Here is a 53,736-nt window from a genome sequence, read left to right on the forward strand (position 1 = left end):
CACGCTCGGGCTGATCCCGCTCGAATACTCGTCCGACAATTCGCCGAGCCGCAGCCAGGACAAGGCGAAGAGCGAGAACAAGTGGCTGCTCGGCGCGCAGTTCGGCGCCGACTGGAAGATCGACGACGACAACCGCGTGCGCGGCGCGCTCGCCTACTACAACTTCCGCAACATCAGCGGCCAGGTGTCGCAGCCCTGCGCGCTCTACGCCGGTGCCGACGGCTGCAGCACCGACTGGTCGCGCCCGGCCTTCATGCAGAAGGGCAACACGCTCATGCTGCTGCGCGACATCTCGCTCGATCCGCTCAATCCGGCGGGCACGCCGCAGCCGCAATACGTGGGCCTGGCGTCGAAGTTCCGCCTGATCGACCTGAACCTGCGCTGGGACACCGCGGTGGCGGGCAACAACCTGCGCCTGGACGCCAACTTCGTGCGCAATACCGCCTACGACGCGAACGACATCTGGAACCGCGCGGGCATCCGCGGCGCCATCGTCAACAACTTCGGCGCCACCGGCGGCACGGCGAAGAGCGACTTCAGGAGCGGCGGCAATGCCTACATGCTGCAGGCCACCTACGGCAAGCCGGCCCCGGCCGCGCGCGGCGACTGGAACGTGCTCGCGGGCTACAAGCGCATCGAGCCCGATGCAATGCCCGACGGCTACAACGACTCGACCTTCCACGGCGGCGGCACCAACGCGCGCGGCTACTTCCTGGGCGGCTCGTATGCGATCGACAAGAACATGTGGTTCACCGGCCGCTGGATCTCGACCAAGGAAGTCTATGGACCGCCGCTGTCGATCGACACCCTGCAGCTCGAATTCAATGCGCGTTTCTAAGGAGGCCGCCGTGTCCAGAAAAATTCTCCCGGCGCTGGTGCTGGCCATGCTGGCCTGCACGGCCGGCATGGCCGGCATGGCGCACGCCCAGCAGCCGCAGGGCCAGAGCATGGAGGAGCGGCTTCGCGCCCAGCTGCGCGTGACGACCTCGCAACTCCAGCAGGCGCAGAACGAGCTGGCTGCGCTGAAGGCCGGGCAACCGACGGCCGCGCCTGCGGGGGCGGGCGCGGCACCGGCGAAATCCGAGCTCGAGGCGCTCAGGAAGGAGCTGGCCCAGAGCCAGGCCCAGCTGGCGGCCGAGCGCCATGCGCGCAGCCAGGCGAGCGCCGGCACCGAGCAGCTGCGCCAGCAGGCGCAGGCCACCACTGAGAAGGCCAGCGCGCAGATCGCGCAGTACCGCGGCGCGTACGACGAGTTGCTGAAGATGGCCCGCGCCGCCGAGGCCGAGCGCCAGCGGCTCACGACCGAAGCCGCCACGCAGCGCACTGCACTGACCCAGTGCGAGGCCAAGAACGCACAGCTCTATGCCGTGGGGCAGGAGATCCTGCGGGCCTACGAGACGGTCGACCTGGGCAGCGTACTTGCATCGCGCCAGCCCTTCGCCGCGCAAAGCCGCGTCAAGTTCGAGCAGATCGCGCAGCAGTACGGCGACAAGCTGTACGAAGGCAAGTTCGATGTGCGCGCGGTGAACGCGCCGGCGCCTGGCGCCTCGGCGGTGCCTGCAGCCGGAGAGAAGCAATGAAGCGCAGGAAATCCTCATCGGCCGCGCTCATGCAGCGGCTGCGCGCCGCGGCCGGCGTGCTGCTGGTCTCGTCGGTGGGCGTGGCCTCTGCGCAGGCGCCGGCGCAAGGCAATGGCGTGGTCGCGCGCATGGGCGAAGTCACGGTCGGCCAGGACGAAGTCGAGAAACTGCTGCAGGCGCTGCCCGACGCGGAGCGCGCCGCCGTCAAGGCCGATCGCGCAAGTCTCGATGGCTGGCTGCGCCAGCGCCTGCTGAGCGAGGCGCTGCTGCGCGACGCCCGCGCCAAGGGCTGGGCCGACCGGCCCGAGGTGAAGGCGAAGGTCGATGCCGCCATGCGGGAGATCGCCGCGCGCATCGTGACCACCAGCTACCTCGAATCGGTGGGCCAGGTGCCGGAAGCTTTTCCTTCCGAAACGGACATGCAGGCGGCGTACGAGCAGGGCAAGGCCAATTTCAACCTGCCGGCTGCCTATCGCGTGGCGCAGATCTACCTGGCCGCGCCCGAGCGCGATGCGGCCGCCGTCGCCAAGGTGCGCGAGGAGGCGGGCAAGCTGGCCCGCCAGGCCCGCGCGGGCGACTTCGCCGCCGTGGCGCGCGCCAGCTCGCAGGACAAGCGCAGCGCCGAGCGCGGCGGCGAGGTCGACACCCTGCCGTTGGCGCGCATCCTCCCCGAGCTGCGCGACACGGTGGCCAGGCTCAAGGTCGGCGAAGTCAGCGATCCGGTGCAGGCGCAGGCCGGCTTCCATGTGGTGAAGCTGCTCGGCATCCAGCCCGCGCGCACCGCCACGCTCGACGAGATGAAGCCGCAACTGCGGGCTGCCTTGCGCCAGCAGCGCCAGCAGCAACTGGTGCAGGCCTACCTGGCGCAACTCGCGCCGCCTACCCAACTGAGCATCGACGCCGCGGCGCTCGATGCCGCGCTCAAGAAGACAAATTGAACAACCCAAGCCAACGGCCACACACATGAACAACACACAGACGAACACCGAACTGCGCAGCAACGATGCCGCTGCCGCGCAGAACCACGACCTGCTGGACGCAGTGACGCCCGAGCAGGTGTCGGACGCCATCAAAGCCGCCGGCGCCGCCGTCACCACCATCGAGCAGGACGGCGTGGTGCGCCTTCACAGCGCGAGCCACGGCATCGGCTTCCAGGTGCTGTGGGGCAACCCCGTCACCACCACGCAGTACACCGACTTCACCCTGAGCTGCCCGCTGCATGTGCAGGGCGGCACGCTGCCCGAGGCCGTGCTGGCATCGTGGCACCGCACCAAGCGCTTCGCGCGCGTGGCGCAGCACGGCGACTTCGTGGTGCTGGAGATGGACGTGGTGGTTGCCGGCGGCGTGGCTCCGGCGTATCTCGCATTCGCCATGCGGCTGTGGATGCAGATGATGGGGGAGTTCTTCCTGCACCTGCGCAACTATGGCCCGGCCGCCGAGACCCGCGGCGATGCCGCCAACGCCGAAGCCGGCGCGGCCGTCCAGGGTGTGGCCGCCGCTGCGTGATGCGCACCAGCGCCGCACCCGGCCCGTCGGCGGCGGACCACCTGCACGATGCGCCGGCTGCCCGGGCGATCCAGGCCACCGCGCGCCAGGCGCTGCGTGCGCGCCGCGCCGAGGCCGTTCGCCTGCGCCAGCGTGCGGCGCTGCTGGAACTGCTCGTGCAGACGATGGCCGAACTGCACATCTCGATGGCGGAACTCAATGCGGCGCGCCGGGCAACCCTGCCTGCCGCAACTTACTTCCTGGCACGGCGGTCAGCCAACTGCAAAACAGATTGATCCCAATACCCCCGAGAAGCAGGGCAACTATGACGTTCCACAAAACATGTCCGACTGCGAGCCCGATCAGGAGCAGCGAGGCAAGGAGCATCGCAAATGAACCATCGCTGCGGCCTCGCACCATCATCACGACCATGAAGAGCACCGCCAGATATCCAAGGTTATGACTGGTAATGAGTTCTGACATTTCAGTTATTCCAAATGAGAGTACGTGCGAGAGGGGTCAACTGCTGACGGTACCAGTGCGGATGTGGAGGGCAGACGTCAGCAGCTGTGGATACGATTTCATCCCAGCGATATTGCCCGGTAGTCCCGACCCTTCAAGCAGGCGCAGCCGTACCCAGCCCTACGGCCAGCACCGCAGCAAGGCCGCTGCCGGCGCTGCCATCCTCGTCGAGGCGCGGGTTGTAGATGGTGACCTCCATGCCGACCGCCTTTCCGCTCGCCAGCACGAGCCGGAGCGCCGCCGAAAGTTCGTCCCATGACAGCCCGCCCGGTACGCGGAAATCGACCGCCGGCATGATGGCATCGTCGAGGCAATCGGCGTCCAGATGGATGAAGAAGCCGTCGAGCTCGGCCCGCGTCAGGTGGTCAATGGCCGCACGAGTTGCGGCTTCGACGCCCAGGCGGCGGATGGTGGGGAGATCGCAGGCCATAAGCTCTGCCGGCAAAGGCTGGCTGCCGAATTGGGCCTGGTCTTCGTGGTCGCGGAATGCGAAGGCGACGGTGTCCTCGGGCCGCACCAGCGGACGGCGGCCCTCCAGGTCGGTCAGCAGCGCCGGCCCGTGGCCGGTGACAAGGGCCAGGTCCATGGACGCGCCTTCGCCGTTGGGCTCGGCTTCGGGCTGGAAAAAATCGGCGTTCCCGTCGATGAAGAACAGGCCGTAGCGTCCGCGCCGGCGCAGCGCGAGCATCGAGCCCAGCACGATCGTGCAGTCGCCGCCCAGCACGATCGGAAATTCGCCCGCGTCCAGCACCTTCTCCACGCCATCGGCGAGCGTGGGCGACCACGACGCGATCGCGCCGGCGTTCAGCACCAGGGTGGCTGGATCGGGCTTCGGGTCTTTCGATGGAACGGCCAGTCGCCCGGCACGGCGTGCATGGATGCGGTCCGCGAGGCCCAGTTCCAGCAGCCGGTCGGGCAGGCGCTCCACGCCGTCGGTCGACAGGCCGAGCGTGGAGGGGGCTTCAAGGATGGCATAGCGTCGGGTCGGCATCAGGTGCTCCAGATATCGCGAGTGAGAACCGGCGCAGCTCTGGAGCAAGGGCGGGTTCTTTCATTGAAGGCTTCGTAGTTCATGAGATGCATCGGTGTCACTTGGCGAAGACATGGGGCTCATGTTCCGCCTCCCGTCGATCACGGCCAAGCCTTGACCATGTGGGCGTTGGGGACTGCTGACCGAGCGGCATCCGCTCGAATCCCGGCACGTCAAGACTCGATGGCGCGCGCCTCGGCCAGATACCGGTGGTTGTCGAACACGTCGGGCCGATCTCCCGCGAAACGCCACATCTGCCTCTTCGTTCGCAGCAGGTTGCCGAGGTACACATGCAATGCGCCCGAGCGCGCCGTGCCCGGGTTCGCCACCGCGTGCACGGTATCGGGAGGCAAATGAACCACCTCGGGCGCGATGGCTTCGCGCCGTTCCGGAACCTGCAGCCGGCTCTCGGACAGCGGGTAGATGAAGTTCGTCTCTTTGCCCCGGTAGATGCCGATGAGGGCGTCCATCAGATGGTTGTGAGGCGGGTACTGCAGGCCCGGTGTGAGGGTGATGTGATAGATCGTCAGAGTGTCGTTCGCGCACAGCAGGACTTCATCGTCGCTTGCCTCGTGGATCAGCTCACCGAGCGCGTGGAAGCGGGCGGTGATGTCGCGCAGCACCGCGGCGACGCGATCGAGGCGATCGGCCTTTGCGGCGGCGTCTACGATCTCGTCGATCGCAGTCTGAAGGGTCGAGCTGACGAGTGGGTGTGAAGTCATCATCATGTCGAATCGGTGGATCTGCGGCAGGATAGATCAGGTACGCAGGGCCTGTCCACGACCGGCCGCAGGCGGTGGCGCGTTGCCTGGTCAACCCTCGACACGCGGCAGGCTCGCACCTGCCGCATGGTCGATGACGTAGAGCCACGAGCCATCCGCCTGCCGGCGCACGACCTCGGCCGAACTGCCGGTGAGGATCGTCTTTCCCTCCGGCGAGGTCAGGCTGTAGTCGGCCCGCAGCAGTGCAAGGCCATCCACTTCCACGCAGAAGTTGTTGCGGGAAACCATGACGCCCGGCATGTCCAGCAGCTTGCCGAGCTCGGCGGCGATGGCGGGCTTACCCCTGCAGGTCTCGGTCGAGGGATCGGTGCGCAGGGTTCGTACAGCGACAGCAGGTTGTCGATGCGGCGGCTGTTGAACGCGCGGGCGAAAGCCTCGTTCATTGCGGCGGGTGTCGTGACCTTGAACATGGCGGCTCAGGCCGGCATCGACGCGCCCGTGCCCAGGCACGCCAGCGAGTGCCCCGTCGAGGAATGGCTGGCCTTCCTGGGGCACCGCTGGAACGCGCTGATCCTCTGGCATCTGCAGACAGGTCCCAAGCGCCATGGTGAACTGGTCGGGTGCCTGGCCGGAATCACGCCCAAGGTGCTGACCGAACGCCTGGATGGCCTGGAGCAACGAGGCCTGGTTTCGCGCGAGCTCCTGGCGAGTTTTCCCCGCGGGGTTCTCTACACGCTGTCGGCGCGTGGGCGGCGGTCGCTGGTCCTGGTGCTGGATCGGCTGGAAATGTGGGCCAAGGCTGGCTGATCGGGCTTACCCGAGGCGCACCCGCCAGTGGTCGAGCCTCAACCCGCGAGATACCGCCAGATCAGCGCCACCCCCGAGCACAGCACGATCACGCTGACGATGCGCAGGAATTGCGCACGCGACAATGACAGCGTAATGCGCCGCCCAAGGGCTGTGCCGATAAGCATCGCGGGCACCAGCGCCGCGGCCAGCACAAGTATTTCCAGGTTGGCGTAGACGCCCGCAAGCAGAAACAGCACCGCGCGCGTCAGCGTGGAAAGACCGATCAATGTGGACTGCGTCACCCGGATGCGTTCACTGGCCTCGATACGCCCGGCCAAATAGATGGCGTAGATGAAACCACCGCTGCCGAACAGCGCGGAGAACACGCCACCCACCAACCCGAATGGCAGCGCAGCGCGCGATGTGAACTTTGCGCCCGATTTGAAGCCACTGAGCGAATACAAGGCATAGCCCACCGCGAAAACGCCCAGTGCCAACAGCAGGGCTTCTGGCCGGCCCAGCAGAAGGATCGCGGCGCCGCTCAGGCTGCCCACTGCCATCGCTGGCACGATGCGCCTTAATTCGGTCGTGTCGGCCGACTTGCCGTCGCGCGCCACGTTGACGCACGCTGCCGCGAAGTCCAGCAGCGCCAGCAGCGGGACGATGGTGGCGACCGGTACGAAGTGCGCCAGCATCGGCCCGGCCACCAGCGCGGTGCCGAAGCCTGCGAGGCCGAAGATCACATAGGCGACCGCCACACCCAGGCACACGACCAAAAGCTGAAGCGGAGGCAGCGGCAGGCTGGTATGAACGAAAGCAACGAGGGCATCCACAGGGCAGTTGGGCAGAGTTGATCGGATTCGGCCAATCTATCGGTCCGCACCCGAAACGCCCAATACAGAATGCGGCGCACGCTTATCTCGAAATCAGCTGGATTCACCAACCTTTGCGCCCAGTGACGCTTGCAGCGCATCGGCGAAACGCTGCACCAGCGCCGGTGCGTCGCGCCGCCAGAGCGCCAGCACGCCGGTCGTGCAATCGCCGCCTTCGAGCGGCAGAAGACACACGCCTGCAGGGGCCAGCCGCGCCATGGATTCGGGCACGACGGCAATCCCGAAGCCACCCTGCACCAGCGCAAGTTGCGCCCACTTGCGCGAACGCACCGAGGCAGCCAGAGGCTGAAAGCCCTGCGCCCGGCACAGCTCGGCCACTCGATGGCTTAGACCTCCGCGCTCGAGGTGCGGTGTGGCGACGAAGCGCTCATGGCGAAGTGCATCCAAAGGCACACTGGCTCGGCCAGCCATTGCGTGGCCGGCGGGCACCACAGCTACCAGCGGCTCCTCGTACAGCGGCACGTAGTGCACGTCGCCAAAACGCCGAAGGATGTGTGCGCGTGCAAGTCCCACGTCGGCGCGGCCCTCGTGGACGTCCAGCGCCTGATGTTCCGAGGAAGCCTGCGACACCTCGATCGACACGCCGGGATGTTGTTCGGAGTGTTGCTGCACCAGTGCAAGGATGGGAGCGTTCAAGGGAACGGAACTCGAATGCAGCAGTTGCAGCGTGCCTTCGGTGCCGCGCTGCGCGTGGCTCGCGCGAGCTGCCGCGTCCTCCAGCACTGCCAGGATGCGGCGCGCATCGGTGTACAGCGAACGTCCCGCCGCCGTCATCTCCATGTGACGCGTGTCGCGCTCCAACAGGGCGGCCTGCAGTTCTCGTTCCATCTCGCGCACCTGCCGGCTCAGGGCCGACTGGGCGATGAACAAGCGCTCGGCCGCCAAGCTGAAGCTTCCGGCGTCGACGATCTCCACGAAGTAGCGCAACTGCCGGTGGGTAAGCATGGGAAGATCTTCTCACGGAGGCCTCGGCGCATAGAAACTCCACCTCAGAGGTAGGCGTCAAGGGCGCGACCAGAAGCACCGACATTCTCGGACCGCTAAAACACCATCTCCGGCCGATCGACGGGAACACCGTCGAGTTTGATGGCGATTCTTTCGTTATCGCTGCGCACAACCAAGAAATCAACGGCCTCGCGGTCGCTGAGGTTCAGCTCCTGGTGTGGCACGTAAGGGGCGAAGTAGACAAAGTCACCAACAGACACCTCGGCCGCAAATTCGAGTCGGTCGCCCCACCGAATTTCACTGCGGCCTTTGAGCACATAAATGGCTACTTCATGGCGACCGTGGTGGTGCAGTCCCGTTTTCGCACTGGGCTGGATGGTCACTGTGCCAATCCAGGTTTTTTGCCCTCCGGTGCCAGAGAAATCGAGCGCAGTTGCACGTCCAGTTCCCGATGGGTCACGCAAGACCCGGTCCAGTTTTCGTCCCCGCACAACCGTTACACCGTCGCGCCACTTTGCCGTTTCAGACATCACTCAACTCCATTTCAGGCCTCAATCCAGTTTAGGGTGAAACCATCTTTGATATCAAGGTCACGAGAGACTTAAGTGAGTTATTGCGAATGCATTCGCAATTGCAATATAGTCAAGGCATGGAACACCCGACCCGCCAACCTGAAGCAGCGCTCAATGCCATGTCGGAGAAGCCGCAGAGCCTGCTGATGGCCAGCGCTTGGGCGCGTGTGGCGGGCGCGCTGATGCTGGCTGCGGCGCTGTGGCTGGCTGTTGGCTGGGCGCTGAGATGAACGGGGCGCCGATGCCCCCTCCCGCCATCCGGTTGAACAACCTCACGGTAGCCTATCGCGGTCACCCGGCCGTGCATCACCTGTCAGGAGAGTTCGCGCCGGGCTCGCTCACCGCCATCGTCGGGCCGAACGGCGCGGGCAAGACCAGCCTGCTCGCCGCAATCATGGCGCGCGTCCGGCCAGCCGAGGGCGGGGTCTCTTTCGATGGCGCCTCGCGCGACCGCATCGCATGGCTGCCGCAGCAGGCCGAGATCGACCGGAGCTTCCCGATCCGGGTGTTCGACCTGGTGGCGCTCGGGCACTGGGGACGGCTCGGCTGCTTCAGGGGCATTGCCGCGCGGCAGCGCGATGCCGTGGGAAATGCGCTCGATGCCGTCGGCCTTGGCGGCTTCCAGCGCCGCAGCATCGCCGAGTTGTCGGCAGGGCAGTTCCAGCGCGTGCTCTTTGCGCGCGTGCTGCTGCAGGACGCCCCGGTGATCCTGCTGGACGAGCCGTTCAACGCGATCGACGCGCGCACCACCGCCGACCTGCTGGCCGTGGTCGCGCGCTGGCATGCGGAGGCACGCACGGTGATTGCCGTGCTGCACGACCTCGAGCAGGTTCGACTGCATTTCGACCGCACCTTGCTCATGGCACGACGCTGTGTGGCCTGGGGGCCGACGGCAGAAGTGCTGCATGCCGAGAACCTGTTCCGCGCGCGCCGGATGGCCGAGGCGTGGGACGAGGATGCGCCCGTGTGCAGGGAGGCTGCATGAACGTCGGGGCCTTGCTGGTCCAGCCCTTCGTGGAGTACGGCTTCATGCGCCGCGCGCTGGTGGCCACGCTGGCGCTCGGCCTGGGCAGCGCGCCGATCGGCACCTTGCTGGTGTTGCGGCGCATGAGCCTGATGGGCGACGCGATGGGGCACGCGCTGCTGCCGGGCGCGGCGCTCGGCTTTCTGTTTGCCGGCTTCTCGCTGGCCGCAATGAGCGCGGGCGGTTTCTTCGCGGCGCTCGCGGTGGCGCTGGCGGCCGGTTTCGTCACGCGCGTGACGTCGCAGCGCGAGGACGCGAGCTTTGCGGCCTTCTACCTGATCGCGCTCGCGCTGGGTGTGCTGCTGGTGTCGACCCACGGCAGCAGCGTCGACCTCATGCACATGCTTTTCGGCACCATCCTTGCGGTGGACGACGCGGCGCTGCTGCTGATGGCTGGCGTCGCGAGCCTGACCTTGGTCGTGCTTGCGGTCATCTACCGGCCGCTGCTCGTGGAATGCCTCGATCCGGGCTTCTTGCGCAATGTGGGCGGGCCCGGCTCGCTGGTGCACGGCGTCTTTCTCGTTCTTACGGTCGCCAACCTGGTGGCGGGCTTCCAGGCGCTGGGCACGCTGATGGCGGTCGGCTTGATGATGCTGCCGGCCACCGCGGCGCGCTTCTGGGCGGCCGAAGTCTGGAGCCTTGCGCTGGCTGCCGCCGGCATGGCGGTGCTGTCCGGCTTTGCGGGGCTGCTGCTGTCCTTCCATGCGCAGTGGCCCTCGGGCCCCGCGATCGTGCTGGTGGCGGGTGCGGCCTATCTGCTGTCGCTCGTGTTCGGACCGCATGGCGGATTGCTTTCCCGGCTATTGCGCTCACGCTCTCATAGAAATGCCTGACATGAACTTTCCATCGAATCCCATGCGCCGCCGCTTCTTCGCCACATCGCTCATCGCGCTGCCGCTGCCAGTGTTTGCGCAATCCAACACACCGCGGCCGCTGCGCGTCGTCGCGAGCTTCTCGATCCTCGCCGACATGGCGCGCGAGATCGGGGGCAGCGCGGTCGAAGTCGCGGCTCTGGTCGGCCCGGACTCCGACGCGCACGTCTTCCAGCCGAGCCCGGCCGATGCGCGGCGCCTCGCCAATGCCGAGCTGGTCGTCGTCAACGGGCTGGGGTTCGAAGGCTGGATGGACCGCCTGGTGCGCTCATCCGGCTACCGCGGTCCCGTGCTCGTGGCCAGCGAGGGCGTGCCGGTGCGCCGCATGGGCCGCGAGCCCGATCCGCATGCATGGCAAGACCTTGCGAACGCGCAGCGCTATGCGGCGAACCTGCGTGACGCGATGGCGCGGGCACGGCCGGCATCTGCGGCCGAGATCGGCCAGCGCTGCGCGAGCTACATCGAGCGGCTCCAGGCGCTCGACCGCGAGGTTCGCGCACGTTTCGACGCGGTGCCGCGCCAGCGTCGCCGCGCGATCAGCTCGCACGATGCGTTCGGCTATTTCGGTGCGGCCTACGGCATCGAGTTTCTTGCGCCGCAGGGCATGAACACCGACAGCGAAGCCTCGGCCGCCTCGGTTGCGCGCCTGATAGACCAGATCCGGCGCGAGGATGTGCGCGCGGTCTTCGTCGAGAATATCTCCGACCCGCGCCTGGTTCAGCGCATTGCGCGCGAGGGCGGGGGCATCGTCGGCGGCCGGCTTTATTCCGACGCGCTGTCGGCGCCGGGGACCGAGGCGGACACCTACCTGAAGCTGTTCGCGCACAACGCCACAACCATTGCCTCGGCGCTCTCGGCAAAGCGCTGAGCTTGCCGGGCGTCCGATCAAACATCACCCAGAGCCATCCATGAGCCTCATTCCCGTCACCATCCTCACCGGCTTCCTCGGCAGCGGCAAGACTACGCTGCTGAACCGCATCCTGAAGGAGCAGCACGGCCACAAGATTGCCGTGATCGAAAACGAGTTCGGCGAAGCCGGCATCGACAACGAACTGCTGGTGCAGGACGAGGGCGAGCAGATCATCGAGATGAACAACGGCTGCATCTGCTGCACCGTGCGCGGCGATCTGGTTCGCATCCTCAGCGAGCTGGCGGCGCGCCGCAAGAACGGCAGCGCGAGCTTCGAGCGCGTGATCATCGAGACCACCGGGCTGGCCGACCCCGCGCCCGTGGCGCAGACCTTCTTCGTCGATGAAGAGATCAGCCAGACCTATCTGCTCGATGCGATCGTCACGCTGGTCGACGCCAAGCATGCGATGGCGCAGCTGGACGAGCACCATGAGGCCCAGGAGCAGGTGGGCTTTGCGGACCGCATCCTGCTGTCCAAGACCGACCTGGTGTCGGTCGACGAGGTGAGGGCGCTCGAGCAGCGCCTGCTGCGCATGAATGCGCGTGCGCCGATCACCGCGGCGCATTTCGGCCAGGCGCCGATCAACCAGCTGCTCGACATCCGCGGGTTCAACCTCAACGCCATCCTGGAGATCGAGCCCGACTTCCTGACCGATGTCGATCACGAACACGACGACGATGTCTCCAGCTTCGTGTTTCGCGCCGAACGGCCCTTCGATGCGGCGCGGCTGGAAGATTTCTTCGGCGCCATCCTGCGGATCTACGGCACCCACCTGATGCGCTACAAGGGCGTGATCGCAGTGGTCGGGCTGGACACCCGCGTGGTGCTGCAAGGCGTGCACATGCTGATGGGCACCGAGGCCGGCCCCAACTGGAAAGAGGGCGAACTGCGCCACAGCCGCATCGTCTTCATCGGCAAGCAGCTGCCCAGCGATGTGCTGGTGCAGGGACTCGAACAATGCCTGGCCGCAGCAGCATGAAGCCATGCCCATCGATCCGCCGCCACACGGCGATGCGCGCCATGGCATGCATTGCCGGCCTGGCGATGCATCCGGTCGCATCGCACGCCCAGGCGGCCTTGCCGGCCGTCGAAGTATCGGCCACCGAAACCGCGCCCGGCAGCAGCCTGGGCCTCGACGTGCCGAGCGCGACGGGCTCGCGCCTGGGCCTTGCGCCGCGTGAGACGCCGGCCAGTGTCAGCAGCCTCGGCAGCACCGACATCGCCGAACGCAACCTGGCCCGTGCACAGGATGTCGCCATCCGTTTTCCCGGCGTCACCGAAGCGCCTGCGCCCGGCAACGGCGGCACCAGCCTGGTGGCGCGGGGCTTTGCGGGGCACAACTCGGTGGCCCAACTGGTCGACGGCACACGGCTGGTGGTTGCGTCCGGCACCGTGACCTATCCCTTCTCCACCTGGCCCTTCGAGTCGGTCGAGGTGCTCAGGGGGCCGGCCTCGGTGCTCTTTGGCGATGGCGCCATCGGGGCGGCCGTCAACTACATCACCAGGCAGCCGCGGTTCGACCGCACGGAGCGCGAAGCCTTCTTCAGCCTGGGCTCCTTTGGCACCCGGCAAGGCGGCATCGGCCTGCGCGGGCCGATCAATGACACCTTGGCCTATTCCGTCTACGTCGATGCGGGCAGCAGCGATGGTTTTCGCCGCCTCGAGAACTACAGCCGGCAGAACTACGCGCTCGCCCTTGCGGCGCGTCCGAGCAGCGCGCTCAAGTTCACGTTGTCGTTCGATGGCGGCCGCAATGACGACGCCCGCTACTTCGGCACGCCGCTTCTCGATGGCGTGCTCGACAGCCGGCTGCGGCGCACCAATTTCAACGTGGACGATTCCGTCGTGAAGTACGACGATCGCATGTGGCGCGCCAAGGCCGAATACCAGTTTGGCGACGGCATTCGGCTGCGCAACGAGCTCTACCACCTGGCGTCCGCGCGCCACTGGCGCAACGCGGAGGCCTACAGCTTCAACAGGGCCGGCACGCAGGTCGGCCGCAGCGACTACCTCGAGATCCTGCATGACCAGGAGCAGACGGGCAACCGGTTCGATGCCACCTTCGACGGCCAGCTCGGCGGTCTGAAGAACCGCTTCGTCGCCGGCCTGGACTGGTACCGCACGACCCTGCTGCACACCAACAATTCACCCTACGGCGGCGCGAGCACGGTCGACCCGTTCTTCTTTGCGCCGGGCCATTTCATCAGCCCGGTACCAACGCTTCCGGGACGCCGCTCGACCCTGGAGACGACGGCGCTCTTCGCCGAGGATGTACTGGAACTCGCCCCCGGCTGGAAGCTCGTGGCCGGCCTGCGCAGCGACCGCATGCGGCTCGGCAACCACGATCTGCGCACCGGCGCCCATCTGTCCAAGACATACAGTCCCGTCACGGGCCGCATCGGCGCGGTCTGGACACCCAGCGACGCGGTTTCCTTCTACGGCCAGTACGGAACGGGTACCGACCCATTGAGCGGCGCGCTGTCGCTTCCGAACGGCGGCAACGCCTTCGACCTGACCAAGGGCCGGCAGCTCGAGGTGGGTGCCAAGGGCAGCCTGCCGGCCATCAAGGGCGAATGGACGCTGGCCCTGTACCGCATCGAGAAGCGCAACCTGCTGTCCCGCGATGACAGCGATCCCAGGGTCACCCAGCAGGTCGGGCGCCAATCGTCGACCGGCGTCGAACTGGCCGTGGCGGCCGAGCCGCTGCCCGGCTGGACGGTCGACGCCAATGCGGCATTGCTGCGTGCGCGCTACGACGACTTCAACGAGGTGGTCGCCGGGCGCGCCGTCTCGCGCGCGGGCAACATCCCCGTCGGCGTACCCGAACGCACGGCCAACCTGTGGATGGCCTATCGCTTCCAGCCCCGGTGGCAGCTGGGCATCGGGGCGCGCTACGTTGGCGCGCGGCAGTCCAACGCGGCCAACACGGCGCGCCTGCCGGCCTATACGGTGTTCGATGTGTCGCTGGCGTACGAGTATTCGCGCAGCCTCGATTTCAGCCTGGCCGTCAAGAACCTGACGGACCGCGACTACGCGGTCTCGGGCGCCGGCAACGTGCGCTGGCTGCTGGGAGCGCCGCGCACGGTGCAACTGACGGCACGTGCGCGCTTCTGAATGATGGATGCCGTGCGGGTGGCAATTGCGCCATGAAGAAGGCGCTCATCTTTCTGCACAAGTGGCTGGGCGTCGTGCTTGCGCTGTTCTTCCTCATGTGGTTTGCGAGCGGCGTCGTCCTGTACTTCGTGCCGTTCCCGAGCCTCACGCCCGTCGAACGCCTGCAGGCCTTGCCGGCATTGCAACTGCCGCCAGGGTGTTGCCTGACCGCCGAGGAGGCGGCTCGGCGCGCCGGCCTGCGCTTCAGCGAGGCGCGCATGGGCATGGCAGGTGCGGACCCGGTCTGGCGGCTGCTGGCGCATGAAGGGCAGGGCGCTGCTGCGCCCCATTGGCGAACGCTCGACGCGCACAGCGGTGCCCTGCGGCCGCCACTCTCAGATGCACAGGCCGCCGCGGTGGCCGAGGCCTTCAGCGGGCGCCGTGCGCAGCACGCTGAACGCCTGGAGCGCGACCAATGGACCGTGCCGCAGGGCCTCGACCCCTATCGGCCGCTGGTGAAGGTCGCGCTGGTCGGCGAGGACGGGCTGGAGCTCTACGTTTCGCCGGATGCGGCGGAGGTCGTGCGCGACACGCGCCGTGCCGAGCGCTTCTGGAACTGGCTGGGTGCCGTGCCGCACTGGATCTATCCGACCGTGCTGCGGCAATTCCCCGCCGCCTGGCACCACGCCGTCGTGTGGCTCTCCCTTCCCGCAACGCTGCTGGCGCTGAGCGGCGTGGTGCTTGGCATCTGGCAGCTCTTCCTGAACCGTTCGCGCTGGATTCCCTACCGCAAGTTCTGGCTGCGCTGGCATCACATCGCCGGGCTGGCGGCAGGCATCTTCACGCTCACATGGATCTGTTCGGGCCTGTTGTCGATGAATCCGTTCGGCGTGTTTTCAGCGCGCGGGGCGACGGCGGACGAGCGCCTGCGCTGGGCCGGCCAACCAACCGAGGCGCGGCTTGATCCGGCAGAGGCGCTGAGGCAGGCCAACCGGCAAGGCGTCGCGGCGCGTGAACTGGAGCTGCTGCACGTTGCGGGGCAGCCGTGGTATCGGCTGCAATCTGCCGAAGGCCAACTGCTGGTGCGTGCCGAGATGCGCGATCCGGGGCAGGCCATTGCCGCACTGCCTGCGGCCACCGTCCAGTCCTTGCTGGCCGCGCTGCGTCCGGAGGCCGGCGCTCCCACGATGCGCCGAATCGATTCCTACGACGATCTGTACTACGCACGCGAGGCTGCGGACCCGAACACCCGCCATACCCGTCCGCTGCCCGTGTGGCGCGCCGACTGGACCGATGGCGTGGCCGCCTTCGCAGATCCTGCGTCGGCACGCATTCTCCTGCGCAGCGATGCGTCCGGCCGATGGCAGCGCGTTCTCTACCATGGCCTGCACAGCCTGGACTTCGCGCCGCTTCTCGCGCGCCCCTGGCTGCGGCATGCGCTGGTCCTGGGCTTTTCGCTGCTGGGGATCGGGCTGTGCGCAACGTCTTGCGTGATCGCCTGGCGCGCCCTGGTTCCCTCGCGGCGACGGCAGGCGTCAGCAGCAGCAGCGGGTGCCCTCAGGCCGCAACGGCAATCGGAAAGCGCGCCTGCAGCCCATCCGGCCCGCGCTCGAAAGGCACTGTGACGGCCTCCCTCGCGGCCTGCGGAAGATTGCGCCAGAGGTAGTCGCGCGCATTGCCCGGGTCGCCAGCCACGTAGAGCTGCGTGGTCAGCAGCTCGCGCGTGCCGAGCTTCACCTTGACGTGGATGTGCGGCGTGCGGCCGCTGTAGGGCACCGGGCGGATGGTGCGGAAGCGGTAGCTGCCGTCCTCCCCGACCGTGACGCGGCCGAAGCCCTGGAAGGCGGCGTCGGCGCGGCCACCGTCGCCGGGGTGGTGGTAGTGGCCGTTCTGATCGCACTGCCAGATCTCGACCTGCGCGCCGCGCAGCGGCCTGCCGCCCAGGTCGGTCACCGTGCCGTCGACCCAGGCCGGTTGGCCGCCGCGGTGGTCCAGGGTGCCGTTGCGCAGCAGATCGTTGTCGGAATCCTGCGGCAGGCGCACCGGGTAGAAGGGCCCTTCGGTCTGCGAAGGGGTGGCAAGCCGGCTTGCCGCCGGCTGCGCGCGGGCGCCCAGCCAGAGCGCGGGCATGGCAACGAGCGCTGCGGCGACGGTGCGCCGGGGAAAGCCGGGTGCTGACAGGGTGTTCATGGCAGGTCAGAGCCGTGCAGCATGCGCCGAGTTCCGCGTGCGGGTCAACGGTCTCCGCCGTGTTTGAATGCACCGGTGAATCCGACATCTCCCATGCCCGAACAGCTGCTACTCCCAGGCATCGATCCCGCACCGCCGCCTCTGCGCCGGGCGCGCCGTACCGCGCCACCCAAGGAGCGCCTGCCGCGCTCGCTGTTCTTCGCGATCTTTCCGCGACCCGAAGATGCCGCGTCGATTGCCGCGCTGGCGGCGCGCCTCAAGGACCGGCACGCGCTGAAAGGCAAGCTGAGCGAGGCGCATCGCCTGCATGTCACGCTGTATCACCTCGGACATTTCCCGGCGGTGCCACGCGAAAAGGTGCAAGCCGCGCTGGAGGCCGCCGCCGCCGTGGCGCCGCCGTCGTTCGAGGTGGTGTTCGACGAGGCCATGCGCTTCGAGCAAAGCAAGGCCTTCGTGCTGTGCGGCGGCGGCACGTCGGCGCTTGCGGCGTTCAGGCAGCGCCTTGGCGAGGCACTGGCGGATGCGGGCTTCAAGCCCGAGCGCGGCTTCACGCCCCACATGACGCTGGCCTACACGCCGCGCAAGATCGAGCCGCATTCCATCGAGCCGGTCCGGTGGATGGCCGACTCGTTCTCGCTGATCGAAAGCCACGTCGGCGAAGGCATCCACGAGGTGCTGGGGCGGTGGCCTTCGGACCGGGCGGCCTGACGCGCGACGCCTCGTCTGTTGTGCATCGCGCCTGTGCCTTCTGTATCTGTTCTTCGAAGAGCGGATGGCGACAATGAGGCTTCATTGAACGGAAGCCAAATGACTGCGCAGGCCCGAGACCAGATTGCCGACCGCATCGCCGCCGAGCTGGGCCACAGCTTCGAGGGCGAGCTCGTTGCCGGCGGCAACTACATCCCCGTCGTGCGCGACGGCCGCACGCTCTACACCAGCGGCCAGGTGCCGCGCGTGGGCACCACGGTGGTCGTCACCGGCCGCGTGGGCGACCAGGTGCCGCTCGGCAAGGCCCGCGAGGCTGCGCAGATCTGCACCTTGCGCTGCCTGGTGCTGCTGCGCCGCGAGCTTGGCTCGCTCGACGGCATCGAGAAGGTGCTGCGCGTTGGCGTCTTCGTGCAATGCACGGCCGATTTCACGCAGCAGAGCGAGGTGGCCGACGCTGCGTCCGAGTTGCTGCACCGCGTGTTCGGCGAGGCCGGCGTGCATGTGCGCACGGCCGTCGGCGTCCATGCGCTGCCGAAGAACGCAAGCGTGGAACTGGAGATGACGGTGGCGGCCAAGAGCGACGCAGGCCGCAGCAGCTAGCGCTTCGGCAGGCCGGCGATGTCCCGCGCGAGCGAGGCAATCGTCAGCGGCGCGCAGCCTTCGGCGTTGTTGCTCACCGTGACGTACGCCAGCTGGCCCGCGCCGGTGGTGCCCGCGATCACCCGGGCCAGGGCCTCGCGGGTCTCGGGGTCGGGATCGACGATCCTGTCGAACGGACCATAGAGTTTTTCCGCGTCTTCATAGCCGAAGCGGCCGTGCCGGCGGTGCAGGTTCCAGCGGCACACCAGCGGCCCGGGCCAGAGTGCGCGCAGCATCGGCAACTGGTCCTCGATTGGCGGCATCTTGGCGTGCAGGCCCATGCAGAAGGTGGCGCCCACGCTGCGCAGCATGTCGGCGAAGGCGGGGCAGAGCAGCTGTGGGTCGCGCACCTCGACCGCAATCACGGCATCGGGCGCGGTCGGCTTCAGGCCGGGCAGTGCCTCGAGCATCTCGCCGATGCGGACGAGCAGCGCGGGTTGGTCGGCCAGCAGTTGCGCAGGGATCGGGCTCAGCTGAAATACCAGCGCGCCGATGCGGTGGCCCAACCCTTCCAGAGCCGGCTGCACGAACTCCTGGACCGCGATCTCGCTGTTCAGGAACACCGGATTGGCCTGCGTGCCGCGGCCGCTTTCGTCGCGCACGGTGGCGTCGGTCACAAGGCTCGGCGCCTTCACCACGAAGCGGAAGTCGTCGGGCACCATGGCCGCATAGCGCGCGTACTGGCTGGCCGTGAGCGCGCGGTAGAAGTTGCGGTCCAGGCTCACGGTGCGAAAGAGCGGATGCCGGGCGAGGGCGGACAGGCCGCTCTTCGACAGCACCGTTTCGGCGTATTCGCCATCCCAGACGAGGTTGGCCCAGCCCGGGTAGCTCCATGAAGAGGTGCCGAGCCGCAGGCCGGGAGGGAGCGCCGCGGCCAGTTCGACCAGCGCCGGATCGGCAGGTGCCGGTGCCACGGTGGCGCCGCGCGGCTTCTTCTTCGCGGGCGGCTCGGCCTCGGCCTCCGGCGGCACGGTGGGGGGCGCCTCGGGCGGGCGCGGAAGATCGGGAAAAAGGGAGTCCTGCACTTCATCAGCCATGTTGGGGCCGCATTCTCGGCCAACATCGGGCGGCCGCGCCGCGACGGGCACAATCCGCGCCATGAAACAGTGGTTGCGCACGCAGGGTGGCTGGTGGCTGGCATGGCTGGCCCTCACGGCCGTGGGCGCGGTGTGGCTCGCGCGCGCCGAGCTCGCGCAGCTGCAGCAGGATTTCGAGACCGACGCGCGCATCGCGCACCGGCTCATGAGCCAGCAGGTGGTGCAGTACGACGCGGTGCTGGCCACGCTCGCGCTGCTCGAACCCGGCGACGGCGCGGACCGCCCGGAGCAGCGCCTGCCATCGGTCTACCCGTCGATCCTGCGCGTGCAGCGGCGCGAGCGCGACCAGGCCTGGCCCGACGAAAAGCAGGCCGGTGCGCTGGCCGCTGCGGAAGCGCGTTCGCGCAGCGAGCGCCGCGCCGAACTGGCGGGGCTGGACCTCGCGCAGGGCCGCTACCAGCTCGTGGTGGGCGCCACGCCGATCAGCTACGCCCTTGAAATCGACCTGGCCGGCTCGGTGCCGTGGCGCGACTGGCCGATGGACCCGAAGCAGAGCCCGGTGCGCGTGAGCCTGCAGCGCGGGGCGCAGCAGTTCGTGCTGCAGCCGGGACAGGCGGCGCAAGCGGACGCGGGTGGCTGGCGCTTCGGCCTCGCCAAGCCCTTGGCATCGCCGAGCCAGCCTTTCGAGCTCGTGGCCGAGCGCCGTGTGGGCTGGGCCGAGCTGCCATGGCGCAGCGTCGCCGGCTGGGCCGCGGCGGCGGCGCTGCTGCTGGCCGGCCTGTGGACCGCGCAGCGCCAGCGCATCGCGCGCCGCCGGGCCGAAGAGCTGCTGCGCCTTGGCCAGGTGGCAAGGCTCAATGCCCTGGGCGAGCTTTCGGCGGGGCTGGCGCACGAGCTGAACCAGCCGCTCACGGCCGTGCTGGCCAATGCGCAAGCCGCGCGCCGGCTGCTCGACGACGATCCGCCCGACCTGGCGACGGCGCGCAATGCCATGGGCCAGGCCGTGGAGCAGGCGCGCCGCGCGGCCGGCGTGGTCGGCCGGCTGCGCCGCGTGATCGAACGCCCCGAAGCCGGCGGCGATGTGAAGCCGCTGGTGCTGCAGGAGGTGGTGCGCAGCGCCATGCACCTGCTGGCGCCCGAGTTCGCGCAGCGCGGCGTTGCGGCGCAGTTCGATGCCACCGCGCAGGCGCCGGTGCGCGTGCAGGCCGAAGCGGTGGCGCTCGAGCAGATCGTGCACAACCTGCTGATGAACGCATTGCAGGCGCTCGACCTGGTGCCCGCGTCCGAACGCCGCCTTTCTGTTTCGGTCGGGCGCAATGGGCAGGAGGGCGTGCTGACCGTGACCGACAACGGACGCGGCATCGCACCCGAGGCCATGCCGCGCCTCTTCGAGCCTTTCTTCAGCACGCGCGAGGGCGGCCTGGGCCTCGGCCTGAGCCTCAGCGAAACGCTGGCGAGCGGCATGGGCGGCAGCCTCACCGCGGCCAATGCGGCGCCGCGCGGCGCGCGCTTCACGCTGCTGCTGCCGCTGGTGGCAGCGTCCACGGAACGCACGGCATGAACACCGCGGCCACCCACCAGCCGCAATCGCCGCTGATCCACCTCATCGACGACGACCAGGCGGTGCGCGACAGCCTGTCGCTGCTGATCGGCACGGTCGGCCTGCGGGTGCAGGGCTGGGCCGATCCGCAGGCCTTCATCGACGGCTTCGACCGCGCGGGCGTCGGCGCCATCGTGCTCGACGTGCGCATGCCCGGCATCAGCGGCCTCACGGTGCTCGACCGGCTCATGGCGCAGGGCGTCGACCAGCCGGTGATCATGCTCACGGGCCACGGCACGGTCGAGATGTGCCGCCGCGCCTTCAAGGCCGGCGCGGCCGAGTTCCTGGAGAAACCGGTGGACGACGAGCAGCTGCTTGAAGCCCTGCAGCAGGCGGTGCGCCAGCATGTGCGCTCGCGCGAACGCTCGCAGGCCGACAACGCGGCGCGCGAGCGCGTGGCACAGCTGTCGGAGCGCGAGCGCGAGGTGCTTGCCTTCATCGTGCAGGGCCTCACCAACAAGGAGATCGCGCGCACGCTCGCGCTGTCGCCGCGCACGGTCGAGACGCACCGCGCCAACCTGTTCGCCAAGCTCGACTGCGATTCGCTCGCGCAGCTGATCCGGCGCTACGCGGTGCTGGTGGCCGGACAAGACTGAGAGGCGCGCTCCGTGGCGCTCCGTAGAACTACGGAGCACCGGGCGTAGCCGTACGAATGGCCTCGGCGGACGGTGTTTTCTACAGTGGCGCAGCCGCCGGCAACCGCCGTGGCCATTACCCCGCATCCACTGGAGAAAACGAAAAATGCGTTCCAACCTTCGCCTCGGCGCTCTCGCCATCCTGCTTGCCGCATCCGCCGTCCAGGCCCAGACGCCCGCACCCGCGGTGCGCACCGAGAAGAACATCTCGCTCGCGCTGGCCAACCAGATCGCGGCCGAGGCCGTGGCCGCCTGCGCCGCCAACGGCTACAACGTGGCCGCCACCGTGGTCGACCGCGCCGGCACCGTGCGCGCCGTGCAGCGCGCCGACAACGCCGGCCCGCACACGCTGGCGTCGAGCGAGCGCAAGGCATGGACCTCGGCATCGGCCAAGGGCGCGACGCAGGCCATGATGGAAGGCGCGCAGAAAAACCCCGGCGCCGCCAACCTGGTGTACCTGCCGGGCTTCCTGCTGCTGGGCGGCGGCGTGCCGGTGAAGTCGGGCAGCGAAGTGATCGGCGCCGTGGGCGTCGGCGGTGCGCCGGGCGGCCACCTGGACGACCAGTGCGCCAACGCCGCCATCGAGAAGGTCAAGGGCCAGCTGGGCTGATGATGAAGCACGGCATCTGGTCCGCGTTGCTGGCGGTCGCGCTTGGGCTGGGCGGGCCGGCCGATGTGTCGGCCCAGGTGCCGCCGCAGCCCGCCGAGCTGCTGGCCTACGAAGGGCTGCACCGGGCGGCCTGGCAGGGCGACCTGCCGAAGCTGAAGAGCCTGGCCGCGTCCGGCGCCAATCTCGACGCACGCGATGCGCGGGGCCGCACGCCTTTGCACGTTGCGACCCATGCACGGCAGCGCGAGGCAGTGAAGCTGATTGCCAAGGCCGGCGCGAACCTCGACCTGCTCGATGACGACCGCTACGACGCCGTCACCATCGCCGCGGTGGCCGACGATGCCGCGACGCTCGCGCTGCTGCTGTCGCTCGGCGCGAAGGCCGGGCAGGTGACGAGCCGCTACGACGGCACCGCACTCATCGCCGCCGCGCACCTGGGGCATGACGAAGTGGTGCGCCAGCTGATCGCGGCCGGCGCGCCGCTCGACCACGTCAACAACCTGCACTGGACCGCGGTGATCGAATCGATCGTGCTCGGCGACGGCGGCCCGCGCCACCAGCGCACGCTGGCCGCGCTGATCGATGCCGGCGCCAACCTTGCGCTGGCCGACCGGCAGGGCAACACGCCGCTGCAGCTGGCCCGGGCCCGCGGCTACACGGCCATGGTGAAGCTGCTGGAAGCGCCGCGCGCAAGATAGGGTAAGGCGGCTCGGGGACAATCGGAGCCTCACCACGAGGAAATTGCCCCATGTACATGCCGCCGCAATTCAACGCCAAGGACCCGGCCATCGCGCTGGAGCTGATGCGTGCACATTCCTTTGCCAGCCTGATCTCGAACGACGATGAGGGCCTGCCCTACATCACCCACCTGCCGCTGGTGGCCGAGCAGCAGGAGGGCGGCCAGCTGGTGCTGCTGGGCCACTGCGCCAAGCCCAATCCGCACTGGCGCCATCTGCAGGCGCGGCCGCAGGCGGTGGCCACCTTTCTCGGTCCGCATGCGTACCTGTCGCCCTCGGTCTATCCGGACCTCGCGCGCGTGCCAACCTGGAACTACCTGGTGGTGCACTGCACCGTCCAGGCCCGGCTGATCGAGGAGCCCGCAGCCAAGGACGCGCTGCTCAAGAAGCTCATCGGCGACCACGAGCCCGGCTATGCGCAGCAATGGCGCGACCTGGGCGAGGAGTTCCAGCTCAAGATGCTGGCCGGCATCGTCGGGTTCGAGCTGCGCGTGAGCGCACTGCAATGCAAGGTCAAGCTGAACCAGCACCGGCGCGAATCGCACGCCGCCATGCATGCCGTCTACAGCGCCGGCACGCCCGACGAGAAGGCGCTGGCCGTGTGGATGGAACGCCTGGGCATGGCGGCTGAAGCACCCGTGGTGCAAGGAAGCTGAGATGCGCATGTTCGGACTGGTCGGCCTGCTGCTGGCGCTCGTGATCGCCGGGGTGGTCGCGAAGAAGCAGATGGCCAGCGTGGCGGCCCCTGCGCTGCCGTCGGTGCCCGGCGCCGCCGCGCCTGCATCCGGCGAGGCGCCCGCCGATGAGCGCACGCAGGCCCGGCAGGTGCAGCAACAGGTCAAGGAAGCGCTCGACGCCGCGGCGCAGGCGCGCAAGATGCCGGATGACAACTGAGCCCGCTTCCAAGCCCACGGACGACGCGCACTGGATGGCGCTCGCGCTGGCCGAGGCGCGCCTGGCGGCCGAGGCGGGCGAGGTGCCGGTCGGCGCGGTGCTGGTCAGGAACGGGCAGCTCGTTGCCACCGGGCGCAACACGCCGGTCGCGCAGCACGACCCGAGCGCCCATGCCGAGATCAACGCATTGCGCGCCGGCGCCGCCGCGCTCGGCAATTACCGGCTCGACGGCTGCGAGCTGTTCGTCACGCTCGAGCCCTGCGCGATGTGCGCGGGCGCCATGCTGCACGCGCGGCTCGCGCGCGTGGTGTTCGGTGCGGCCGATCCCAAGACAGGCGCGGCCGGCTCGGTGCTCGACCTCTTTGCCGAACCGCGGCTCAACCACCGCACGCAGGTGCAGGGCGGCGTGCTGGCCGCGGACTGCAGCGCGCTGCTGCAAGGCTTCTTCCAGCAGCGCCGCGATGCGGCGCGCGAACAGGCGCAGCCCCTGCGCGACGATGCGCTGCGCACGCCGCCCGAGCGCTTCGACGCGCTCGCCGGCTACGCCTTCGAGCCGCGCCACATCCATGACCTGCCCAGCCTGCAAGGCTGGCGCATGCACTACCTCGACGAAGGACCGCAGGACGGCTCGGCCGCCGCCTGCCTGTGCCTTCATGGTCCCGGCGAATGGGGCTACTTCTTTCGCCATCTCGTCGGCGCGCCCGGCCTGCGCACGCTGGTGCCCGACCTGATCGGCTTCGGCAAGAGCGACAAGCCCAAGCGCGAATCGGCGCACCGCATCGAATGGCACTGCCAGGTCCTGAACGAATGGCTCGACCGCCTGCAGCCGCCGCCGATGGTGCTGGTGCACAGCGCCGCGGCCACCGGCCTGGCCACGCGGCTGCAGGCCGGAAGAAACGGAAGAGGCAACCTGTTCGCAGCCATGCTGCTTGCGCCCGAAGGCGGCGAGCCGATAGGCGATGCATGGCGCGCGCCGTTCCCCGACCGCGGCTACCAGGCCGCGCTGCGCGCGCTCGGCCCCATCGCGTCCTCGTCCGGCCCGAGCCTGCAACAGGCTGCGCTGCTTGCCCAGGAGGTGCGCAACGCAATGGGATACTCGACGCCGTGAGCAAACACATCTACATCTATTCCCCCTCCAGCGCGATTCGCGACAAGGCCGCCTTCCGGCGCGGCGTGGCAAGACTCAAGGCCCTGGGTTACGAAGTCGAGGTCGACGAAACAGCGCTGGCCGTGCACCAGCGCTTTGCAGGCGACGACGCGACGCGTCTCGCTGCCATCGGCCGCGCCGCCGCGAGCGGCGCCGATATTGCGCTGATCGCACGCGGCGGCTACGGGCTCACGCGCATCCTCGATGCCATTCCGTACAAGGCCGTGGCCAAGGCGATCGGGCGCGGCACCGAATTCGTCGGCCTCAGCGACTTCACCGCGCTGCAGTGCGCGCTGCTCGCCAAGACCGGCGCCGTGACCTGGGCGGGCCCCGCGGTCGGCGAAGACTTCGGTGCCGAAGGCGGTGCGGACGACATCATGGAAGCCTGCTTCGACGACCTGGCGAGCGGACAGGGCGAAGGCACCGGCTGGCGCATGCCGGTGCGCGATGCCGGCCTGAAGGTAAGGCCCGTGCACGGCGCCACCTTGTGGGGCGGCAACCTGTGCGTGCTCGCGAGCCTGCTCGGAACGCCCTATTTCCCCGCGGTGGAGAAGGGCGTTCTTTTCATCGAGGACACCAACGAGCATCCCTACCGCATCGAACGCATGCTCGACCAGCTGCGCATGGCCGGCGTGCTGGCCAGGCAGCGCGCCATCGTCTTCGGCCAGTTCACGGGCATGCGCAAGGTGCCGGGTTACGACCGCGGCTTCGGGTTCGATACGGTGGTCGACCGGCTGCGCGCCACGCTCAAGGTGCCCGTGCTCACGGGCCTGCCTTTCGGGCACGTGCCGACCAAGGTGCTGCTGCCCGTGGGCGCAAAGGTCGAACTGGCCGCCGAGGGGCGCGACGTCTTCATGGTGTGGGGCCACCGGCATGGCGACCACGACCATGACCACGGCCATGCGCATTGAACGCGAGGCGCCGCGGGATCCTTCAGTGGGTGAAGCGCTGATGGGCGCGCGGGCCCATCGAGCCGGGCAGGCCGCCCTTGAACATTCTGTTGATGGCTTTCATCTGGCGGCGGGCAGCGGCTTCGCCGTCGATGGCGCTCAGGGCAACCATCACGTCCTGCCGCAGGTACCAGAGCGCTTCCACGTCGGATGCAAAGCGCACGCGCTGCTCCACGCGCTGGACCGAGTGCCCGCTGTGCGCCTGCAGCACCGACAGCATGGCGGCCCGGATGCGTCCCAGCTGGTTCTCTCCCACCCGGGGAGCCCCGATACCGGGAATTCCGAGAAGGCGGAAAAAACGACGAAGAGGCTGCATGTGGACTAAAGGCGTATTGCCGGGAGCCAGAACGGTCGCTACCTTAAGCCTCGGACGCCCGATTCACAAGTTCTGAAACACTGTTTCTTGTTTGTAAACAACACACTTTACGTTGCACTTAAAGCCTCCGCAATGATTTGAGTACAAAAGTAATATAAACAGGCTACTGTCACAGCATGGACGTCAATTCCACAGTTGTTTTCGCAGACCTGACCGGAAGCTCCAGGGTTTTCGAAGCCATGGGAAACGCGCGCGCCACCGACACGGTGACGAGGCTGACCCAATGGATCGGCAGCGTCTGCCAGGCACACGGCGGCAGGGTGGTGAAGTCGCTCGGCGATGGCGTGTTTGCCATTTTTTCGAACGCGAGCTCGGCGATGCAGGCAGTGATCGAGCTGCAGCGCTATCACCAGAAGCGCCTCATGACCTGGCCCGTGCCGCTGCGCATGGCGCTGCAGATCGGGGTTGCAAGCGGCGAGGTGGTCGAGGTCGAGGGCGACTGCTTCGGCGATGCGGTCAACCTGGCATCGCGCCTGAGCGACCTGGCGGGACCGGGGCAGATCTGGGCCACCGATGCGGCCATTGCGCAGTTGGGCGAAACCGGCGTTCGGCATCGCGACCTGGGTCTCATCACCATTCGCGGGCGCAGCGAGATGTCGGCCGTCCACCGCATCGACTGGCAGGAGGAAATGACCTCGTTCCTCACGCTGCCGGCCGCGCTGACGCCGCTGCGGCTGCCCGATTCATCGCTGGGGCAGATCGAGCTGGCGTGGCTCGATGTGCGGTCCACCTTCCGCACCGAAGAACTGCCGATCCACCTCGGGCGCGTGAGCGATGCGCAGTTCGTGGTCAACGATCCGCGCGTTTCCAGGCTGCATGCGCGCATCGAGCTGCGGCATGGCAGCTGCGTGCTGACCGACCTGAGCACCTACGGCACCTGGGTCCGGTTTCACGGCAACGGCGGGCCGAGCCAGGAAGTGGCGCTCAGGCGAGAGGAATGCGTGCTGCACGGAAGCGGCGAGATCGGCCTGGGCGCGCCATTGAGCGATTTCACCGCGCCGACGATTGCCTTCAATACGGCCGGCACCGAAGTGCAGCTTTCGCGCCGCGAGATCGCAAGCTGAGCGGCACGGGCTGCGCAGTGACGTTTGGCAACGATCCGGCGAGGCGGCAGGTGCACTCGCAGAGTACCTCGGGCGTTGCAACCACCACGGGTGCTGGCCGTCAGCACCCCCTCAAGGGAGCTGCAGTGAAATTCAAAAACAAACGTTCTTCCGTCTTCAAATGGGTGGCCCTTGGCGCGATTGCGGCCAGTGCGCTGCTCGCCGCGGGCGCGGCCAGCGCGCGCGGCAGCTGGTCGGTGCAGATCGGGGCGGGTGGCTACCCGGCGCCGTACTACGCGCCGCCGCCGCCCGCCTACTATCCGGCGCCGATCTACTACGCGCCGGCCCCGCCGGTCTACTACCGTCCGCCGCCGCCCGTGTACTACCGGCCGGCGCCCGTCTATGCGCCGCCGCCCGGGCGAATCTATTACGGGCCGGGCTACCCCTACCGTCCGCCGAACGGCGACGAATGGGACAACGACCGGGAATACGAAGACCGGGACTGACGGCCATGTGCCGCGCTCAGCGCGGCGCGGACAGGATGGCGGAGAGTTCGCCCATGTCGATGGGCTTCTGAAGGTGGTGGTCGAACAGGTTTCGTGCTGCGGCGCCGGCAGCCTCTTCCTCCGAAAAACCCGAAATGGCGACGAGCAGCCGAGGGCCACGGTCCGCGGCGGCCGAACGCAGCCGCCGTGCCACCTCGGTGCCGGGAAAGTCGGGCAGCGTGAGGTCGATGAGCGCCGCATCGAAGCGCTCCTCCGCCGCCGCATCCATGGCCTGCTGCGCCGTGTAGGTGCAGCGGGCGGTATGGTCCTGCAGCGTCAGGAGTTCCTGCAGCAGGTCTGCCGCGGCTTCGTTGTCATCGACGATCAGCACGTTCACTGGGAGGAGGCTTTCAAGCAAGTTGTATCCGCCCAGTATCCCGGCCAATCGCTTCCCGCGCAGTAGGAGGGCGCCTACGCCCGCACTTGCGTCGCAGTCTTCGCGGCGGCCTCCATCGGCAGTTCGACGTGGAACAGCGAGCCTTCGCCGGGCCGGCTCTCCACCTCGATGCGCCCGCCGTGCAGGCCCACGATCTTGCGCGTGATGTAGAGCCCGAGGCCCAGCCCGGGCGCGTGCTTGCGGCTGTGGTCGGTGCGTTCGAACTGCTCGAAGATGCGCTCCTGGTCTTCGGGCGCAATGCCGATGCCCTGGTCTCGCACGGTGATGTGCGCGGTGCCGACCCGCTCGTACAGCATCATCTCCACGGGCTTGCCGCCGCCGTAGCGCAGCGCGTTGGTCAGCAGGTTGGTCAGCACCTGCTCGATGCGGAACTCGTCCCACACGCCGTGCAGCTCGCGCGGAGCTTCCAGTGCGATGGGCGAGCCTGCGGCCTCGGCCTGCTGCCTGAGGCCTTCCACCACGGCCCGCGCAAGCGCGGCAAGATCGACCGGCTTGGGCTGGATCGACAGCGCATCCCTTCGCAGGCGCGTGACGTCGAGCATGTCGTCGATCAGCCGCACCATGTTGCGGATCTGCCGCTGGTCGCGCTCGATCATGGCGGGCAGGCGATCCGCGGCAAATGACTCCAGCTTCCCCCTGGACACCTGGACCTGGCGCAATTGCGCTTCGAGGTACAGGGTGTTGAGCGGCGTGCGCAGCTCGTGCGAGACCATCGACATGAAGTCATCGCGCATGCGCACCGCGCGTTCGAGTTCGTGCTGCGTGTGGCGCAGCTGCTGCACCAGTTCTTCCTGCTTCTGGTTGGCCACCGCGAGCGCGTCCCTTTCGTGCCGCAACGCCTTTCGGTGGCAATGCAGGTCGACGAACACGTTGACCTTGCCGGTAACGGCGTGCGGATCGAGCGGCTTGTACAGGAAGTCGACCGCGCCGCTTTCGTAGCCCTGGAAGGCGTAGTTCGAATCGCGGCCCGCCGCCGTCACGAAGATGATCGGGATGTGCCGCGTGCGCTCGGTGCCGCGCATCAGCTCGGCCAGCTCGAAGCCGTTCATGCCGGGCATCTGCACATCGAGAATGGCCAGCGCGAACTCGTGGTCCAGCAGCAGCGCAAGCGCCTCCTCGGCCGAGGCCGCACGGTACACCGCACGCCCCGGGCCGCGAATCAGGGCCTCGAGCGCAAGAAGGTTCTCGGGCAGGTCATCGACGATCAGCAGCTTGCTTTCGACGTCAATGGGCATGGGCGGACTCCAGTTGCAGCAGCAATGTGCGAAGCTCGCGCAAGGCAAGCACGTGGTCGGGGCAATGGCGGGCAATGGCTGCCCGGGGCATGGTGGGAATCTGGGCTTCCTCCGGGTCCTGGACGGCGGTGATGCCGCCGGCCATGTGAATGCGCAAGAGGCCTTCAGCGCCGTCGTCGTTCGCGCCCGTGAGCAGGAACCCGGCGAGCGCGGGGCCGTAGGCATCGGCGGCCGAGGCCATCAGCACGTCGATCGACGGCCGCGAAAAGTGCACGGGCGGCTCGCAGCTGAGCGAAAAGCATCGATCGCGCTCGATCGACAGGTGATAGCCGGGCGGCGCGAAATACAGGCTGTCGGGCGCGACCGGCATCTTGTCGGCGGCCTCGTGCACCGGCATGTGCAGCCGCTCGGCAAAAATCTCGGCCAGGTGGCTCTGGTGGCCTTCGGGCAGGTGCAGGACGACCACCACCGGAAGCCGCCACGGCGGCGGAATGCCGTGCAGCAGCGCCAGCAGCGCCTCGATGCCGCCCGCGGACGCACCGACCACCACGGCTTCGACGCGCCGCGCAGGGGATGGGAGAGCATTCGGCTTCATGTGGCCTTGCGGTAGATGCGCTCCGGCTGCGAATGGGCGTCGAAGCGCTCGGCGTAGCTCGAGAAGTCGATGCTTTCCTTCGCGCCCAGGCCCAGGAAGCCGCGGTGGCAGAGCGACTCGTGGAAGAGGCCGAGCGCGCGGTCCTGCAGCTCGCGGTTGAAATAGATGAGCACGTTGCGGCACGACACGAGCTGCGTCTCGGCAAAGACGCTGTCGGTCGCCAGGCTGTGGTCGGCAAAGATGACGTCGGCGCACAGCGCCGGGTCGAAGCGCGCGGCGTCGTAGGCCGCGGTGTAGTAGTCGGAGAAGGAGCTGCGTCCGCCGGCGCGCTGGTAGTTGGCCGTGTAGCCGCGGACCGATTCGATCGGGAAGATGCCCTGGCGCGCCTTCTCGAGCGAGGCGGGGTTGATGTCTGTGGCATAGATCTGCGTGCGGGAGAGCAGGCCTTCCTCGCGCAGCAGGATGGCCAGCGAAAACACTTCCTCGCCGGTGCTGCAGCCCGCCACCCACACCTTGAGCGATGCGTAGGTGTGCAGGATCGGCACCACGTGCCGGCGCAGCGCCAGGAAGTAGGCCGGGTCGCGGAACATCTCGCTCACGGGAATCGTCAGGTACTCGAGCAGCCGGCCGAACAGCAGCGGATCGCGCAGCACCTTCTCCTGCAATGCCGAGATGCTCGGCAGCCCGAGCTGCGCCAGCGCGTGCAGCACGCGGCGCTTCTGCGAAGCCACGGTGTAGTTGCGGAAGTCGTAGCTGTAGCGCAGGTAGATGGCTTCCATCAGCAGCCGCAGCTCGATCTCCGTGTTGCTCAACGCGGATGTCAGGGGCAGGGATGCGGCATTGCGGTTCACAGCCGCTCCATTTTGGGCATCCACACGCGCAGAAGCGAGAACAGGCGCTCCAAATCCACAGGCTTGGCCAGGTAGTCGCTGGCGCCCGCGGCCAGGCACTGCTCGCGGTCGTCCTTCATGGCCTTGGCGGTGATGGCGATCACGGGCAGCTTCTCGAAGCGCGGGTCCGCGCGCAGCCGGCGGGTGGCCTCCAGGCCGTCCATCTCCGGCATCATCACGTCCATCAGCACCAGGTCGATCTCGCGCGCCTGGTCGAGCTTCTGGAGCGCCTCGCGGCCGTTGCGGCCGATCTCGACCGCCGCGCCGCGCTGCTCCAGCGCGCTCGTGAGCGCGAAGAGGTTGCGCACGTCGTCGTCCACCAAAAGGATGGTGCGGCCCTCGAAGATGCGGTCGCGCCCGCGCGCCGCCTTCAGCATGCCCTGGCGCTCGCTGGACAGCTCGGCCTCGACCTTGTGCAGGAACAGCGTGACCTCGTCCAGCAGGCGTTCGGGCGAGCGCGCGCCCTTGATGATGATGGAGCGCGAATAGCGCTGCAGCTCGGCTTCCTCGCCCCGCGTGAGGTTGCGCCCGGTGTAGACGATCACCGGCGGGAACGAGACGATTTCCTCCGACGCCATGCGCTTGAGCAGCTCGCCGCCCTGCATGTCGGGCAGGTGCAGGTCGGTGATCATGCAGTCGAAGACGCGCCTGCGCAGCAGTTCGAGCGCCTCTTCGCCGGAGCCCACGGCGGCGATCTCGATGTCTTCGTCGCCGATCAGCCGGATCACGCTTTCGCGCTGCAGCCCATCGTCCTCGACCAGCAGCACGGCCTTGACCTTCTGCGTGAGCTTTTCCTCGAGCCGGGCGAACACCTGCATCAGCTCGGCGCGCGTGGCCGGCTTCTGCGCATAGCCGATGGCGCCCATGTGCAGGGCGGCGGCCTGCGCGTCGTCGGCGGCCGAGACCACGTGGATCGGGATGTGGCGCGTCTGCGGCGAATCCTTCAGGCGCTGCAGCAGGCCAAGCCCGGTGCTGTCGGGAAGGCGCATGTCGAGCAGGATGGCATCGGGCAGGAACTGGTGCGCCAGCTCGAAGCCGTCGGCCGCGCCATGGGCGACCAGGCAGCGGTAGCCGAGCTCGTGCGCCAGGTCGTAGAGGATGTGCGCGAACTGCGGCTCGTCCTCGATCACGAGCACCTGGCGCACCTGGTCGGGCGGCAGCATGCGGTCGTCTGCAAAGGACGGCGGCGGCACGGCAGCGGGGGGCACCGGTGCCGCGGGAGCGGCAGGCGCGGCAGGGAAGGGCGTGCGCGCCGCGGCGGACTTTGCGGGCGCAGGGGCAGGCGCCTGAGCTGCCTGTTGCCCGGCTTGCGGCGCCGCGGCCGGCAGCTGCAGCGTGAAGGTGCTGCCCCGTCCGGACTGGCTTTGCAGCGTGAGCGTGCCGCCCAGAAGGCGCGTGAGATCGCGCGAAATGGAAAGTCCCAGGCCGGTGCCGCCATAGCGGCGGCTGGTGGTGCCGTCGGCTTGCTGGAAGGCTTCGAAGATCAGACCCTGCTGCTCGGGCGCAATGCCGATGCCCGAATCGCTCACCGCGAAGACCGCGCCGCCGTTCGCAGCCGCCGAGACCGTGAGCGCCACCTCGCCGCTGCTGGTGAACTTGATCGCATTGGAGAGCAGGTTCTTCAGTATCTGCTCGACGCGGTGGCGGTCGGTGGCCAGCGTGGCGGGCGTGCCGGGCTGCATCTCCAGGCGGAAGGCCAGCCGCTTCTCGGCAGCCAGCGGCCTGAAGGCGCTCTCCAGGCTCTGCGCGAGCATGTCGAGCGCCACCTCCTCGACCACCACTTCGAGCTTGCCGGCCTCGACCTTGGAAATGTCGAGGATGTCGTTGATCAGCACCAGCAGGTCGTTGCCCGACGAGTAGATCGACTCCGCGAACTTCACCTGCTCGGGGCTCAGGTTGCCCTGCGGGTTGTCGGCGAGCAGCTTGGCCAGGATGAGCGCGCTGTTGAGGGGCGTGCGCAGCTCGTGCGACATGTTGGCCAGGAACTGCGACTTGTAGCGGCTGGCGCGCTGCAGTTCGTCGGCGCGGTCTTCCAGGTCGCGCTGCACGCGGCGCAGGGCCGCATTGCGCTGGTCGAGCGCCTCGGTGCGCTCGGAGAGCTGGCTGTTGGTCTGCTCCAGTTCGGCCTGCTGGTTCTCCAGCATGGCCTGCGAAGCCCGCAGCGCGCGCGACTGCTCCTCGAGCTCCTCGTTGGCGGTGCGCAGCTCTTCCTGCTGCACCTGCAGTTCCTCGTTCAGCTGCTGCGTTTCGGCCAGCGCGTCCTGCAGCTGCTCGCGGTAACGCGCTGCTGCGAGGGAATCGCCGATGTCCTCGGCCACCAGGTCGAGCAATTCGTTGGTCCGCGCATCGGGCACTCCCGGCAGGCCGAGTTCGACCACGCCGTTCACGATGCCGTCGCTCGACACGGGTACCAGCAGCACCGCCGCGGGCGCCATCTCGCCCAGGCCCGAATTGACCTTCAGGTAGCTGGCCTGGATCGGCTCGACCAGCATGCGGCGCCGTTCGGCGGCCGCCTGCCCGACCAGGCTCTGGGTCGGTGAGAACACCTGCGGCGAAGCCTCGGCTTCCATCGAGAAGCCATAGCTCGCGGCGCGGCGCAGCGTGCCATGCCGCTCGCGCACGTACAGCGCGCCGACCGCGCTGCCCAGGTGCCGCGAGAAGAAGGCCAGGACCTTGCGGCCCAGGTCGTTGGCGTTCAGTTCGCCCACCAGTTCGCCCACCAGTTCGGTCTGCGCGCTGCGCAGCCAGGCCTGCTGCGCCAGCCGCTCGGCATGCGCGGCCTGGTCCCGCAGCACCGCGTCGTAGCTGTTCGAAAGCCGCACGAGCTGCCGGCGGCCGAAGTAGGCCACCATGCCGGTGAACACCAGCGTGAACAGCAGGAACACGGCCACCACCAGCCAGGCCGTGCGGTTGACCTCTTCATTGCGCTGGTAGCGCAGGCCCTCCTCGGTGTCAATGAAGGCCGCGAACTCGGCGCGCATGTCGTCGCGCAGCTGGTTGCCCCGGGCTTGCCGCATCGCCTGCTGGTAGTTGCCGCCGGCGCGGCGCAGGGCGATCAGCTCCTGCGCGAATCCATTCCAGGCATCCTGCAGCGTCGCGATGCGCTCGATCCGATCGGCCTGCTGCCGGTTGTCCAGCACCATTTCGCGGAGCGCGGCGGTGTCGCTCCTGATCTTCGGCAGCGCGCTCTGGTAGGGCTCGAGAAAGCTCTCCTCGCCGGTGATCAGGAAACCGCGCAGGCCCGTTTCCATGTCGATGCTGCGGCGCTGCAGATCGCTGGCACTGCGCGTCACGCGGTCGGTGTGCTCGACCCGGCTGATGGTGATCAGCAGGAACACGATCAGGCTGACGAACACCAGGGCGCCGACGAGGCCGCCAAGCAGGGGCCACTTGAGGTTGCGGCTCAGCAGGCGGTCGAAGTCGTCGGGGTCGATCGCGGTCGGCGTTTTCATTCGAACAAGATTTGTAAGCAAAACTTTTGAAGTTTTGCCGAATTCCGAAGCACCGGGTGTCAGAGAAGGCCCCGATACCGTTTTGCAGCGGTGCGGTCGCTATACTGTTGTTTTATACAGCATCAACCGTGGCCATGGACCTTTCCATCCAGTCGCCAGAAGAGGCGCCCGATGCTCGCACCGTTTCCGTGAAGGCTCTGTGCGCCTTCGGTGCCAAGGCCGGCGACCTCGACCTGCGCTTCGTGCCCGCGCCCAGCGCGCTCGAAGGCATGGCCGGCCATGCGCTCGTGCAAGGCCGGCGCGGCGACGGCTATGAAAGCGAGGTGCCGCTGGTCTCCCGCTGCGATGCGCTCCAGGTGCGCGGCCGTGCCGACGGGCATGACCCGCGCGAACCCCGCGTCGAGGAGATCAAGACCTTCCGCGGCGACTTCGACGCCATCCGCGGCAACCACCGGGCGCTGCACTGGGCCCAGGCCCGCTGCTACGGCTGGATGCTCTGCGAGATGCACGGTTATGAACACATCACCGTGGCGCTGGTGTACCTGGACCTCGGCACCGGCGAGGAAACCGTGCTGGAAGAGCCGCACACACGGGCCGCGCTGCAGGCGCATTTCGAGCGCCTGTGCGCGCGCTACAGCGCCTGGGCGCAGAGCGAGGCCGCGCATCATGCAGCGCTGGGCCACGCGCTCGGCCGGCTTGAATTTCCACACGGCTCGTTCCGGCCCGGCCAGCGCGAACTGGCCGAGGCCGTCTACCGCGCCGCCGTGAACGCGCGCTGCCTGATGGCGCAGGCGCCCACCGGCATCGGCAAGACGCTGGCCACCATCTTTCCGCTGCTGAAGGCGCGGGCCGCGCGCAAGATCGACAAGATCTTCTTTCTCACCGCCAAGACCTCGGGCCGCGCCGTGGCGCTGGAGGCCTTCGGCGTGCTGGGCACAAATTGCGCGCAGGTGCGGGTGCTCGAACTGACCGCGCGCGAAAAGGTCTGCGAATACCCCGACCGGGCCTGCAATGGCGATGCCTGCCCGCTCGCCAAGGGCTTCTACGACCGCCTGCCCGCCGCGCGCGAAGAAGCCGCGCAGGCCGCCAGGCTCGACCGGCAAACGCTTCGGTCAATTGCGCTGACGCACACTGTGTGCCCCTATTTCCTCGCGCAGGAAATGGCGCACTGGTGCGACGTGATCGTGGGCGACTACAACTACTACTTCGACGGCAGCGCCTTTCTCTACGCCACCATGAAGGACGCCGAATGGCGCGCGGCGGTGCTGGTCGACGAGGCGCACAACCTGCTGGAACGTGCGCGCGGCATGTACACGGCGCGGCTCGACGGCCTCGCGCTGGAAGAGGCCCACCGCGTGGCGCCAGCCTCGGTGCGCGGCGCGCTCGGCCGGCTTTACCGCGAATGGGACACGGCGCAGCAGGCGCAGGCCGAGCCCTACGACACCGCCGACGAAATTCCCGAGCGCTTCGCGCGCGCCCTGCAGGCCGCCAACACGGCCATGGGCGAGCACTTCGCGGCCACGCCCGACGCGGCGCAGGGGCCGCTGCAGCGCTTCTTCTTCGATGCGCTGCAGTTCGCCCGGCTGGCCGATGCCTTCGACGACCACTCCATCTTCGAGCGCACGCTGGGCCCCGCGCACGACCAGCAGCAGCGCAGCCTGGCCATCCGCAACCTGGTGCCGGCGCCGTTCCTCGATCCGCGCTTCGCGGAGGCCGCATCGGTCACCTGTTTTTCCGGCACCTTGTCGCCCTTCGAGTTCTATCGCGACGCGCTCGGGCTGCCGCCGGAGACCCAGCTGCTCGACGTGGCCTCGCCATTTCGCAGCCAGCAGCTGCGCGTGGAGGTGGCCATGAACGTGTCGACGCGCTTTCGCGACCGCGCGGGCTCGCTCGCTCGCGTGGCCGGAATCATCGGCGCCCAGTTCGAGCGCATGCCGGGCAACTACCTCGCGTTCTTCAGCAGCTTCGACTATCTCGAAAAAGCCTGCGCGGCCTTCCTGGCCAGGCACCCCGGCGTGCCCGTGTGGGTCCAGACGCGCGGCATGGCCGAGGCCGATCGCCACGGTTTTCTCGCGCGCTTCGAGGAGGGCGGCCAGGGCATCGGCTTTGCCGTGCTCGGCGGTGCGTTCGGCGAAGGCATCGACCTGCCCGGCAGCCGGCTGATCGGCGCCTTCGTGGCGAGCCTGGGCCTGCCGCAGCACAACGCGCTCAACGAGATCACGCGCGAGCGCATGCAGGCGCGCTTCGGCAAGGGCTACGAATACACCTACCTCTATCCCGGCCTGCAAAAGGTGGTGCAGGCGGCCGGCCGCGTCATCCGCACCGAGCAGGACAGCGGCGTGCTGCACCTGCTGGACGACCGCTTTGCGCGCGCCGAGATCCGGCAGCTGCTGCCGCCCTGGTGGGAGCTGCGCCTGGGCGGCCCGGTGCACGCGGGCGAAGGAGAGAACCTCGATGCGCTCCGCCAGGCACATCCAGTTCGCTGACGAGCCCGACCTGTTCGGCGAGGCGCCCGCCGCCGCCATCGAAGGCCTGCGCTACGAGCGCGAATTCCTCACGCGCGCCGAGGAAGCCGAGCTGCTTCGCCTCGTGCAGGGCTTCGAACTGCGGGAGATGCGCTACAAGGCATACACCGCGCGCCGCCGCGGCATCAGCTTTGGCGGCAGCTACGACTTCGACAGGCACCAGTTGCGTCCCGGCGCTGCCATGCCGCCCGCGCTTCACCCGCTGCGCGCGCGGGTGGCCGCATGGATGGGCATGGCGCCCGAGGATTTCGCCCACGTGCTGATCTCCGAATACCGGCCCGGCACGCCGCTCGGCTGGCATCGCGACGTGCCGGACTTCGAAGACATCGTGGGCGTTTCGCTGCAGGGCGACGCGGTGATGCAGCTGCGGCCCTATCCGCCGGCCAGCGCTGCCGCGCCTGCGAGCCTGCAATTGCTGATCGAGCCACGCTCCATCTACATGCTGCGCGGCGAAGCACGCTGGGCCTGGCAGCACAGCATTGCGCCGACCGAGGCGCTGCGCTATTCCATCACCATGCGCACGCGGCGGCGCGCATGACTTGCGGCGCGCCTGGCCGCGGGCTTTTCCGCGGCGGGCTGTCTGCGCCTCCTCGATCCACTGGCCGCGCTCCTTCAGCACCGCAACCGGGCGGCCGAGCAATGAACGCGCGGCCGTGGCGCCAAGCGCGATGCAGGCGCGCGGCTGCACGAGTTCCATCTCGTACTTGAAATGCTTCACCGCATTGGTCACGTAGAGCTTCTCGCACTGGGTGGCATGCGCCCCCAGCGGGCATTCGCGGCAGGCATCGGTCGCCACGCTGAGCGTCTTCAGCGCGGCTGTGGCCTCGTTGCGATGGGACATGTTGCCGGCTCCGGTATGCCCCAGGCGGCCACCGCCCTCAATGCGCGGAACCGCCGCCACCGCGCCGGGACTGGCTCTGGTTGCTGCCGCCGACGTGGCTTTCGCGGTCGTGGCGGCTCTCTGTGGTGCGGCGCGGCTCGTTGCGCGGTGTCGGGCTCTGGTGGCCGGCCTTGTTGTGCTGGAGAGGCAACGAACCACGCTCGTCGGGCGTGTTGGGGTTCGACTTGGACATGGTCTGCTCCTTCGAATGAATGAATGGATGGACATTTATTTGTCCGCGCGCCGCATGCCCGCCGGTGTCGGAATTGGCCCACCGCGGGCGTCGTCCAAGCCTCATGCGCACAACGCCGGAGCGCGCTGCAGGGCCTCGCGTGTGCCGGTAGTCGAGATCGGCCACCAGACTGTCCGATCACAAGAATGGGTACCTCTTAAGAGGTGAGAACTCGATATTCCGTAGTTATCTTTGTCGCCTGCAAGACAACTTGCATTCGCCTCCCGGGCCGGCCTCCGCACATGAAGCGGCCCTGTTGCACGAGGTTGAGCCGAACGCGTGTCCTATCCCGGCCAACGTCGTTCAAGTGCGGGGATTCCTATACCCGCACCGGCGGTTTGCCGCGCCGTATTTGCGCCGATACGATCCCGCGCCTTGCCCCAAAGGAATGCGCGGATGCCGCCAACGATTGCTTCTCCCTCGATGCCCGCAGCATCGAAAAACGCCGGCTGGCAGCAGCGCAGCCGGCGCCACGTCTGGCATCCGTGCACGCAGAGCATCCGGCTCGAAGCGGTGCCGCCGCTGCCGATCGCGCGGGGCGAGGGTGTCTGGCTGTTCGACCACGACGGCCGCCGCTACCTCGACGCGACGAGCTCATGGTGGGTCAACCTCTTCGGCCATGCGCACCCGGCCATCAATGCGGCGCTGAAAGACCAGCTCGACACGCTCTCGCACGTGATGCTCGCGGGCTGCACGCACGCGCCGGCCGTCGAGCTCGCCGAGCGGCTTGCCGCGCTGACCGGCCATGCGCTGGGCCATTGCTTCTATGCCTCGGACGGCGCCTCGGCGGTGGAGATCGCGCTGAAGATGAGCTTTCATGCGTGGCGCAATGCGGGCCGCAGCGGCAAGCAGAACTTCGTCGCGCTGCGGCAGGGCTACCACGGCGAAACGCTGGGCGCGCTGCATGTGACCGACGTGCCGGTGTTCCGCGACGCCTACGCGCCGCTGCTCGCGAATGCGCACCTCGTCGCGTCGCCCGACGCCCGGGCCGCAGGGCCGGGCGAGGACGCCGCCGCCGTGTCGCGGCGCGCCGCGGCCGAGCTCGAAGCGCTGCTGGCCGAACGGCATGCATCGATCGCCGCCGTGATCGTCGAGCCGCTGGTGCAATGCGCCACCGGCATGGCGATGCACGATCCCGAATACCTGCGCCTCGTGCGCGCACTGTGCGACCGCTACGGCGTGCACCTCATCGCCGACGAGATTGCGGTGGGTTGCGGGCGCACCGGCAGCTTCTTCGCGTGCGAGCAGGCCGGCATCTGGCCCGACTTCCTTTGCCTTTCCAAGGGCATCAGCGGCGGCTACCTGCCGCTGGCGCTGGTGATGACCCGCGATGCGATCTACCAGGGCTTCGTCGACGACGACGTGGCGCGCAGCTTCCTGCATTCCCATTCCTACACCGGCAATGCGCTGGCCTGCCGCGCGGCGCTGGCAACGCTCGACCTGTTCGAGCGCGAGGACGCGCTGCGCCGCAACCGCACCCGCGCCGAGCGGTTGATCGGCCGCTTGCGCAAGGGGCTGCACGGCATGCCCGTCGATCACCTGCGCCAGCGCGGAATGATCACGGCCTTCGACGTGCGCGAGCCCGGCGCCCGGTTCGCGGAGCGCTTTCACCTTGCCGCACGGGCCAACGGACTGCTGATGCGCCCGATCGGTACGACCGTTTACCTCATGCCGCCCTATGCGATCGGCGACGACGACATCGACCGGCTGGTCGACGGCACCCTGGCCACATTGGAAGCGGTGGCCGTCCCCGGCCACGCAGATGAAGGAGGCCGCGATGCCGCGCTTGCTTGAACGCCTGCAGGACGAGATCGCCGCGCTCGATGCTGAGGCGCTGCGCCGCCGCCGGCAGATCGCCGAAACCGCCTGCGCACCTGCGCAATCGCTGACGCTGGCCGATGCGAGCGCGCCACGCACCATGCTCGGCTTCAGCAGCAACGACTACCTCGGCCTTGCCGCGCATCCGGCACTGGCCGCCGCGCTGGCCGAAGGCGCGGCGCGCTACGGCACGGGCAGCGGCGGGTCGCACCTGATCCTCGGCCACTCGCGCGCGCACGCCGAGCTCGAGGAGCGGCTGGCCGGCTGGATGGCGCCGTTCATCCCGGAGGCGCAGAGCCTCTTCTTCTGCACCGGCTACATGGCCAACCTCGCGGTGCTGTCGGCGCTCGGCGGTGCGGAGGCGGTGATCTTTTCGGAGTCGCTCAACCATGCATCGCTGATCGACGGGGCACGGCTGGCCAAGGCGCGGGTCGAACGCTACCCGCATTGCGACGCGGCCGCGCTCGATGCGCAGCTCGGCGCCTGCGATGCACCGGTCAAGCTGATCGTGAGCGATGCGGTCTTCAGCATGGACGGCAACATCGCGCCGGTGGCCGAACTGCTCGCGCTGGCCGAGCGCCACGACGCCTGGCTGGTGCTGGACGATGCGCACGGCTTCGGCGTGCTCGGCGCCACGGGCCGGGGCGTGCTGCAGGCCACGGGCCTGCGCTCGGAGCGGCTGGTGCTCATCGGCACGCTCGGCAAGGCGGCCGGGGTGTCGGGCGCGTTCGTGGCGGCGCACCGCACCGTCATCGACTATCTGGTTCAGCGGGCGCGGCCGTACATCTTCACCACGGCCGCGCCACCGGCCATCGCGCATGCGCTGCTCGCGAGCCTTGCGCTGATCGAAGGCGAGGAAGGCCATGTGCGCCGCGCCCATTTGCAGGCGCGCATCGCCCAGCTGCGCCGCGGCCTCGAGGCGATCCTGCCGGCGGACGGCAGTGCCTGGCTGCCCGATTCGCCCACCGCGATCCAGCCGCTGATCGTCGGCGACAACGCACGCGCGATGCAGACGATGGCGCAGCTCGACGCCCACGGTTTGCGCGTCGGCGCGATCCGCCCGCCGACCGTGCCCGCCGGCACCGCGCGGCTGCGGATCACGCTGTCGGCCAGCCACTCGGAGGACGACGTGGCACGGCTGCTCGACGCCCTGGGTGAAGCACTGGCGCAGCCGTGGAAGAAGGCAGCATGAGCGCTGCGCCGGGTGCACCAATGACACGTCGCCGCTGGTTCGTCGCGGGCACCGACACGGGCGTCGGCAAGACGCTGGCCAGCAGCGCAATGCTGAGCCTGCTGGCCGCCTCGGGCCTGCGCGCTGTCGGCATGAAGCCGGTGGCCGCGGGACTGGAACTCGTCGATGGCGCCTGGCGCAACGATGACGTCGAGCAGCTGCACGCAGCCGGCAATGTCGATGCGCCATTGGCCTTGCGCTGCCCGTACCTGCTGCGCGCGCCGATGTCGCCGCACCTTGCGGCAAGGGAAGAGGGCGTGCGCATCGAATTGCCGCTGCTGCTGTCGGCCTTCGCGGCGTTGTCGGAACAGGCCGACGCGGTGGTGGTCGAAGGCGTGGGCGGCTTCTGCGTGCCGTTCGGCGACGACATCGACAGCGCCGACCTGGCCGTGGCGCTGGAACTGCCGGTGATCCTGGTGGTCGGGCTGCGCCTGGGCTGCCTGAACCACGCGCTGCTCACGGCGGAAGCGATCCGCGCGCGCGGGCTCATGCTGGCGGGGTGGATCGCGAGCACCATCGAGCCGGAGATGCTGGCGCCCGAAGCCAATCTCCAGACGCTGCGCGGCCGGCTCGGTGCGCCCTTGCTCGGCGTGGTGCCGCACCTGGCCGAACCCTCGGCGGCAAGCGCCGCGCGGCACATCGACCTGCGCGCATTGCGCGCCACCGCGGCCTACGCCGCACACCGGTCGGCGGAGCTGGCCGAATTCAGCCACTCGGCGGCGCCGGCCGAGCTCAGCCTCTCAGCCGCGCTGGCCTGATTCGGCCAGCCGCTTCGCCCGCGCGCCGCCCTGGCGCTCGAGCATCCAGCCCGGGTACTCGGAGGGCAGGGCGCTCACCTTGCCGAGCGCGGCCAGCTCATCGGCGGAGAGCCGGATCGCGGTGGCGGCAATGTTGTCGTCCAGCTGTGCGACGCGCTTGGCGCCGACGATCACGCTGGTCACCACCGGCTGGTGCAGCAGCCACGCGAGCGCGATCTGCGCCACCGACACCTTGCGCGCTTCGGCCAGCTGGCGCATCAGGTCGATGCAGTCATAGGCACGCTCGACGTTCACGGGCGGAAAGTCGAAGCTGGTGCGGCGGCTGCCTTCTTCGGCTTCGGTGCCACGGCCGTACTTGCCGCTCAGCAGGCCGCCCGCCAGCGGGCTCCAGACCATCAGGCCGAGGCCTTCGCTGTGCAGCATCGGCGCCAGTTCGCGCTCCAGGTCGCGGCCCGCGATGGTGTAGTAGGCCTGCAGCGATTCGAAGCGCGCGAGCCCCTGGCGCTCGGCGATGCCCAGCGCCTTCATGATCTGCCAGGCCGCCCAGTTGGAAACGCCCACGTAGCGCACATGGCCCTGCTGCACCAGGTTGTCCAGCGCGCGCACGGTTTCCTCGATGGGCGTGACCGGGTCGAAGCCGTGGATCTGGTAGAGGTCGATGTGGTCCAGCTGCAGGCGCCTGAGGCTGGCCTTCACGCCGTCCATGATGTGGTAGCGCGAGGCGCCGGCCGCATTGGCGGTCTTTCCGGTTTCGCCGAATACCTTGGTGGCGACCACCACGTTCTCGCGCGGCACCTTGAGGTTCTTCAGCGCCTGCCCGGTGATGGTTTCCGAAAGGCCTTCGGAGTACACGTCGGCGGTGTCGATGAAGTTGATGCCGGCGTCGAGCGCGCGGCCGACCAGGCCTTCCGCCTCGGACTGCTGGAGGTTGCCGATCTGGCCCCAGATGCCACTGGCGCCGCCGAAGGTCATGGTGCCGAGGCAGAGTTCGGAAACGAACAGGCCGGTGCGGCCGAATTTGCGGTACTGCATGAGAGGTGTCCTTTGGGTGGGTGGCACGAGAAGAGGGCCGGAAAGCCCCCGCCATGCGCAAAAGTATCCGGCCGCGGCGCCGGGCATGGCGAGTGCGTTCCTGCAAAGTCCTTGCCTATTTCTCCAGACCTCCTGTTCGGACCGTGCAGATCCATGGGAGCGGCGCTAAGCTTTGAACCACCCGATCCTCCACGCCGGCCGCCGCTGCGGCCCCACCCGTGACAAGGCCCCCGAACATGCCCCAAGAAACACCCGAAATCGCCGCCGCCATTGCCCAGCCGATGCCGCTGGAGCCCGAACTCGACGAAGCCAGGAAGGAACTGGTGGCGCTGATCAACCGCATCACGCGCGGCCGGGACGGCACCGTGGAAACGCCGGTGGCCGGGCTGCAGGTGTACTGCATCAGCAAGCCCGACGGCCCCAAGCACGCCTTCGCGACCCCGGCGCTCGGGCTGATCGCCCAGGGCTCCAAGCGGATCATCGTGGGCGACGACATCTATGTGTACGACCCGATGCACTACCTGGTGACCTCGGTCGACCTGCCGGTGTGCGGACAGGTGCGCCTGACGAGCGACAACGAGCCCTACCTGGGCCTGCGGCTGGAACTGGCAATCGACGAGATCGGCAAGCTCATCGGCGACGAGAAGCTGCCCGCGAAGGCCAATGCGCCCGCCTCGCGCGGCATGTACGTCAACCGCATCGGCATGCCGGTGCTGGAGCCGGTGCTGCGGCTGCTGCGGCTGGTCGAGTCGCCCGAGGACGTGCCGATCATGGCGCCGCTCATCAAGCGCGAGATCATGTACCGCCTGCTGGTGAACGGGGAGGGCGCGCGGCTGCGGCAGATCGCGCTGCAGGACAGCCACACCCAGCGCATCGCCAAGGCCATCAGCGCGCTGCGCATCAACTATTCGCAGTCGCTGCGGATCGAGGACATGGCGCGCGCGGTGCACATGAGCGTGTCGTCGTTCCACCATCACTTCAAGGCCGTGACGGCCATGAGCCCGCTGCAGTACCAGAAGCAGCTGCGCCTGCAGGAAGCGCGCCGCCAGATGCTGATGGCCGGCGCCGACGTGTCGAGCGCGGCGCACAGCGTCGGCTACGAGAGCCCGTCGCAGTTCGCGCGCGAGTACAGCCGCATGTTCGGCGCACCGCCGCTGCGCGACAAGCGGCGCTGGCTCAGCGAAGCCGAGAACGACGCGCTCGGTGCGGGGTCGATGCAGGCCGCCTGAAGCAAGCGCGCCGCGCGGTCAGCGCAGCACCAGCACCGGCAGGCTGGAGTGCGTCAGCACGTGCTGCGTCTCGCTGCCCAGCAGCAGCCGCTTGATGCCCTTGCGGCCGTGCGAGGCCATGACGATCAGGTCGCACTTGTGCTTCTTCGCGGCGGCGACGATCGATTCGGCCACCAGGTCCGAATTTGCAATGGCCGTCTTCAACGGCACGCCGCTGGCCGCCGCGCGCGCTGCCACGGCGTCGAGCATGCCCTGCGCCTTGTCGTCCCACTGCTTTTCGACCCGGGCGATGTCCTCGGGCGAGAAGGACATCGCGCCGTCGAAGTAGCTCTTGGGGTAGCGCGGCACCACGGTGAGCGCCACGAGGTCGGCGTCGTGCCGGCTCGCGAGGGCGATCGCGCTCGTGACCGCCTTCTTCGAAAGCGTGGAGCCGTCAGTAGCCACGAGAATGCGCTTGTACATGGTTTTCTCTCCGGGAAAGTGTGTGCCGCGAGCATAGGCAGGCGGCCACCCGCGCCCCTTGATGCAGATCAAATGCGCGCGCCTCGCGGACGCTTAGCCTTGCCCGATGCAAGCCGCGCTCGCCTCTTTCTCCCCGGCCGCCGCGCTCCCACGGGCACCCCGTGAAGCGTGGCAGGTGCTCGACGATCCCGCCGAATGGCCCGCGTTCGGCCATGCGCTCGATGGCGGCGATGCCGGCACGGGGCGCTGGGAATCGCAGGTGGCGGTAGAAGGCATGCACTGCGCGGGCTGCGGCCTCGCCGTGGAGGCGGCGCTGCTGCGCGTGGCGGGCGTGCTCCAGGTGCAGGTGAACGCCGCGAGCCAGCGCGCGCGTGTAGTGTGGTCCGCCGCGCAGACGCGGCCTTCGCGCTGGTTCGAGGCTTCCGAGGCTGCCGGCTACCGGCTGGTGCCCGCCGCCGACAGCTCCGCACGCGAGCGCCGTTCGCGCGAGCTGCGGCTCGCGCTCTGGCGCTGGCTGGTGTCGGGCTTCTGCATGATGCAGGTGATGATGTATGCCTATCCGGCCTACATCGCGCAGCCCGGAGAAATGACGCCGGACGCCGCCCAGCTGCTTCGCTGGGCCTCCTGGGTGCTGACGCTGCCGGTGCTGTTCTTCTCCTGCGGGCCGTTCTTTCGCAGCGCGTGGCGCGATCTTCGCCATGCACGCATCGGCATGGACGTGCCGGTCGCCTTCGGCATCGCCATTGCGTTCGCGGTCAGCACCGCGGCCACCTTCGACAGCGCGGGCGCGCTGGGCCACGAGGTCTATTTCGACTCGCTGACCATGTTCGTCTTCTTCCTGCTCACGGGCCGCTGGCTCGAGGCACGGCTGCGCGACCGCACGGCCGGCTCGCTCGAGGCCGTGATGAACCGCCTGCCCGACGGCGTCGAGCGGCTCGGAGCCGATGGCAGTTGGCAGCGCGTGGCGGTGCGGCGCCTGGCCGTGGGCGACGTCGTGCGGGTGCGCCCGGGCGAGGCCTTTCCGGCCGACGGCGTGCTGATCGACGGCGGCACCAGCACCGACGAGGCGCTGCTGACCGGCGAATCCCGCCCCGTGGCGCGGGCGCGCGGCGAGCGCGTGCTGGCGGGCAGCCACAACCTGTCGGCGACCGTGCAGGTACGCATCGAATCGGTGGGCGAGGGCACGCGCTTCGCGCAGATCGTGCGGCTGATGGAAAGCGCCGCGCTCAGCAAGCCGCGCCTGGCCCAGCTGGCCGACCGCATCGCGCGGCCGTTTCTCGTGCTGGTGCTGGTGTCGGCTGCCGGCGCCGCGGCCTTCTGGTGGCATGCCGACTCGGGCCGCGCGCTGATGGTGGCGGTGGCGGTGCTGATCGTGACCTGCCCGTGCGCGCTCTCGCTCGCAACGCCAGCCGCGATGCTTGCGAGCGCGGGCGCACTGGCGCGCGGCGGCGTGCTGACGTCCAACCTGCAGGCGCTGGAGGCGCTGGCCTCGGTCGATACGGTGATCTTCGACAAGACGGGCACGCTGACCGGCGACACGCCGCGCCTCGAACGCGTGTACTGCCGCCAGGGTTTGCGCCCGGGCGATGCGCTCGAGATCGGCGCCGCGCTCGGCGCGCACTCGCTGCATCCGGGCGCGCGTGCGCTGGTGAATGCGTGGAATGCGCAGTTCCGCTCGCCACCCGCCTGGGAGGTGACGCAGCCGTCCGAACTGGCCGGCCTCGGGCTCGAAGGCCTGCTGCGCCGGAGCGCCGCCGGCGATGGCCCGGCGCGGCGCGTGCGGCTGGGCTCGGCGAGCCATTGCAGCGTGGCGCCGCTGCAGGTCGAGGCGCCGCAGGTGCACCTGAGCGACGAGCAGGGCTGGATCGCGAGCTTCGTGCTGGCCGAGGAGCTGCGCCCGGACGCCGCCGCCGCCGTGGCGGCCCTGCAGGCCGAAGGAGTCACGGTGCGCCTGCTGTCGGGCGACCGCGACAGCGCCGCGCGGGAGATCGCCGCGCGCGCCGGCATCGAATTCGCCCAGGGCAGCTGCACGCCCGAAGACAAGCTCGAGGTCCTGTGGCGCCTGCAGGCGGAGGGCCGTCAGGTGGCGATGGTGGGCGACGGCCTGAACGACGGGCCTTCGCTGGCGCGCGCGAACGCGTCCTTCGCCTTCGGAAGCGCCGTGCCGCTGTCGCGCGCACGGGCCGATTTCGTGGTGCCGGGCGATGCGCTCGCGGCCATTCCGCGCACCATCGCGCAGGCGCGGCGAACGCTGCGCGTGGTGCGGCAGAACCTTGCATGGGCGGCCGGCTACAACGCGCTGTGCGTGCCGCTGGCCGTCGCGGGCTGGCTGCCCGCCTGGCTGGCCGGGCTGGGCATGGCCGCGAGTTCGCTGGTGGTGGTGCTCAACGCGGCGCGGCTCGCGGCTTCGCATGGCGGGGCAGACGGCAAGGCGGTGCGCTGATGGACGTCCTCTTCCTGTTGATTCCGCTGTCGGTCGTGCTCGTGCTCGCCATCCTCGGCGGGCTGTGCTGGGCCATCGAGCGCGGCCAGTTCGACGACATCGAGATCGAGGGCGACCGCATCCTGCGCGGCGATTGATCTGCATCAAATCCTCGGGAAGAGGGCGCGGGGACACTGCCCGCAGTCCATCAAGAGGCAGCACGATGCAAGAACCCAATCCTCCCGCAGCGATCTACGACGACACCGCCGTACGGCAGTTCGCCCTCATGTCCGTGGTCTGGGGCGTGGTCGGCATGCTCGTCGGCGTGATCATCGCCACCGAGCTCACCTGGCCCGAATTCAGCCTCGGCATCCCGTGGCTCAGCTACGGCCGCCTGCGGCCGCTGCACACCAACGCGGTGATCTTCGCGTTCGGCGGCTGCGCGCTCATGGCCACCAGCTTCCACGTGGTGCAGCGCACCTGCCAGGTCCGGCTGTTCGCGCCGGCGCTCGCGTCGTTCGTGTTCTGGGGCTGGCAGGCCGTGATCGTGGCCGCCGCCATCAGCCTGCCGCTGGGCTACACCACGGGCAAGGAATACGCCGAGCTCGAATGGCCCATCGACATCCTGATCGCGGTGGTGTGGGTGGCCTATGCGGTGGTGTTCTTCGGCACCATCGGCATCCGCAAGGTGCGCCACATCTACGTGGCCAACTGGTTCTACGGCGCCTTCATCATCGCGGTGGCGCTGCTGCACATCGTCAACAGCGCCGAGATTCCGGCGGGCTGGATGAAGAGCTACTCGGCCTATGCCGGCGTACAGGACGCCATGGTGCAGTGGTGGTACGGCCACAACGCGGTGGGCTTCTTCCTCACCGCGGGCTTCCTCGGGATGATGTACTACTACATCCCCAAGCAGGCCGGCCGGCCGGTGTATTCGTACCGGCTCTCGATCGTCCACTTCTGGGCGCTGATCTTCACCTACATGTGGGCCGGCCCGCACCACCTGCACTACACGGCGCTGCCGGACTGGACGCAGTCGCTGGGCATGGTGTTCTCACTGATCCTGCTCGCGCCGAGCTGGGGCGGAATGATCAACGGCGTGATGACGCTCTCGGGCGCCTGGTACAAGCTGCGCACGGACCCGATCCTGCGCTTCCTGATCGTGGCGCTGTCGTTCTACGGCATGTCGACCTTCGAGGGCCCGATGATGTCGATCAAGACGGTCAATGCCCTGAGCCACTACACCGACTGGACCGTCGGCCACGTGCACTCCGGCGCGCTGGGCTGGGTGGGCTTCATCACGATGGGCTCGCTGTACTACCTGATTCCGCGGATGTACGGCCGCACTGCCATGTTCAGCGCGAAGGCCATCGAGGCGCACTTCTGGATGGCCACCATCGGCATCGTGCTGTACATCGCCGCCATGTGGATCGCCGGCGTGATGCAGGGCCTGATGTGGCGCGCCATCAACCCCGACGGCACGCTCACCTACACCTTCGTGGAGAGCGTGAAGGCCACCTTCCCGTTCTACGTGGTGCGGCTGGCCGGCGGCCTGCTGTATCTGGCCGGAATGCTGGTGATGGCGTGGAACGTGTGGATGACCGTCATCTCCGGCCGCTCCGCGCAGGCGTCCATCCCGGCCGTCGCCATTGCCCACGCCTGAGGAAGCGCCATGACGAAGAAGACCCCCTCCAACAGCGGCTTCACCCATGAGAAGGTGGAGACCAACAACCTGCTGATGATCGTGCTGATTCTTGTAGTGGTCGCCATCGGCGGCCTGGTCGAGATCGTGCCGCTGTTCTTCCAGAAGTCGACCACCGAGCCGATCCAGGGCCTGAAGCCGCACACGGCGCTGCAACTGGCCGGCCGCGACGTCTATCTGCGCGAGGGTTGCTACAACTGTCACTCGCAGATGATCCGCCCGTTCCGCTCGGAGACGCTGCGCTATGGCCACTACTCGGTGGCGGGCGAGTTCGTCTACGACCATCCGTTCCAGTGGGGCAGCAAGCGCACCGGCCCCGACCTGCATCGCGTGGGCGGCAAATACAGCGACGAGTGGCAGCGCATCCACCTGAACAACCCGCGCGACCTGGTGCCCGAATCGAACATGCCGGCCTATGCCTGGCTCGACAAGAACCTGGTCGAGGCCGACGCCATTCCGCGCCGCATGCGCGCGCTGCGCAAGGTCGGCGTGCCGTACACGGACGAGGACATCGCCCGTGCCGCGGAAGAGGTGCGCGGCAAGACCGAGATGGACGCCACCGTGGCGTACCTGCAATCGCTGGGCCTCGCGCTCAAGTAGGTAGCACCGAACCATGATCGACATCACCACCTTGCGCGTTGCCGCCACCGTTTCCTGCTTTGTGCTTTTCCTCGGCATCGTGGCCTGGGCCTATGCCCGCCGCAACGCATCGCGCTTCGAGGAAGCGGCGCACCTGCCGTTCGAGCAGGACTGAAGAAGAAAGAGGCCCACGATGAGCGATTTCGTCAACAACTTCTGGTCCAACTACATTGCCGCCGGCACGGTGCTGAGCATCCTCGGATGCATGCTGCTGCTGTGGCTCACGGCCCGCAAGCGCGTGCCCTCCGATGCCGACAACACCACCGGCCACGTCTGGGACGAGGACCTGCGCGAGGCCAACAATCCGCTGCCCATGTGGTGGATCGGCCTTTTCGTGCTGACCATCTTCTTCGCGGTGGGCTACCTGGTGGTCTTTCCCGGCCTGGGCAGCTTCAGCGGCCAGGCGAACTGGAGCACCCGGAGCGAGTACGACGAGGACGTGGCCAAGGCCACCGCGGCACTGGCGCCCGTCTACGCGAGCTACGCCGGCATGACGATGGAGGACATCGCGCGCGAGCCCAAGGCCATGGCCATCGGCGAGCGCCTGTTCATGAACAACTGCTCCCAGTGCCACGGCTCCGACGCGCGCGGCAGCAAGGGCTTTCCCAACCTGACCGACAAGGACTGGCTGCACGGCGGCACGCCCGAGAAGATCGCCGAGTCCATCACCAAGGGCCGCATCGGCACGATGCCGCCGATGGCGGCGGCGGTGGGCACGCAGGACGACGTGAAGAACCTGGCGAACTATGTGCTGAGCCTCTCGGGCGCACCGCACGACTCGGTGCGCGCCGGCCTCGGCAAGTCGAAGTTCACGGTGTGCGCCGCCTGCCACGGCATCGGCGGTGTCGGCAATCAGGCCGTGGGCGCGCCCAACCTGAGCGACAAGATCTGGCTGCACGGCTACGGCGAAGCGGCCATCGTGCAGATCGTCAACGCCGGCAGGCACAGCGCGATGCCCGCACAGGAAGGCCGCCTCACCGAGGCGCAGATCAAGCTGCTCGCGTCCTATGTGTGGGGGCTTTCCAATCCCGCGACGGGGCCCTGACGCCGCCAGATCATCGCCATGGACCCATCCGCTCCCGTTTCCGCATCGGCCCCGGCCGTCCCCGGTGCGCGCAAGATCATTCCCATCGCTGCGGCCGAGAGCGAGTCGGTGGGCCTGTACGAGGCCTCGAAGAAGATCTATCCGCGCACCGTGCGCGGCATGTTCGCGCGCTGGCGCTGGGCCATGGTCTTCCTGACCCAGCTGGTGTTCTACGGCCTGCCGTGGGCCGAGTGGGGCGAGCGGCAGCTGGTGCTGTTCGACCTGGCCGCGCGCCGCTTCTACGTCTTCGGCCTGGTGCTGTATCCGCAGGACCTGATCTACCTCTCGGGGCTGCTGGTGGTCAGCGCGCTGGCGCTCTTTCTCTTCACCGCCGTGGCCGGGCGGCTGTGGTGCGGCTACGCCTGCCCGCAGACCGTCTACACCGAGATCTTCATGTGGGTGGAGCACCGGATCGAGGGCAACCGCACCGCGCGCATGCGGCTGGACGCGGAATCGATGTCGCTCGAGAAGCTGGTGAAGAAGTGGTTCAAGCACCTGGTGTGGATCGGCATCGCCATGTGGACCGGCTTCACCTTCGTGGGCTATTTCACGCCCATCCGGGAGCTGGGCATGGCATTTCTGCAGACCCGGATGGGCTCGTGGGAAGTGTTCTGGGTCTTCTTCTACGGCTTTGCGACCTATGGCAACGCGGGCTTCATGCGCGAGCAGGTGTGCAAGTACATGTGCCCGTATGCGCGCTTCCAGAGCGCCATGTTCGACCGCGACACGCTCATCGTCAGCTACGACCCGAAGCGCGGCGAGCCGCGCGCGCCCAGGCGCAAGGGCGTCGATCCGCGCAGCATGGCGCTGGGCGACTGCATCGACTGCGGGCTGTGCGTGCAGGTGTGCCCGACCGGCATCGACATCCGCAAGGGGCTGCAGTACGAGTGCATCGGCTGCGGCCTGTGCGTGGACGCCTGCGACACGGTGATGCAGAAGATGGCCTATGCGCCGCGGCTGATCCGCTACGACACGCAGAACGGCATGGAGGCCGGATGGTCGCGCCGCCAGCTGGTGCGCCGCGTGCTGCGTCCGCGCGTGCTGGTCTACAGCGCCATCCTGTCGCTGCTGGTCATCGGGCTGCTCGCGAGCCTCGTCGCACGCACGCCGCTGAAGGTGGACGTGGTGCGCGACCGCGCGTCGCTCGCCCGCATCGTCGAGGACGGCCGGCTCGAGAACGTCTACCGGCTCCAGATCATGAACGCCACCGAGGAGGCGCGCGACTACCGCATTGCCGCCCACGGCATCGAGGGGCTGCGCGTCTCGCCGGGCGAGCCGGTCGCGATCGGTCCGGCCCAGTCGCGGTGGGTCGCCGTGCGGTTGCAGGTGCCCTACGGCGCCGTGCCCGCCGGTTCGCACACGGTGCATTTCGACATCCGGGACGAACGCAGCGGTATTCAGGTGTCGGAGAAAGCGGCCTTCCTGGTGCCGCGCTGAAGGAGACGATATGAACACAACGACGAACGAACTGCCGGCGCGGGAGGATCCATGGTGGCGCCATCCGCTGCTCTGGATGGTGATTGCCGGTCCGGCGCTGGTGGTGGTCGCGAGCTTCGTGACCTTCTGGTATGCCTGGGGCAGCCCCGATCCGCTGGTGTCGGAAGACTATTACCGCCGCGGCGTCGAAATCAACAAGACCCTGGCGGACAAGAAACTGATGCCCGCCGTCAAGGGCAGGAACCATGCTGCGACGCCGGCCGAGGCCGTGCGATGAGCGCCGCGCCAAGGGTGCACCCATGAGCCCGTCGCGCCAGCTGATCGGCATCCTCTGGCCCGCGTTCCTGCTGGCCTGCGCCATGGAGCTGCTGGTGTTCGCGCTGGTCGATCCGTCCGACCTGCACTGGGGCGGCGAGGCGCTGCGGATGTCGCGCCAGGGCGTCTACACCGTGGCCTTCTTCCTTTTCTGGGGCATGGCGGCGGCCTCGAGCGCATTCACCGCGCTGCTGGCCATGCCGCCGTCCCGCGAACCTCCCGAGCATCCGCAATGAAACAGCCTTGCATCGCTTCCGCCGAGCTTCCAGGCGCCGCCCCCTTGTCGACCGCCGTGCTGCGGCAGTTCGACGTTGCCGGCCCGCGCTACACCTCGTATCCCACGGCCGACCGGTTCATCGAAGCCTTCGGTGCGGACGAGTACGCGGCGGCGCTGCGCGAGCGGCGCGATGCGGGCGCTTCGGCGCCGCCGCTGTCGCTCTATGTGCACATTCCGTTCTGCGAATCGCTGTGCTATTACTGCGCATGCAACAAGGTGGTGACGCGGCACCGCGAAAGGGCCACCCAGTACCTGGCCTACCTGGCCCGCGAGACCCGGCTCCAGGCCGCGCAGCTGGGCCGCCGCGCCGCCGTGAGCCAGTTGCACCTGGGCGGCGGCACGCCCACCTTCCTGAGCGACGCGCAGCTCGGCGAGCTCCTGGCCATGCTGCGCGAGTCCTTCGACTTCATACCCGGCGGCGAATGGTCCATCGAGATCGATCCGCGCACCGTCGATGCCACGCGGCTCGCCAACCTGGCGGCGCTGGGTTTCAACCGGCTGAGCCTCGGCGTGCAGGACTTCGACCCCGAGGTGCAGAAGGCCGTGCACCGCATCCAGCCCGCGCACCAGGTGTTCGGCTTGATGGCCGATGCGCGCGCGCTGGGCTTCAAGTCGATCAACATCGACCTGATCTACGGGCTGCCGCGCCAGAACGACGCGTCCTTCGAGCGCACGATGGCCCAGGTCTGCGAGCTTCGGCCCGACCGCATCGCGCTCTATGCCTACGCGCACCTGCCCGAACGCTTCAAGCCGCAGCGGCGCATTGCCGCGGAGGAACTGCCCGACGCCGCGGCGCGCGTGCGGATGCTTTCGCGCGCCATTGGCACGCTCAGCGATGCCGGCTACGTCTACATCGGCATGGACCACTTCGCGCTGCCGGACGACCCGCTCGCAGTGGCCAAGCGGCAGGGGCGGCTGCAGCGCGATTTCCAGGGCTACAGCACACAACCGGAGGGCGACCTGGTGGCGCTCGGCGTTTCCGCCATCGGCCGCATCGGCGCCAGCTACAGCCAGAACGCCAAGACACTGGAAAGCTACTACGACCTGCTCGACCAGGGCCGCTTGCCCGTGGTCCGGGGCCTTGCGCTTGCGCGCGACGACGCCCTGCGGCGCGCGGTCATCATGGCGGTGATGTGCAGGGGGCGGGTGGTGTTCGATGCCATCGGCGAAGCGCACCGCATCGACTTCCGGCACTACTTCGCCACCGAGTTCGCGGCGCTCGGGCCGCTCGCGGCCCAGGGGCTGGTGCGGGTCGGCGACCACGACCTCGAGGTCACGGCGCAGGGCTGGTTCGTGGTGCGCGCCATCGCCATGGTGTTCGACCGCTATTGCCGCGAGAACCGCACGCGCTTTTCGCGCGTGGTCTGAGCATGCAGACCGCATGGGCCGGCGCCGCCTTGCTGATGGGCCTTGCAGGCGGCCCGCATTGCGTGGCCATGTGCGGCGCGGCCTCGGCCGCCGTGATCCGCATCGTGCCGGCAGCGGCCGCGGTGGGAGGCCATGCCGGCAATGCCTTCGCGGCGCCGGCGGCTTTTCATCTGGGCCGCATCGCGAGCTACGCCGCGGCGGGTGCCAT

59 protein-coding genes (2 of these 59 cut by a window edge) are annotated in these 53,736 nt (G+C 68.5%); 42 read left to right on the forward strand and 17 right to left on the reverse strand.

The genetic code is table 11. The annotated features are described in order from the left end of the window. The 5 genes in view from EJO66_RS16425 to EJO66_RS16445 are tightly spaced (at most 25 nt apart) and all read left to right on the forward strand, a layout consistent with a single transcriptional unit that may run on beyond the window. On the forward strand, positions 1-838 hold the end of the coding sequence (locus EJO66_RS16425; RefSeq protein WP_125965610.1) for a putative porin. It extends 947 nt beyond the left edge of the window; only the last 838 of its 1,785 coding nucleotides appear in the window; its start codon lies beyond the left edge, outside the window; the stop codon is at positions 836-838. Positions 839-848: 10 nt separating this feature from the next. After that, positions 849-1,580: a hypothetical protein gene (locus EJO66_RS16430; protein ID WP_206168853.1), complete on the forward strand. Its 732-nt coding sequence runs from the start codon at positions 849-851 to the stop codon at positions 1,578-1,580. After that, positions 1,577-2,518, forward strand: a complete 942-nt coding sequence (locus EJO66_RS16435) for a peptidyl-prolyl cis-trans isomerase (RefSeq protein WP_125965611.1) — start codon at positions 1,577-1,579, stop codon at positions 2,516-2,518. The genes EJO66_RS16430 and EJO66_RS16435 overlap by 4 nt, the downstream gene beginning before the upstream one ends. A gap of 25 nt (positions 2,519-2,543) precedes the next feature. After that, positions 2,544-3,086, forward strand: coding sequence for a YbjN domain-containing protein (locus tag EJO66_RS16440; RefSeq protein WP_124959634.1), 543 nt, complete (start codon positions 2,544-2,546; stop codon positions 3,084-3,086). Next, on the forward strand, positions 3,086-3,361 hold the full coding sequence (locus tag EJO66_RS16445; protein WP_125965612.1) for a hypothetical protein: 276 nt from the start codon (positions 3,086-3,088) through the stop codon (positions 3,359-3,361). Before EJO66_RS16440 ends, EJO66_RS16445 begins: the two co-directional genes overlap by 1 nt. Before the next feature lie 320 nt (positions 3,362-3,681). On the opposite strand, the gene EJO66_RS16450 is transcribed toward EJO66_RS16445, so the two are convergent. The 3 genes from EJO66_RS16450 to EJO66_RS32805 all read right to left on the reverse strand — a co-directional run bounded on the left by EJO66_RS16450 (position 3,682) and on the right by EJO66_RS32805 (position 5,627). Continuing rightward, positions 3,682-4,578 carry an arginase family protein gene (locus tag EJO66_RS16450; protein WP_125965613.1) on the reverse strand — a complete coding sequence of 299 codons (897 nt, stop codon included), beginning with the start codon at positions 4,576-4,578 and terminating at the stop codon, positions 3,682-3,684. Between the two features lie 212 nt (positions 4,579-4,790). Further along, positions 4,791-5,345, reverse strand: a complete 555-nt coding sequence (locus EJO66_RS16455; protein WP_240648585.1) for an autotransporter — start codon at positions 5,343-5,345, stop codon at positions 4,791-4,793. Positions 5,346-5,429: 84 nt separating this feature from the next. Continuing rightward, positions 5,430-5,627, reverse strand: a complete 198-nt coding sequence (locus tag EJO66_RS32805) for a Cif family virulence factor (protein ID WP_206168854.1) — start codon at positions 5,625-5,627, stop codon at positions 5,430-5,432. 114 nt (positions 5,628-5,741) lie between these two features. On the opposite strand from EJO66_RS32805, the gene EJO66_RS16465 reads away from it, so the two are divergent. Continuing rightward, entirely contained in the window at positions 5,742-6,146 is a 405-nt protein-coding gene (locus EJO66_RS16465) for a winged helix-turn-helix transcriptional regulator (protein WP_206168855.1), read from the forward strand. Positions 6,147-6,184: 38 nt separating this feature from the next. On the opposite strand, the gene EJO66_RS16470 is transcribed toward EJO66_RS16465, so the two are convergent. The 3 genes from EJO66_RS16470 to EJO66_RS16480 all read right to left on the reverse strand — a co-directional run bounded on the left by EJO66_RS16470 (position 6,185) and on the right by EJO66_RS16480 (position 8,496). After that, on the reverse strand, positions 6,185-6,961 hold the full coding sequence (locus EJO66_RS16470) for a sulfite exporter TauE/SafE family protein (protein WP_240648586.1): 777 nt from the start codon (positions 6,959-6,961) through the stop codon (positions 6,185-6,187). A gap of 93 nt (positions 6,962-7,054) precedes the next feature. Next, entirely contained in the window at positions 7,055-7,966 is a 912-nt protein-coding gene (locus EJO66_RS16475) for a LysR family transcriptional regulator (RefSeq protein WP_125965615.1), read from the reverse strand. A 95-nt stretch (positions 7,967-8,061) separates the two neighbouring features. After that, positions 8,062-8,496 carry a cupin domain-containing protein gene (locus tag EJO66_RS16480; protein WP_125965616.1) on the reverse strand — a complete coding sequence of 145 codons (435 nt, stop codon included), beginning with the start codon at positions 8,494-8,496 and terminating at the stop codon, positions 8,062-8,064. An 89-nt stretch (positions 8,497-8,585) separates the two neighbouring features. Between EJO66_RS16480 and EJO66_RS32575 the strand changes: the two genes are divergently transcribed. Genes EJO66_RS32575 through EJO66_RS16510 form a run of 7 tightly spaced genes read left to right on the forward strand, consistent with a single transcriptional unit; the run spans position 8,586 to position 16,062 of the window. Beyond that, positions 8,586-8,768: a hypothetical protein gene (locus tag EJO66_RS32575; protein WP_164547832.1), complete on the forward strand. Its 183-nt coding sequence runs from the start codon at positions 8,586-8,588 to the stop codon at positions 8,766-8,768. An 11-nt stretch (positions 8,769-8,779) separates the two neighbouring features. Beyond that, positions 8,780-9,523 (forward strand): metal ABC transporter ATP-binding protein, encoded by a 744-nt coding sequence (locus EJO66_RS16485; RefSeq protein ID WP_125965617.1) that lies wholly within the window; start codon positions 8,780-8,782, stop codon positions 9,521-9,523. After that, positions 9,520-10,395, forward strand: coding sequence for a metal ABC transporter permease (locus EJO66_RS16490; protein ID WP_125965618.1), 876 nt, complete (start codon positions 9,520-9,522; stop codon positions 10,393-10,395). The genes EJO66_RS16485 and EJO66_RS16490 overlap by 4 nt, the downstream gene beginning before the upstream one ends. A 1-nt stretch (position 10,396) precedes the next feature. After that, positions 10,397-11,302 carry a metal ABC transporter substrate-binding protein gene (locus tag EJO66_RS16495; RefSeq protein ID WP_125965619.1) on the forward strand — a complete coding sequence of 302 codons (906 nt, stop codon included), beginning with the start codon at positions 10,397-10,399 and terminating at the stop codon, positions 11,300-11,302. A gap of 40 nt (positions 11,303-11,342) precedes the next feature. Then, positions 11,343-12,323, forward strand: coding sequence for a CobW family GTP-binding protein (locus tag EJO66_RS16500; RefSeq protein ID WP_125965620.1), 981 nt, complete (start codon positions 11,343-11,345; stop codon positions 12,321-12,323). Then, positions 12,302-14,458: a TonB-dependent receptor gene (locus EJO66_RS16505; RefSeq protein WP_240648587.1), complete on the forward strand. Its 2,157-nt coding sequence runs from the start codon at positions 12,302-12,304 to the stop codon at positions 14,456-14,458. The genes EJO66_RS16500 and EJO66_RS16505 overlap by 22 nt, the downstream gene beginning before the upstream one ends. Before the next feature lie 32 nt (positions 14,459-14,490). Then, the gene (locus EJO66_RS16510) at positions 14,491-16,062 is read left to right on the forward strand and encodes a PepSY domain-containing protein (RefSeq protein ID WP_125965621.1); all 1,572 of its coding nucleotides are present in this window, start codon (positions 14,491-14,493) and stop codon (positions 16,060-16,062) included. Here the strand turns inward: EJO66_RS16510 and EJO66_RS16515 are convergent. Further along, positions 15,995-16,627 (reverse strand): dioxygenase family protein, encoded by a 633-nt coding sequence (locus tag EJO66_RS16515; RefSeq protein WP_476756208.1) that lies wholly within the window; start codon positions 16,625-16,627, stop codon positions 15,995-15,997. The two genes, EJO66_RS16510 and EJO66_RS16515, sit on opposite strands and share 68 nt — an antisense overlap. 93 nt (positions 16,628-16,720) lie before the next feature. Here EJO66_RS16515 and thpR point away from each other — a divergent pair, with 93 nt between their 5' ends. Together thpR and EJO66_RS16525 are read left to right on the forward strand one after the other, a co-directional pair. Then, complete coding sequence (thpR, locus tag EJO66_RS16520) at positions 16,721-17,335, forward strand: RNA 2',3'-cyclic phosphodiesterase (protein ID WP_125965622.1); 615 nt, start codon at positions 16,721-16,723, stop codon at positions 17,333-17,335. A 99-nt stretch (positions 17,336-17,434) separates the two neighbouring features. Beyond that, positions 17,435-17,935, forward strand: a complete 501-nt coding sequence (locus tag EJO66_RS16525) for a RidA family protein (RefSeq protein WP_125965623.1) — start codon at positions 17,435-17,437, stop codon at positions 17,933-17,935. Here the strand turns inward: EJO66_RS16525 and EJO66_RS16530 are convergent. Further along, entirely contained in the window at positions 17,932-19,011 is a 1,080-nt protein-coding gene (locus EJO66_RS16530) for a DUF72 domain-containing protein (protein ID WP_125965624.1), read from the reverse strand. The genes EJO66_RS16525 and EJO66_RS16530 overlap by 4 nt on opposite strands. A gap of 61 nt (positions 19,012-19,072) precedes the next feature. Between EJO66_RS16530 and EJO66_RS16535 the strand changes: the two genes are divergently transcribed. From EJO66_RS16535 to EJO66_RS16570, 8 genes are all read left to right on the forward strand, one after another. Beyond that, positions 19,073-20,572, forward strand: a complete 1,500-nt coding sequence (locus EJO66_RS16535; protein ID WP_125965625.1) for a sensor histidine kinase — start codon at positions 19,073-19,075, stop codon at positions 20,570-20,572. Beyond that, positions 20,569-21,207: a response regulator transcription factor gene (locus tag EJO66_RS16540; protein ID WP_125965626.1), complete on the forward strand. Its 639-nt coding sequence runs from the start codon at positions 20,569-20,571 to the stop codon at positions 21,205-21,207. Before EJO66_RS16535 ends, EJO66_RS16540 begins: the two co-directional genes overlap by 4 nt. A gap of 145 nt (positions 21,208-21,352) precedes the next feature. Continuing rightward, entirely contained in the window at positions 21,353-21,856 is a 504-nt protein-coding gene (locus EJO66_RS16545; protein ID WP_125965627.1) for a GlcG/HbpS family heme-binding protein, read from the forward strand. Beyond that, a complete protein-coding gene (locus EJO66_RS16550) occupies positions 21,856-22,554 on the forward strand; it encodes an ankyrin repeat domain-containing protein (protein WP_125965628.1) in 699 nt (232 codons plus the stop codon). Before EJO66_RS16545 ends, EJO66_RS16550 begins: the two co-directional genes overlap by 1 nt. Before the next feature lie 50 nt (positions 22,555-22,604). Continuing rightward, positions 22,605-23,249 carry an FMN-binding negative transcriptional regulator gene (locus EJO66_RS16555; RefSeq protein WP_124959651.1) on the forward strand — a complete coding sequence of 215 codons (645 nt, stop codon included), beginning with the start codon at positions 22,605-22,607 and terminating at the stop codon, positions 23,247-23,249. Position 23,250: 1 nt separating this feature from the next. Continuing rightward, a complete protein-coding gene (locus tag EJO66_RS16560) occupies positions 23,251-23,487 on the forward strand; it encodes a hypothetical protein (RefSeq protein WP_124959652.1) in 237 nt (78 codons plus the stop codon). Further along, positions 23,477-24,595 (forward strand): tRNA adenosine(34) deaminase TadA, encoded by a 1,119-nt coding sequence (gene tadA / locus EJO66_RS16565; protein ID WP_125965629.1) that lies wholly within the window; start codon positions 23,477-23,479, stop codon positions 24,593-24,595. Before EJO66_RS16560 ends, tadA begins: the two co-directional genes overlap by 11 nt. Further along, positions 24,592-25,545, forward strand: a complete 954-nt coding sequence (locus EJO66_RS16570; RefSeq protein ID WP_125965630.1) for an LD-carboxypeptidase — start codon at positions 24,592-24,594, stop codon at positions 25,543-25,545. Before tadA ends, EJO66_RS16570 begins: the two co-directional genes overlap by 4 nt. Before the next feature lie 22 nt (positions 25,546-25,567). On the opposite strand, the gene EJO66_RS16575 is transcribed toward EJO66_RS16570, so the two are convergent. Continuing rightward, positions 25,568-25,840 (reverse strand): hypothetical protein, encoded by a 273-nt coding sequence (locus tag EJO66_RS16575; protein ID WP_223262307.1) that lies wholly within the window; start codon positions 25,838-25,840, stop codon positions 25,568-25,570. Between the two features lie 236 nt (positions 25,841-26,076). On the opposite strand from EJO66_RS16575, the gene EJO66_RS16580 reads away from it, so the two are divergent. Both EJO66_RS16580 and EJO66_RS16585 read left to right on the forward strand, forming a co-directional pair. Continuing rightward, positions 26,077-27,024: an adenylate/guanylate cyclase domain-containing protein gene (locus EJO66_RS16580; protein WP_124959656.1), complete on the forward strand. Its 948-nt coding sequence runs from the start codon at positions 26,077-26,079 to the stop codon at positions 27,022-27,024. Between the two features lie 125 nt (positions 27,025-27,149). Next, a complete protein-coding gene (locus EJO66_RS16585) occupies positions 27,150-27,509 on the forward strand; it encodes a hypothetical protein (RefSeq protein WP_124959657.1) in 360 nt (119 codons plus the stop codon). A 16-nt stretch (positions 27,510-27,525) separates the two neighbouring features. Here EJO66_RS16585 and EJO66_RS16590 read toward each other — a convergent pair whose 3' ends face one another. From EJO66_RS16590 to EJO66_RS16610, 5 genes are all read right to left on the reverse strand, one after another. Then, a complete protein-coding gene (locus tag EJO66_RS16590; protein ID WP_223262308.1) occupies positions 27,526-27,885 on the reverse strand; it encodes a response regulator in 360 nt (119 codons plus the stop codon). Between the two features lie 74 nt (positions 27,886-27,959). Beyond that, positions 27,960-29,180, reverse strand: a complete 1,221-nt coding sequence (locus EJO66_RS16595; RefSeq protein ID WP_125965631.1) for a hybrid sensor histidine kinase/response regulator — start codon at positions 29,178-29,180, stop codon at positions 27,960-27,962. Continuing rightward, entirely contained in the window at positions 29,170-29,775 is a 606-nt protein-coding gene (locus EJO66_RS16600; RefSeq protein WP_124959660.1) for a chemotaxis protein CheB, read from the reverse strand. The genes EJO66_RS16595 and EJO66_RS16600 overlap by 11 nt, the downstream gene beginning before the upstream one ends. After that, on the reverse strand, positions 29,772-30,626 hold the full coding sequence (locus tag EJO66_RS16605) for a CheR family methyltransferase (protein ID WP_125965632.1): 855 nt from the start codon (positions 30,624-30,626) through the stop codon (positions 29,772-29,774). The genes EJO66_RS16600 and EJO66_RS16605 overlap by 4 nt, the downstream gene beginning before the upstream one ends. After that, the gene (locus EJO66_RS16610) at positions 30,623-34,117 is read right to left on the reverse strand and encodes a response regulator (RefSeq protein ID WP_125965633.1); all 3,495 of its coding nucleotides are present in this window, start codon (positions 34,115-34,117) and stop codon (positions 30,623-30,625) included. Before EJO66_RS16610 ends, EJO66_RS16605 begins: the two co-directional genes overlap by 4 nt. Before the next feature lie 134 nt (positions 34,118-34,251). On the opposite strand from EJO66_RS16610, the gene EJO66_RS16615 reads away from it, so the two are divergent. Both EJO66_RS16615 and EJO66_RS16620 read left to right on the forward strand, forming a co-directional pair. Further along, on the forward strand, positions 34,252-36,603 hold the full coding sequence (locus EJO66_RS16615) for a helicase C-terminal domain-containing protein (RefSeq protein ID WP_125965634.1): 2,352 nt from the start codon (positions 34,252-34,254) through the stop codon (positions 36,601-36,603). Next, positions 36,572-37,180, forward strand: a complete 609-nt coding sequence (locus EJO66_RS16620) for an alpha-ketoglutarate-dependent dioxygenase AlkB (RefSeq protein ID WP_125965635.1) — start codon at positions 36,572-36,574, stop codon at positions 37,178-37,180. The genes EJO66_RS16615 and EJO66_RS16620 overlap by 32 nt, the downstream gene beginning before the upstream one ends. A 340-nt stretch (positions 37,181-37,520) precedes the next feature. Here EJO66_RS16620 and EJO66_RS16630 read toward each other — a convergent pair whose 3' ends face one another. Next, complete coding sequence (locus EJO66_RS16630) at positions 37,521-37,715, reverse strand: hypothetical protein (RefSeq protein ID WP_124959665.1); 195 nt, start codon at positions 37,713-37,715, stop codon at positions 37,521-37,523. A gap of 435 nt (positions 37,716-38,150) precedes the next feature. On the opposite strand from EJO66_RS16630, the gene bioA reads away from it, so the two are divergent. From bioA to bioD, 3 genes are read left to right on the forward strand one after another with little or no spacing between them, the layout of a single operon-like run. Then, positions 38,151-39,548, forward strand: coding sequence for an adenosylmethionine--8-amino-7-oxononanoate transaminase (gene bioA / locus EJO66_RS16635; protein ID WP_125965636.1), 1,398 nt, complete (start codon positions 38,151-38,153; stop codon positions 39,546-39,548). Beyond that, complete coding sequence (gene bioF, locus EJO66_RS16640; protein WP_125965637.1) at positions 39,532-40,764, forward strand: 8-amino-7-oxononanoate synthase; 1,233 nt, start codon at positions 39,532-39,534, stop codon at positions 40,762-40,764. The genes bioA and bioF overlap by 17 nt, the downstream gene beginning before the upstream one ends. A 20-nt stretch (positions 40,765-40,784) precedes the next feature. Further along, entirely contained in the window at positions 40,785-41,561 is a 777-nt protein-coding gene (bioD, locus tag EJO66_RS16645) for a dethiobiotin synthase (RefSeq protein WP_240648588.1), read from the forward strand. On the opposite strand, the gene EJO66_RS16650 is transcribed toward bioD, so the two are convergent. Beyond that, positions 41,544-42,593 carry an aldo/keto reductase gene (locus EJO66_RS16650; protein ID WP_125965639.1) on the reverse strand — a complete coding sequence of 350 codons (1,050 nt, stop codon included), beginning with the start codon at positions 42,591-42,593 and terminating at the stop codon, positions 41,544-41,546. The two genes, bioD and EJO66_RS16650, sit on opposite strands and share 18 nt — an antisense overlap. A 236-nt stretch (positions 42,594-42,829) precedes the next feature. On the opposite strand from EJO66_RS16650, the gene EJO66_RS16655 reads away from it, so the two are divergent. Further along, positions 42,830-43,822, forward strand: coding sequence for an AraC family transcriptional regulator (locus tag EJO66_RS16655; RefSeq protein ID WP_124959670.1), 993 nt, complete (start codon positions 42,830-42,832; stop codon positions 43,820-43,822). Positions 43,823-43,840: 18 nt separating this feature from the next. Here EJO66_RS16655 and EJO66_RS16660 read toward each other — a convergent pair whose 3' ends face one another. Next, positions 43,841-44,284: a universal stress protein gene (locus EJO66_RS16660; RefSeq protein WP_124959671.1), complete on the reverse strand. Its 444-nt coding sequence runs from the start codon at positions 44,282-44,284 to the stop codon at positions 43,841-43,843. A 106-nt stretch (positions 44,285-44,390) separates the two neighbouring features. Here EJO66_RS16660 and EJO66_RS16665 point away from each other — a divergent pair, with 106 nt between their 5' ends. The 11 genes from EJO66_RS16665 to EJO66_RS16715 form a co-directional block, all read left to right on the forward strand. Further along, positions 44,391-46,727, forward strand: a complete 2,337-nt coding sequence (locus EJO66_RS16665) for a heavy metal translocating P-type ATPase (RefSeq protein ID WP_124959672.1) — start codon at positions 44,391-44,393, stop codon at positions 46,725-46,727. Beyond that, positions 46,727-46,864 (forward strand): cbb3-type cytochrome oxidase assembly protein CcoS, encoded by a 138-nt coding sequence (gene ccoS / locus EJO66_RS16670; protein WP_124959673.1) that lies wholly within the window; start codon positions 46,727-46,729, stop codon positions 46,862-46,864. The genes EJO66_RS16665 and ccoS overlap by 1 nt, the downstream gene beginning before the upstream one ends. Positions 46,865-46,929: 65 nt before the next feature. Then, positions 46,930-48,369, forward strand: a complete 1,440-nt coding sequence (ccoN, locus tag EJO66_RS16675; RefSeq protein ID WP_125965640.1) for a cytochrome-c oxidase, cbb3-type subunit I — start codon at positions 46,930-46,932, stop codon at positions 48,367-48,369. Between the two features lie 9 nt (positions 48,370-48,378). Next, a complete protein-coding gene (ccoO, locus tag EJO66_RS16680; protein ID WP_124959675.1) occupies positions 48,379-49,008 on the forward strand; it encodes a cytochrome-c oxidase, cbb3-type subunit II in 630 nt (209 codons plus the stop codon). A gap of 13 nt (positions 49,009-49,021) precedes the next feature. After that, a complete protein-coding gene (locus tag EJO66_RS16685; RefSeq protein ID WP_124959676.1) occupies positions 49,022-49,162 on the forward strand; it encodes a cbb3-type cytochrome oxidase subunit 3 in 141 nt (46 codons plus the stop codon). A gap of 18 nt (positions 49,163-49,180) precedes the next feature. Further along, positions 49,181-50,092 (forward strand): cytochrome-c oxidase, cbb3-type subunit III, encoded by a 912-nt coding sequence (gene ccoP, locus EJO66_RS16690; protein ID WP_125965641.1) that lies wholly within the window; start codon positions 49,181-49,183, stop codon positions 50,090-50,092. 18 nt (positions 50,093-50,110) lie between these two features. Beyond that, a complete protein-coding gene (gene ccoG / locus EJO66_RS16695) occupies positions 50,111-51,568 on the forward strand; it encodes a cytochrome c oxidase accessory protein CcoG (RefSeq protein WP_125965642.1) in 1,458 nt (485 codons plus the stop codon). A gap of 10 nt (positions 51,569-51,578) precedes the next feature. After that, positions 51,579-51,845 carry a FixH family protein gene (locus tag EJO66_RS16700; RefSeq protein ID WP_124959679.1) on the forward strand — a complete coding sequence of 89 codons (267 nt, stop codon included), beginning with the start codon at positions 51,579-51,581 and terminating at the stop codon, positions 51,843-51,845. Between the two features lie 22 nt (positions 51,846-51,867). Continuing rightward, entirely contained in the window at positions 51,868-52,119 is a 252-nt protein-coding gene (locus EJO66_RS16705; protein WP_124959680.1) for a hypothetical protein, read from the forward strand. After that, a complete protein-coding gene (hemN, locus tag EJO66_RS16710; RefSeq protein WP_125965643.1) occupies positions 52,116-53,528 on the forward strand; it encodes an oxygen-independent coproporphyrinogen III oxidase in 1,413 nt (470 codons plus the stop codon). Before EJO66_RS16705 ends, hemN begins: the two co-directional genes overlap by 4 nt. Positions 53,529-53,530: 2 nt before the next feature. Then, positions 53,531-53,736, forward strand: partial view of a sulfite exporter TauE/SafE family protein gene (locus EJO66_RS16715; protein ID WP_125965644.1) — the beginning only. The gene runs 499 nt beyond the window's last position; the window shows 206 of its 705 coding nt (coding positions 1-206); the start codon lies at positions 53,531-53,533; the stop codon falls past the right edge of the window.

The organism is Variovorax beijingensis, from assembly GCF_003951285.1.
In the GTDB taxonomy this organism is placed as follows: Bacteria; Pseudomonadota; Gammaproteobacteria; order Burkholderiales; family Burkholderiaceae_C; genus Variovorax; species Variovorax beijingensis.

What these genes read in the sequence shown, in the direction of transcription:
- EJO66_RS16600 (WP_124959660.1), bottom strand. Translation starts at nt 29,775, where the DNA reads ATGAAGCCGAATGCTCTCCCATCCCCTGCGCGGCGCGTCGAAGCCGTG.
- EJO66_RS16490 (WP_125965618.1), top strand. Translation starts at nt 9,520, where the DNA reads ATGAACGTCGGGGCCTTGCTGGTCCAGCCCTTCGTGGAGTACGGCTTC.
- EJO66_RS16505 (WP_240648587.1), top strand. Translation starts at nt 12,302, where the DNA reads ATGCCTGGCCGCAGCAGCATGAAGCCATGCCCATCGATCCGCCGCCAC.
- EJO66_RS16615 (WP_125965634.1), top strand. Translation starts at nt 34,252, where the DNA reads ATGGACCTTTCCATCCAGTCGCCAGAAGAGGCGCCCGATGCTCGCACC.
- EJO66_RS16445 (WP_125965612.1), top strand. Translation starts at nt 3,086, where the DNA reads ATGCGCACCAGCGCCGCACCCGGCCCGTCGGCGGCGGACCACCTGCAC.
- ccoO (WP_124959675.1), top strand. Translation starts at nt 48,379, where the DNA reads ATGACGAAGAAGACCCCCTCCAACAGCGGCTTCACCCATGAGAAGGTG.
- EJO66_RS16660 (WP_124959671.1), bottom strand. Translation starts at nt 44,284, where the DNA reads ATGTACAAGCGCATTCTCGTGGCTACTGACGGCTCCACGCTTTCGAAG.
- bioA (WP_125965636.1), top strand. Translation starts at nt 38,151, where the DNA reads ATGCCGCCAACGATTGCTTCTCCCTCGATGCCCGCAGCATCGAAAAAC.
- EJO66_RS16555 (WP_124959651.1), top strand. Translation starts at nt 22,605, where the DNA reads ATGTACATGCCGCCGCAATTCAACGCCAAGGACCCGGCCATCGCGCTG.
- EJO66_RS16535 (WP_125965625.1), top strand. Translation starts at nt 19,073, where the DNA reads ATGAAACAGTGGTTGCGCACGCAGGGTGGCTGGTGGCTGGCATGGCTG.
- EJO66_RS16480 (WP_125965616.1), bottom strand. Translation starts at nt 8,496, where the DNA reads ATGTCTGAAACGGCAAAGTGGCGCGACGGTGTAACGGTTGTGCGGGGA.
- hemN (WP_125965643.1), top strand. Translation starts at nt 52,116, where the DNA reads ATGAAACAGCCTTGCATCGCTTCCGCCGAGCTTCCAGGCGCCGCCCCC.
- EJO66_RS16610 (WP_125965633.1), bottom strand. Translation starts at nt 34,117, where the DNA reads ATGAAAACGCCGACCGCGATCGACCCCGACGACTTCGACCGCCTGCTG.
- EJO66_RS16450 (WP_125965613.1), bottom strand. Translation starts at nt 4,578, where the DNA reads ATGCCGACCCGACGCTATGCCATCCTTGAAGCCCCCTCCACGCTCGGC.
- EJO66_RS16455 (WP_240648585.1), bottom strand. Translation starts at nt 5,345, where the DNA reads ATGATGATGACTTCACACCCACTCGTCAGCTCGACCCTTCAGACTGCG.
- EJO66_RS16440 (WP_124959634.1), top strand. Translation starts at nt 2,544, where the DNA reads ATGAACAACACACAGACGAACACCGAACTGCGCAGCAACGATGCCGCT.
- EJO66_RS16510 (WP_125965621.1), top strand. Translation starts at nt 14,491, where the DNA reads ATGAAGAAGGCGCTCATCTTTCTGCACAAGTGGCTGGGCGTCGTGCTT.
- EJO66_RS16580 (WP_124959656.1), top strand. Translation starts at nt 26,077, where the DNA reads ATGGACGTCAATTCCACAGTTGTTTTCGCAGACCTGACCGGAAGCTCC.
- EJO66_RS16485 (WP_125965617.1), top strand. Translation starts at nt 8,780, where the DNA reads ATGCCCCCTCCCGCCATCCGGTTGAACAACCTCACGGTAGCCTATCGC.
- EJO66_RS16515 (WP_476756208.1), bottom strand. Translation starts at nt 16,627, where the DNA reads ATGAACACCCTGTCAGCACCCGGCTTTCCCCGGCGCACCGTCGCCGCA.
- EJO66_RS16705 (WP_124959680.1), top strand. Translation starts at nt 51,868, where the DNA reads ATGAGCCCGTCGCGCCAGCTGATCGGCATCCTCTGGCCCGCGTTCCTG.
- EJO66_RS16475 (WP_125965615.1), bottom strand. Translation starts at nt 7,966, where the DNA reads ATGCTTACCCACCGGCAGTTGCGCTACTTCGTGGAGATCGTCGACGCC.
- EJO66_RS16650 (WP_125965639.1), bottom strand. Translation starts at nt 42,593, where the DNA reads ATGCAGTACCGCAAATTCGGCCGCACCGGCCTGTTCGTTTCCGAACTC.
- bioD (WP_240648588.1), top strand. Translation starts at nt 40,785, where the DNA reads ATGACACGTCGCCGCTGGTTCGTCGCGGGCACCGACACGGGCGTCGGC.
- EJO66_RS16665 (WP_124959672.1), top strand. Translation starts at nt 44,391, where the DNA reads ATGCAAGCCGCGCTCGCCTCTTTCTCCCCGGCCGCCGCGCTCCCACGG.
- EJO66_RS32805 (WP_206168854.1), bottom strand. Translation starts at nt 5,627, where the DNA reads ATGGTTTCCCGCAACAACTTCTGCGTGGAAGTGGATGGCCTTGCACTG.
- ccoN (WP_125965640.1), top strand. Translation starts at nt 46,930, where the DNA reads ATGCAAGAACCCAATCCTCCCGCAGCGATCTACGACGACACCGCCGTA.
- EJO66_RS16500 (WP_125965620.1), top strand. Translation starts at nt 11,343, where the DNA reads ATGAGCCTCATTCCCGTCACCATCCTCACCGGCTTCCTCGGCAGCGGC.
- EJO66_RS16495 (WP_125965619.1), top strand. Translation starts at nt 10,397, where the DNA reads ATGAACTTTCCATCGAATCCCATGCGCCGCCGCTTCTTCGCCACATCG.
- EJO66_RS16700 (WP_124959679.1), top strand. Translation starts at nt 51,579, where the DNA reads ATGAACACAACGACGAACGAACTGCCGGCGCGGGAGGATCCATGGTGG.
- ccoP (WP_125965641.1), top strand. Translation starts at nt 49,181, where the DNA reads ATGAGCGATTTCGTCAACAACTTCTGGTCCAACTACATTGCCGCCGGC.
- EJO66_RS16630 (WP_124959665.1), bottom strand. Translation starts at nt 37,715, where the DNA reads ATGTCCAAGTCGAACCCCAACACGCCCGACGAGCGTGGTTCGTTGCCT.
- ccoS (WP_124959673.1), top strand. Translation starts at nt 46,727, where the DNA reads ATGGACGTCCTCTTCCTGTTGATTCCGCTGTCGGTCGTGCTCGTGCTC.
- thpR (WP_125965622.1), top strand. Translation starts at nt 16,721, where the DNA reads ATGCCCGAACAGCTGCTACTCCCAGGCATCGATCCCGCACCGCCGCCT.
- EJO66_RS16540 (WP_125965626.1), top strand. Translation starts at nt 20,569, where the DNA reads ATGAACACCGCGGCCACCCACCAGCCGCAATCGCCGCTGATCCACCTC.
- bioF (WP_125965637.1), top strand. Translation starts at nt 39,532, where the DNA reads ATGCCGCGCTTGCTTGAACGCCTGCAGGACGAGATCGCCGCGCTCGAT.
- EJO66_RS16545 (WP_125965627.1), top strand. Translation starts at nt 21,353, where the DNA reads ATGCGTTCCAACCTTCGCCTCGGCGCTCTCGCCATCCTGCTTGCCGCA.
- EJO66_RS16685 (WP_124959676.1), top strand. Translation starts at nt 49,022, where the DNA reads ATGATCGACATCACCACCTTGCGCGTTGCCGCCACCGTTTCCTGCTTT.
- EJO66_RS16525 (WP_125965623.1), top strand. Translation starts at nt 17,435, where the DNA reads ATGACTGCGCAGGCCCGAGACCAGATTGCCGACCGCATCGCCGCCGAG.
- EJO66_RS32575 (WP_164547832.1), top strand. Translation starts at nt 8,586, where the DNA reads ATGCATTCGCAATTGCAATATAGTCAAGGCATGGAACACCCGACCCGC.
- EJO66_RS16655 (WP_124959670.1), top strand. Translation starts at nt 42,830, where the DNA reads ATGCCCCAAGAAACACCCGAAATCGCCGCCGCCATTGCCCAGCCGATG.
- EJO66_RS16465 (WP_206168855.1), top strand. Translation starts at nt 5,742, where the DNA reads ATGCGGCGGCTGTTGAACGCGCGGGCGAAAGCCTCGTTCATTGCGGCG.
- EJO66_RS16620 (WP_125965635.1), top strand. Translation starts at nt 36,572, where the DNA reads ATGCGCTCCGCCAGGCACATCCAGTTCGCTGACGAGCCCGACCTGTTC.
- ccoG (WP_125965642.1), top strand. Translation starts at nt 50,111, where the DNA reads ATGGACCCATCCGCTCCCGTTTCCGCATCGGCCCCGGCCGTCCCCGGT.
- EJO66_RS16550 (WP_125965628.1), top strand. Translation starts at nt 21,856, where the DNA reads ATGATGAAGCACGGCATCTGGTCCGCGTTGCTGGCGGTCGCGCTTGGG.
- EJO66_RS16595 (WP_125965631.1), bottom strand. Translation starts at nt 29,180, where the DNA reads ATGCCCATTGACGTCGAAAGCAAGCTGCTGATCGTCGATGACCTGCCC.
- EJO66_RS16530 (WP_125965624.1), bottom strand. Translation starts at nt 19,011, where the DNA reads ATGGCTGATGAAGTGCAGGACTCCCTTTTTCCCGATCTTCCGCGCCCG.
- EJO66_RS16435 (WP_125965611.1), top strand. Translation starts at nt 1,577, where the DNA reads ATGAAGCGCAGGAAATCCTCATCGGCCGCGCTCATGCAGCGGCTGCGC.
- tadA (WP_125965629.1), top strand. Translation starts at nt 23,477, where the DNA reads ATGACAACTGAGCCCGCTTCCAAGCCCACGGACGACGCGCACTGGATG.
- EJO66_RS16560 (WP_124959652.1), top strand. Translation starts at nt 23,251, where the DNA reads ATGCGCATGTTCGGACTGGTCGGCCTGCTGCTGGCGCTCGTGATCGCC.